Source organism: Flavobacterium sp. FG68 (genome assembly GCF_057808895.1).
In genome coordinates this window covers 1-57,671 of the sequence record NZ_JBMDIY010000038.1, presented here as the reverse complement: position 1 = coordinate 57,671, position 57,671 = coordinate 1, and the positions used below count along the sequence as shown (strand labels likewise).

Genomic DNA, 57,671 nt, shown 5'->3' with positions numbered 1-57,671 from the left:
AACTGTATTGGCATAACTTGAAGCATTATTTACAATTACATCGATATTTGTTGGCGGATGCAGTTCTGCATTCCAGCTCTCTTTCACATCACACCAGTGACACCCAACATCACAACCTCCAATTCTAATGAAGTAAGCAGCGGTTCCGGTATGATATCCTTCGCCCTGAATGGTATAAAATTCTTCCATCAAAGGCAGCATGGCTCCTTTGTTTACTTCTAATTGTATTTCTTTTGGTAACATTATTTTAATTTAATGTGCAAAGATAGTCAATTAATTACGGAACAAAAAAACCGATAGTTCAAAGCGAACTATCGGTTTTAATAAATTAGTTTAAAAACTATATTATTTTAAAGCTTTCACAGATTGTGAAGCGTATGCATTTGCCGGATCTAAAACTAAAGTTTTATTAAAATATTCAATTGCTTTTGCTTTATCAGTGTTTGCATAACTTGCTCCGATACTGTTGTAAGCTTCTACGATTTTTTTAACTGTAGCTGGTTTTGCTAATTCTTCAGCACCTTTTGCAGTTGTTTTAGCAACGTACTCTTCGTAGTTTTTGATAATTAAATCATCTTTCTCTAACAAGTTGTTGATTCTTCCTTTGTATAAGTAAGCTTCGTCGTAAGTTGGAGATGCAACTAAAATTCTGTCAAAAGCAGCATCCGCTTTAGCTAACTGAGCAGCATCTGCAACAGCTCCACCAGTTTTATTAGCATTTGCGTAGTAAACAGAAATACCGTAGTAAACGTTATCATCTAAGTAATTCTTAGAGTCTTTATTGTTTGCACCGAATTCAAAGATAGAAGCAGCCTGAGCAAATTGTTTTTTACCAAATAAAGCTTTTCCTAAATCATTAAGTTCTTCAACTACTAATGGTTCTAATTCGATTGCTTTTTTGATATCTGCAAGACCAGCGTCAAATGAAGCCTGATCTACAGCACCTTCAGCATTTGTTCCTTTTTTGATTTTAGATAAACCTAAATATAAATAATCTCTACCAATTACTTTATTCGTTGGAGTTTTGATATAATCTTCGATAGATTTGATAGCTACATCAACATTTCCGTTTTCATAAGCAGCATAACCTAAATATCTAAAGATTCTAGGGTTTACTTTATCTTCAGCAATCATTTTGTTTGCTACAGTTTCTAAACTCTTGTAATCTTTTACCAAGATCAAGAAATCTGCGTGACGCATTTTAGAATCTAAAGAGTAATCTGTTAAGCTTAGGTATTTTTCGTAGTTAGTAATTGCGTTTTGCAAATTAACTTTAGCTGTAGAAGGTTTGTTTCTTCCCCATTTGTAATATGTTTCAGCTAATTCTCTGTAAACTGGACCATAATTTGGGTTCAAAGCGATAACTTCATTGAAAGATTTAATAGCTTCATCGTAAGATTTTGCTCCTTTCAATAAAACACCTAATTGCATTTTTGCTCTTAAAAGAGTTGGGTCTGCTGTAAAAGCATCACGATAAGCTTTGTAAGCATCATTTTGATTGTTAGCTCCATAATATGCATCTCCGATAGCCAAAAGTGCACTTGCATTTTGCGGTTCGATTAATAAAGCTTTTTTCAAACTTGCAACTGCATTTGTATAATCTGGATTTACAGAGTTCATGTAAGCTTTACCAATGTAAATGAATTCATCTACGTCTTTACGCTTAATATCTTTTGTTGCCAAAGCAAAGTTAGCTTGTGCACTAGCAGCGTTTTTATTATCAAGATCGATTTGACCTAAACCAATATAGTTTAAGTTTTTCTTATCTGATGCTTCAATTCCGTTTAAGTAATATATTTTAGCAGAATCAACAACACTCTGATTTAAGTAAATATTACCTAAAACAAAATTAGCTTCTCCATCAGAAGGTTTAGCTTTGATGATTGATTTAAGTAATGATTTTGCTTTTTGAAACTGTTCAGCATCGATTGCCTTTTTTGCTTCTTTAATGTCTTGCGCATTTGCAACAGAAGCTGTAGCAATCATAGCAAGACTAAAAATTTTAAATTTATTCATCTTTATAGTAATTAATTTATTCTTTATCGTTTATAATTTGACTTCTAATATTGAATTTTCTGCCTGGAGTCTTTACAGGCATTAACCCAGATTTCAAAACTATTCTTTGACCAATCTCACCAGCCATGAAAGAGGCAAGTCCCATTCCTAGTCCAGAATAACCCTGACAGTTTATAATAAACAAATCACGTGCCAAAGGATATTTGTTTAATGCTATGTTAGTTTGACTAGGGCTGTAATATTCATTATCATTTAACCCCTTAACACTTAAAACATCAATTTTCTTTATTGTCTCAACCATGTCCGGTGACGGCTGTGACAGCCAATTCACTCCAACAACACCAATCATTTCATCATTTTCTGAAACAAATTTAATAACTTCATCATTTGTTTTGAAAGAAAAAACACCTGCAGAAGGAAAATCTTTTACTTTTGCCAGTTCTTTCATATAGCGTACTGTGCTGGAATTTGGATTGTCAAAAACAACTCCTTTTATCTTAGAATCACCTTTACCCTGTAAAAAATCAATTACAGTTTTCAACGCAATTAATGTATCATTATTGTTCTTTTTTGCAATTAAGGCAATTCCATCAACTGCAAAAGGTGTAACTCTAGGTTTAATTTTACTTTTTTCGAATCTTCCTAATTCTTCATTAGTCAATTTTCTAGCTGTTACAACAACTTTAGCTTTCTTATTTAACAGGTCGTTAATAAGCTCCACTTCTGACTTTGGCTTAACCGTAATCTTAGCATCGTAATATGTCCCTTCAAAAACAGCAACCTGATCATCGACAATTTGCTTTATAGTTTCATCAACAGTAACATCAACTGATCCTTTTAAAATTGTTTCGTTTTCAGATTCATTTTTGCTTTTTTGGTTGCACATAACAAACAAAAAGACAAAAAGAACCAAACCAACAACTTTACTATATTTTAACATAATTACTCTGTATTAGAATTTATCAATCGCAGAAAACGTATTGCAGAATATACAATAAGTAATCCACCAAAAGCATATCTGTATTTAGGCTCCATATTTAAAGGAAGTTTTTCCCAAAACATAATCATTAAACCCAGCACAAGATATATTAAAAAAAACAGTATTCCTAAAACAAGAAGAAATCGCTCTTTGAGCGATTTCTTCTGAATATTATTAAGCATATCTTTTAACATTATTCTGCAGATTGAATAGTAATAGGTAAAGAGTAAAGAACCCTAACTTTTTTACCATTTTGCTCGCCGGGAGTCCATTTTGGACATTTTTTAAGAACACGAATTGCTTCTGCTCCTGTACCGTAACCGATATCCCTTAAAACTTTAATGTCGGTTAATGAACCGTCTTTTTCAACTACAAAAGTAACGTAAACTTTACCTTTTAGACCTTCTTCTTCCGGAGTCTTGTAATTATTTCCTACGAATTTGTAGAATTTATCCATCCCTCCAGGGAAATCAGGTTTTACTTCGATACCAGCTGTGTTGTATACACTGTTATCTTCTTCTACTACTTGAGAAACCGGCCCTGTACCTACTGGCTCATCTACAGTTAAAACTGCATCCGGATCTCCTTTGATAGTTTCAGAACCAACTTTTTTGTCTTTAAGTTCCTCAATTTTTGGAGGATCTTCAGTAACTTCATTTGCTTTAGCAACTACTGGTTTCACAAACTTCACCTGATCCACTTTTGGCGGTGGTGGTGGTGGTGGCGGTTGGTTAGGCTTTACTTCCTCTTTTTTAGGAGGTAATTTTACTGTAGCAATCTTAATATCTTTATTCTCTTCTTCTGTACTAGAATCTGGTAAAAAGCTAGCAATAAGAGGAGCTGCAACAGCAAAGCTAAAAATGATCGAACCTATGATAAGCGCTTTTACCGTAGTTTTGTTGTTCGATTTTCTTAACTCATATGCACCATATATCTTATTACGCCCTTCGAATACGATATCAAGCCACTGATTTTTAATTATATCTAATTTCATTTTTCTTGATTTTTAGGTTGAAGAAACTAGGATTACTCCGGTTGCTTATCGATCAATTTTGTCTCTTCTGGCGTAAACTCAGGAACAATTGCATAAGTCTCAACTTTAGCAATCGCCATTTCATCCAACATATCAACTAAATTGCGGTAAGTCGATTTTTTAGTTGGTTTAATAATAACGATGATTCCATTTTTAGGTTTTCCTATACTTGCAGAATATTCTAAAACTGATTTTTTTCTTTTAAGAACTTCTCTACGAATTCCGTCTTTACCATATGCGATATCTTTAGGTCCAGCAATAGGACTCGCTAATAATCCCATATAATAAACAATTTTATTATTTTCACCTAACATCACAGTCATTGTACGATTCTCATCTACTTTTACTGGAGGAGTATCGTCTTTTGGATCTTTATCTGGCAGCGACAAATCCATCGATTGAGGTTTTGACAACGATGTGGTTAACATAAAGAATGTGATCAATAAGAATGCCAAATCCACCATTGCCGTTAAATCGACTTTCGAATTTTGCTTTTTACTTCTTACCTTGCCACCTTTTCCGCCACCACCGTCGCCGGTATTTAATTCAGCCATTTTAGTGTATCTTTTTTAATTAAAAGTCTTTTCCTCTTGTACCTGTAACTAAGTTAAAGGAGTTGATTTTCTGATCTTGTAAAATATCCATAATCTTTTTGATTTGTGGATATTGTTCTTTTGCATCACCTTTTATTGCAATCTGCAATTCTTTATCATCAAGATCAATCGCAGCTCTTCTTGAAACCAAAAGCCATTCTTTTAATTGATTATCTAAAGAATCGATTGGAATACCAGGTTGATCCACTTTAGCTCTCTCTGATGCTTTCAGACCAATGATTTGTTTTAAACCTGTTACTGGAACACCGAAGTCATCCATTAATGCAAATTTAGTTTTATCATCTTCTGAAAAAGTCACTCCGAATTTTGCCCCCATTCCTTCAAGAGTTCTTTTACGAATCTCTCTACCTTTGATATCAAAAAACACTTTGCTTTTCCCTTCCTTATCTTTACCAATAGTAATAATTGCCAAATCTGCATCTGGTAATTTAGTTTGTACAGTAGAAGAAGGCATATCTACAGGAAGTGCTTCTGGCACCTTAGCAGTAGCGGTCAAAATAAAGAACGTAAGCAAAAGGAACGCAACATCACACATGGCAGTCATATCTGTCGATGTTGACTTTTTTTTCATTTTTATTTTAGCCATTCTCTTTTATTTTATTTTGATATAATTAATTATAATTATTAATATCAAAAATTAATTATTGTTTCAAACTTCCTCTGAATCTTCTGTAAGTATTCACGATTGTAGTACCAGCCTCATCGATAGAGTAAGTTAAATCGTCAATTTTAGCAGTAAAGAAGTTGTAAGAAACGATTGCTAAGATAGAAGTAGAGATACCTGTTGCAGTGTTGATAAGTGCCTCAGAAATACCAGTTGCAAGAGCAGCTTGATCTGGAGTTCCAGCAGAAGCTAACGCACCAAACGCTTTAATCATACCTGATACAGTTCCTAATAATCCTCCTAAAGTTCCTAATGATACTAAAGTAGAGATAATAGTCATATTTTTTTCTAACATTGGCATTTCTAATGAAGTTGCCTCTTCGATTTCTTTGTGGATTACTTCTGAAGCTTCTTCACTGTTGAAACCTTCTTTTTTAACGTCTTGATATTTAATCAAAGCAGATTTAATTGCGTTTGCAACTGAACCTTGTTGTTTGTCACATGAAGCGATAGCAGCCTCGATGTTTCCTTCTTTAATACTTCCTTGAACGCTTTTCATGAATTTGTCAAGGTTAGATTTTCCGGCAGCTTTACCGATAACAATGAATCTTTCAATTGAAAAAACAACAACCATTAAAAACATACCTAATAATACTGGTACAATAAATCCTCCTTTATAAACTTGTCCTAATGTATTGATTGGATGTCCAGTTTCAGGGTTACCTCCTTCGAAGTTAGATGCATCTCCCATGATTACTTTCCAAATAAACACCCCAACCAAAATACACGCAACAATAATGATTCCTGTAATCATCCCTCCTCCATTTGAAGTGCTTTCTTTTTTAACTTTAACGTTTGCCATTTTTTTAAATTTTAATAGTTTTAAATAATTTTTATTTTTTAGTTATATTTAACTTGTAGGGTAGCAAATTTATACGTTTAGTTTAAATAAAAAAACTTTTTTTAATTTTATTGAAGGAAATTTAACGTCAAATTAAAAAATATCTCATTAATTTGTCGCCATCATTTTTATGATAAAACAAAAAAAAAGGCGAATAATAAAAAAATTACAACGTTTTAGTGAATATTCAAACAATCTGTTGAAATCTTCTTAAAAAGCTGCGAATTTATTTTTTATGTTTATTTCAATCAAAAAAAGCATTTTCCTACTAAAAAAAAGATAGTTATTTTGTTAAAAAACCAAACAAAACCCTTATAATCATCTAAATTACAAATAAAAACATGAATAAAAAAGATAATTTCATTCAGGACATAAACAACGGTTATTCTGCTAAGGGCGACTCTATTATTTTGGGCGGTGCAATTTTAGATGGTGAAGCAATTGCTGAGGCTCACGTAAAAATTCCTTTAAAAACATTAAACCGCCACGGTCTTATTGCCGGAGCAACAGGAACTGGAAAAACAAAGACGATTCAGGTTTTTTCTGAGCAGTTATCAAATGCCGGAATTCCTGTTTTAATGATGGATATTAAAGGTGATTTTAGTGGTATTGCAAAAGAAGGAAAAGAGGAAGGTTTTATTACAGAGCGTCATGCTAAAATAAATATACCTTATAATGTAGCTGCATTTCCGGTTGAATTAATGTCGCTGTCTAAACAAAACGGAGTTCGTCTGCGTGCAACGGTTTCTGAATTTGGTCCGGTTTTATTTTCGAGAATTTTAGATTTAAATGATACGCAAGCCGGAGTTGTTGCTGTTATTTTTAAATATTGTGATGATAAACAAATGCCGTTGTTAGATTTAAAAGATATCAAAAAGGTTATCAATTATATTACCGAAGAAGGAAAAGAAGAAATCGCAGCCAGCTATGGCAAAATTTCAACTGCTACAACAGGAACAATTCTTAGAAAAATTATTGAACTGGAGCAGCAAGGCGGAGATTTGTTTTTTGGCGAATTGTCTTTTGAAACGGATGATTTAATGCGAATAGACAAAAACGGAAAAGGTTATGTAAATATAATCCGCTTGACGGATATTCAGGATAAACCAAAATTATTCTCCACTTTCATGTTAAGTCTTTTAGCAGAGATTTATCAAAAAATGCCGGAAAAAGGAGATGCAGAACAACCTGAACTGGTAATCTTTATAGACGAAGCGCATTTAATTTTTAATGAAGCCAGCAAAGCTTTATTAGAGCAAATTGAAACGATTGTAAAATTGATACGTTCAAAAGGTGTCGGAGTTTATTTTGTTACTCAAAACCCAATGGATGTTCCAAGTGGCGTTTTGGCACAATTAGGATTAAAGATTCAACATGCACTTAGGGCTTTTACAGCAAATGATCGTCAGGCGATTAAAAAAACAGCGGATAATTACCCAACTTCTCAATATTATAAAACTGATGAATTGCTGACAAGTTTAGGAATTGGAGAAGCTTTGGTAACAGCGTTAAATGAAAAAGGAGTTCCAACGCCGCTTGTTGCTACAATGATGCGTGCGCCGCAAAGTAGAATGGATATTTTATCGGCTTCAGAAATTGATGAAATAAACGGAAAATCGAAACTGGTTAAAAAATACGCTGAAGAAATTGACCGCGAAAGCGCCTTCGAAATCTTAACTAAAAAAATAGCCGATGCTAATGAAGCTGATGCTCAACAAGAAGAACAAGCTCCAACAAAATCTTCAAAATCAGAACCAAGCACAACAGAGGTTGTTACAAAATCTGTTCTTAAAGTGGTAACAAGTGCTACTTTTATAAGAGGTGTTTTTGGCGTTTTATCAAAATTCTTAAAAAAGTAAAAAGTATTAAACCATATAAGTGATATAAGTTCATTTAATTTATATGTCGAATTACAGTAAGTATCTAAATATCAAACCCGACAGATTTTAAAAATCTGTCGGGTTTAATTTTTATGCGTAAAGCATTTTATATTAACTTATATCACTTATATGGTTTAAAAAAATTATGCTTTTTGCAGTAAATCCAGGATTTTATTTTCAACTTCTGGTGAGTTCCAGATATTTTCTATGTTATCCAGTTTTAAAACTTCTTCCATAATTCCGTTTTGAAAATCTCCAATTGCAAGTGCTTCGGCATATGGACGGTCACTAAATGTAACGCGGCTGTAAAGCGGAATCCATTTATCCGGATGTTTATCTGAAAAAACTTTTTCTATTTTCTTTTGTAATAAGAATTTTTCATCTGCCGTTTTGGTACTCATTTCCATGAAATTTCGGTACGAAAGTTCCGCAATTGCATCGGCATTTGGTTTACGTGAAATTTGATATTCAGCGAAAATCTTTTTCCAGTCGTTTCCAAATTTCTCAATCATTTCGTTCAGAACTGTAATATCTTCAAAACCAGCATTCATTCCTTGTCCGTAAAACGGAACAATGGCGTGGCAGGCATCTCCAATCAAAGCAATTTTATTTTCGTAAGTCCACGGAAAACATTTCATGGTTACCAAAGTACTTGTTGGGTTTTTAAAGAAATCATTTGCCAGTTCCGGAATCACTTCAATCGAATCCGGGAAATTTTTCTCAAAGAAATCTTCCACCATTTTACGATCTGTAAGCGACTCAAAAGAATTTGCTCCTTCAAAAGGCATAAATAATGTGCAGGTAAAACTTCCGTCAAGATTAGGAAGTGCAATTAACATGTACTCTCCTCTCGGCCAAATATGAAATGAATTTTTATCTAATTTATGAGTTCCGTCAGCATTTGCCGGAATATTCAATTCCTTATAACCCATATTTAAAAATTCCTGAGAATAATTAAACATGCTCTGACGCTGCATTCTGTGGCGGATTCTCGAAAAAGCTCCATCGGCACCAAAAACCATATCGTATTTTCGTTCTTCCCACTCTCCTCTTTCACTTTCGCCAATATGCAAAGTTGCATCACTCAGCGTTACATCCCAGATTTTTTGTTCAAAATGAAATTCGGCTCCGGCATTTTCGGCTAAATCAATCATTTTACGGTTTAGCTTTCCTCTGGAAATCGAATAAATCGATTCGCCTTCCTGTCCATAATTCTGAAAATTGAGTTTATCGACTAAATGGATAGCACGTTTATCCATAGGAATTGCAATTTCCCGAACCGCATCTCCTATTCCAACACCGTCAAGCGCTTTCCATCCACGATTAGACATTGCAAGGTTAATAGAACGGCCAGAAAAATTTATTTTTCGAATATCAGGGCTGCGATCATAAACATGAACTGTGTGACCTGCTTTTTTAAGATAAATTGCCAACAGCGATCCTACAAGTCCAGAACCTACAACAGCAATTTTTAGTGAAGTTTGCATCGGGGAAAATCTAATATATAAGATCGTAAAAATAAGTAATAATTGTACATAAGCTTTAAATTACAACAAATATTTAACCTTAAACACCAATATTTAGCTGGGCATCTACAACCATTTTCATAACAAATTCCTGTTTTATTAGATTTATTTAGATTTTCTAAAGAAGTAATTTCGTTTAAAGAAAAATCTTAAATGAGGAAAAAATCTCGCAAAGTCGCAAAGGGGCAAAGTTTTTTAAAACAATAATAAGCTACTGTTTGTCATTTCGACGAAGGAGAAATCTCCACGAGTAACTCCGCAACGAGAATCTAATCTTTGTCGAGCTTCATGCGGAGATTTCTCCTTCGTCGAAATGACATAAAATGAAAAAAACCTTTGCGTCTTCGCGACTTTGCGAGAAACCCTCTCCAGCATTAAAAAAACTTAATTCAAAAAGACATTAATAAACCAGCCACAATGAACAGCGAAATTTTACAATCAGAAATCATTTTAGAAAATGAAAAAGTATTATTAATTCCGTTTGAGAATGAAAGAAACATCGAGCTCAAAGAAATTATTTTTGATGACGAAATCTGGAAATATATGGGAATGTATGTTCGCAACGATCAGGATTTCGAAAATTACATTCAAAGCACCTTAAAACAAAAAGCAGACGGAATTTGTTATCCATTTCTTATTATAGACAAAGCTTCAAATAGAGTGGCCGGAAGTACCCGTTATGGCTATTTAAATCATGCGAGCCAAAAATGTGAAATTGGCTGGACTTGGTACGGGAAAGATTTTCAGCGAACTGGTTTAAACAAAGCCTGTAAATATGAATTATTGAAATTTGGCTTCGAAAATATTCAATTTAAAAGAATACAATTCAGCGCTGATCTTGAAAATTTAAGATCGCAAAGAGCGATTGAAAACTTGGGGGCTTTAAAAGAAGGTTTATTTAGAAATAATTATATCGATTCTGAAGGAAACAGTAAAGACGATGTTTATTATAGCATAATATTAGAGGAATGGCAGCATACTAAGCGAGATTATTTTGGAGAGTTCAATTAGAAAATTATTAATTTAGCTTCGAATTAAAATTACAAACCAAAGACCAAACATGGAAAATATTAGTCTTGCAATTTCTTTATTTGGATTTGCTTTAGTTTGGTTTGTCACTCTTATTTATCCTCCGGCTCATGTAATACTGCGAAAGAAAAAAAATTATAATCGGCTTTTTTACTTTTCAATTCTATCAGTACTGCTTTCAATACTTGTTTACAATAATGAAATGCCTCAAAACAGAAAAGAAACATCTTTTTTAGCCTTATATCTTCTATTTTTTTTGTTGATGTATAGATACTTTGACAATTATATTTTAAAAAGAAATAATCGTAATTTATATTTTAAAATCAAATACAATTCTGTTTGGAACAATGAAGAATCTGATGAAGCAAGTTCAATTGAAGAATGGTTTCAATTTTCATTAACTATTTTACCTATCATATTATGTTATGCATTAAAATATTTAGTTTTAGATCTATTAATAAATATTACTTTTAAATAAAATCTGGCCAAAAAATGAACCTCTACTCAGAACATTACGTAACTCCAAAAGCTGAAAGGTTCGTCAATAAAATTTGGTGTTTAGACAACAGCATCGGCGAAAGCCTGATTGAAAATAAACTCGTTTTACCAAACGGCTGTTTTAATCTTGCCATTGTAACTGGGAATGCTATAGAAGTTCATACGAGTAAAAATAAATACGAAATGAACGAAGGTGTTTACTTTTGTTCGCAAATGACCAATAAAGTTTTGGTGAATATTCAGCCGAAAACCAAAGTTACTATAATACAGCTTCATACATGGACGCTTTCAATGTTTCCGAAATATGATTTAAGTAATTTTACAGATTCTATTCTTAAAATTAATCCTGAAGAATTGCCTTTTAAAGTTCAAATTGATGCTGAAATTGAAACTTTATTGAACACCATAAATGTTTATTTTGAAGAATTATCGGTTCTACATTCGGATAAAAATATAATCGAAAAAATCTGCGAAATCATTAAAAATCAGGAAGAAATTTCGGTTTCAGAAATTAGTTCTGATTTAAAATCATCGCAACGATTGCTGCAAATTAAATTTAAAACCGCAACTGGACTTACAATTAAAAAATACATTCAAATTTTGAAGTTCAGGAAATCGGTTGATCAAATGGTAAATTCTGATTTAGAAAAACTAAAACTAACCGATGTTGCATTGTACAACAAATATTTTGATCAATCGCATTTTATAAAAAAGTTTAAAGATGTAACGAAAACAACGCCAAAGATGTTTGATCCCAATTCGTATTTTCTTTCGCAAAAAAGGTAAGTTTTCGCTTTTATACTATTTTTCATATTTTGATTGATGTAATATTGCAAATCATTAATCATCAATCAATCACAATGAAAATCAATCACACTTTTTTTCAATTAAAGTTTATTTTAATTGGAATTTTACTTTTTCAGATCCAATTTGGATTTTCTCAGGAAACCGAAAACTCGGCTTTGTACAAAACCATTATATCAAAAGACAGTCTTCTTTTTAATATTGGTTTCAACACTTGCAACATCAAGCAATTTGAAGATTTATTAACTGACGATTTTGAGTTTTTTCACGACAAAGACAGTATTTCAGACAAAGCTCGATTTTTAAAAACTCTAAAAAGCGGATTATGCGGATCGCCGACAACGTATCAATCACGAAGAGAATTAGTTGACGGAAGCACCGAAATTTATCCAATGTACAAAAAAGGTGTTTTGTATGGTGCGATACAAATAGGAACACATCGTTTTTATGAAACTTCGGCTGGAAAACCGGAACAATTTGGAAGCATAGCAAAATTTACCCACGTTTGGCTTTTAAAAAACAAAGAGTGGAAATTAGCCCGATCGCTTAGTTACAATCATCAAATGACAAGTTCTGCACAAACGAAATCAAACCTTCTTGATAATGACGATTTAACCGAAAAATGGCTGAAAGAAAACAAAGTACCAGCCCTTGGAATCGGCATTATTACAGATGGGAAACTGAAACAGGTAAAAGTTTTTGGCGAACTAAAAAAAGGTGTTACCGCGCCATATAATACCATTTGGAACGTCGCTTCTTTAACAAAATCTATTACTGCAATTACTACTCTAAAATTAGTGAGTTCAGGAAAATGGGATCTTGACGAGCCGCTTTATAAATACTGGACTGATCCTGATATTGCAAATGATCCAAATTTAAAATTATTGACTACGAGAATTGTTTTAAGCCATCAAACCGGTTTCCCAAACTGGCGATTTTTAAACGAATCTAAAAAACTGGATTTCAAATTCAAACCCGGAACAAAATATCAATATTCTGGCGAAGGTTTTGAATACCTGCGAAAAGCGTTAGAGAAAAAATTCCATAAAACATTAGAACAATTAGCGTCTGAATTGGTTTTTGAACCAATAAAAATGAATGATTCGCAGCTTATCTGGAATGATAAAATTGATCTTTCTAGATATGCCATTAATTATGATAACAAAGGAAATGCGTATGAACCGGTTAAGAATAAAACTGCAAACGCCGCCGACGATTTATTAACGACTATTGAAGATTATGGAAAATTTCTTTGCAGCGTTTTAAACGGCGATGGCTTGAGTAAAAAAGTGTTTGACGATATGAACGCGCATCAGGTGACAACTAAAAAAGATAAATATTTTGGTCTTGGTTTTGAGATTTATGATTTCGGAAACGGAGAATATGCTTTATCACACGGAGGCGCAGATCAGGGTGTTCAAACGCTGTTTTTTATACTTCCAAAAACAAAACAAGGTCTTATTATTTTTACCAATGTTGATGACGGTTATAAAGTATACAAAGATTTACTCTTGCATTATCTTGGCGAAAATGGGCAAAAACTAATCGATATTGAAACGAAGTAATTTCACTGAAAATCAATATTATAAAACTAAAGCTATGCCAAAAATGATCAACATATTAGTTCTCTTTATGCTATTTTTAAAAAGAGAAGCTATCGCGCAAACCAATTCAGAGATTTTAAAAATGGATCTTTTAAAAACTGAAATTATTAAAATGGACAGTTTACTTTTTGATGTTGCATTCAATCAATGCGATGCTGCTCTATTCAAAAAAATAATTTCAGAAGATGTTGAGTTTTACGATGACCGCTCTGGATTGAATATATCTCAGGCAAATGAAATCAAATCGCTGATTTCAAAATGTGAGAGCCCGAAAAAATTAACTCGAAAATTAAACTCTTGTACAATTGATAAATTAGGCGATTTTGGAGCTGTACAATTAGGAGAACACACTTTTTATGTTGACGGCGTTCCAAAAGGAACCGGGAAATTTGTTCATATTTGGGAAAGGAATGGTAAAGATTGGAAATTGAAACGAATTGTGAGTTACGAGCATAGACCTTATAAAACTAACCCTTAGTTAATACTCAAATTCTTTTTTAGTAAATGAATGAAAAAAATCGATGAATGTTGAAACCAAATTGTAATTCAATCGTCTAACATTTTAAGCATCCGAATTTATTCAAGTAAAAAAAATCGTACTTTCGATTTCATTTTTATTGAATATCTAATTGTTAGAAGTTTCAATCATCAATCAAAACGCATCATTCATTAACTAAACCCATAACCAGGATTATGAAAAAATCAATCAAACTAATCGCACTCTGCGCAATACTATCGTTTTTTACAATAACTACTTTTGCGCAGGATAAAGCAAAACAAATCGAAGATCTTTTAGCTAAATACACTGAATACGGACAATTTAACGGATCTGCGTTAGTAGCAGAAAACGGAAAAGTAATCTTTAAAAAAGGTTTTGGTTTAGCTAATATGGAATGGAATATTCCAAATCAACCTGATACTAAATTTAGGTTAGGTTCTATCAGCAAACAATTTACGGCGTTTTTAATTGTAAAACTGGCTGAAGAAGGAAAAGTAAAACTTGATGTTCCAATCACAACTTATTTACCGGATTATCCAAAAGAAAACGGTGATAAAATCACGATTCATCATTTGTTAACGCATACATCCGGAATTCCAAATTATACTTCTGTACCAAACTTTCTTAGAGAAAAAAGCCGTAATCCAAGTACTCCTGAAGAGTTTGTAAAAACGTTTAATAAACTTCCTCTGGATTTTAAGCCAGGCGAAAAATTTAGTTATAGCAACTCAGGTTACTTTTTATTGGGTTACATTATCGAAAAAATTACAGGAAAAACATACGAGCAATATTTACAGGAAACTATCCTTACACCTTTAAATCTGGTAAATACAGGTTTTGACCATAGCGAAGTTATACTTAAAAACAGAGCTGCCGGTTATGAAAAACAAGGCAAAAACTATGTTAACGCTTCTTTTATTGACATGAGTATTCCGTATGCTGCAGGATCTTTATATTCAACTGTAGAAGATTTATATCTTTGGGATCAGGCACTTTATGGCAATAAAATACTTTCAGAAAAATCAATGGAATCTTTATTTAAATCTTACATCTCGTCTGGAAATGAAGGTTATGGATACGGATGGTTTTTATCTGAAGAGAAAATTGGTGGTAAACAATATAAAATTATAGAGCACGGCGGCGGAATTAACGGATTTAACACCATCATTTCCCGCGTGCCTGCTGATAAAAATTTAGTTGTTTTACTGAACAATACCGGCGGAACAGTTTTAGGCGAAATGAATGAAGCCATTCGTAATATTCTATACAACCAGCCATACAATCAGGCAAAAAGATCAATGGCTCTTGAACTTTTAGAAGTTTTTAAAACCAAAGGAACAACCGCTGGCGTAGATACTTATAAGAAATTGAAAAACGATTCAACTTATGGTATTAAGGAAGGTGACATGAATAATGTTGGCTACCAATTATTGCAAACTGGAAAAAAGAAAGAAGCCATAGAAATTTTTAAAATTAATGTAGAAGCTTTTCCAAAATCTGGAAATGTTTATGATAGTTTGGGCGAAGCTTATTTAGCCGATGGAGATAAAAAACTGGCTTTAGCCAATTATTCAAAATCTGTTGAACTTGATCCTTCAAATGAAAATGGAAAAAAGGTAGTAGAAGAACTTTCAAAAAATAAATCAAAATAATTTTTAGAAAATCTCTTAAATCAACTCCGATAAAATCGATTCAAAATCTTTTTTATCGGAGTTCTTTTTGTTATAACTTGTAACATTCAAACTTGATGATTTATCATAAAAAATATTATTTTAGCCGTACCCAAAACAACTAAAATAACCTATGAAAAATCTAAAAAAGCACGCTTTTCTGGCTTTATTTCTATGCCTTTTAATTCCAACTATTTGTATTTCGCAGACAAATTCTCCATCTGCAAAAATGCCCTCACAGCAAAATAAAATCATAATTGATAAAATCGTCGAAGCGGCTCATTACAAAAATTATGTAATTGATTATTGCCTTTCTAAAATAAATGAAGCTTCGGCAAAAGAAGGCTGGAATGAACAAAAAGCAATGGAAATTACGGAAAGCATCAATTACAAAAATTTCAGGGATGCGATCTACAACCTTTTTGTTGTATATGATGAAGTTGAACTGGAAACTTTGCTAAAAGCATACGAGAAAGACACTGCCTATCAAACCCAAAATATTATGACGACAAGTAAAGTCCTTACTAATAACCTGAATATTTTTGCTAATGATATTGTTAAAGGGAAGTATATTTCGAAGTAAAAAAGTGACTAAGTTTCTAAGACACTAAGATTCTGAGTTTTCTTAAAGTCTCAACATCTTTGTCAAAGTTTAAAACTTTGACAAAGATTTCGCAACACAAAACTTAAAACCTGAAACTTGAAACAAAACAAACTATCCTTTCGGTTTCAAAACCAGTTTAGTCGACGTTTTTATAATTTCCTCTTTATTCAATTTCATTTTTCTAAACTTTCCGGCGTTGTACATTTCTGCCTGATCGCTGTAATGTTTACTGAACGGATTTCCTGATTGTCCTGTTGGCAGAATACTCCAGCTGTTTTCAATATCTGAGAAATCTACAATTCTTCTGGTTGAAGGACCGCCTTTTACATAATACTTTCCTTCATTATTTAGTCCAAAGAATAAATTATTGATAACTTCATTTGATCCCGGCGAAGCAAAAGGCCCAACATTAAATAATCCGCGAAGTGCGGCCACTTTTCCTAACGGATGCTCGTGTTCAACGGTATGAACTTCTCCCCATTTCCAATCAGTAATTTTGGTTCCTAATTGTTTTTGAAGATCTGAAATCGCTTCATGAAAAGATTTTGAAACGATGTCTTTTCTGGTTTCTTTTACATTTTTGGTTTTGATATTATCCCACCAAACCGAATTTTCATTTTTAACCTGATTGGCGATAACCTGTTTCCCAACAGAAATTCCCAAAAACATATTAAAATTGTCTTCGCCCATTTCGTCTTCAAAAGTATTCTTCAGATAAAGATAAATCCATTTATTATAAATCGTTGGCGCAACATCTTCCAGGTTTGTAGTTCCTTTCCAGGATTTTAAAACTTTTATCGCTTCTTTTTCTGATGCCGAAATAGAAGTAAGATCAATATTCGAAATTAGGTTTTGAACCGTTCCAACTGCAACTTCCGATGTATTATCGTAAATCATTTTACTGATCGCTTCTTTATCCCAATCTGATTTTGCATCCATTAAACAAGAAATTCTTTTCGCACGATCTTCGGGCAGATAATATCCCGGATATAAATAACCATCAATTGGTTCCGGCTGATTATTGGCAGAATATACATACCCCCATTTCGGATTTTCAGCCGATGGGTTTTTAGAAAAATCTAAATATTCTACAATATCATCTTTCCCACTTGAACCGTCTAAAATTAAATGTGTATTTACCCCTTTGTTATGTTTATATAATTTCCCTGTCGCCCACCAACCTACATTTCCTTTGGCATCGCCGTACATCACATTCAATCCCGGCGCAGCAATTAAGCTCGCGGCTTTTTTAAAATCGTCTTTGTTTTTAGCATGTGAAAGACCATAAGCAGCATCCAGAATTTGAATGGGCTGATGCGTGTAAGTCCACAACATTGCAATTGGATTTTTACGATCCAATCGTTCCAGCAAATCATTCATAATTGGTCCGTGTATGCTTGACTTAATCGTCAGCACAACATCCGAAGTATCTTTTACTTTAATTGTTTTTTTTCTGATTTCGTAATCCGCAAAACCTGTTGGTGTTTGATATTGATTAGAATCACCATCTTTATTTTTTTCCTGATAAAAATCGATGTCATCATTTTCAAACATTGTTAAACCATAGGCATAATCGCGATTGTGCGCCAATAACGGAAACGGAGTTCCGGCCAGATAACAGCCATACAATTCATGTTTCGGCGTCACGATATGCGCTTCGTACCAAGTGGCAGGCTGAGAAAACCCAATATGCGGATCATTGGCAAAAATTACTTTTCCGCTCTTTGTTTTGTGCGGTCCCGCAACCCAGCTGTTACTCCCTATAAATGGCGGAATTGGTGATTTGTCCAACAACGCCGTAATTGATTTTGAAACAGCAGTATAATCTTCAATATTTTCTTTTGAACTTTTGATCTGCGTCGTATTGAATTCGCCTTCAATCCCTAAATCTTTCAAATATTCGACTCCATATTTATTTTTAATATCAGTCAATAAGGGATCTGTTTTTTGAGCCATTGCAAAACTAAAAGACATATATCCGAAGATATTGTAAACATCTTTTATTGTGAATTTTTCTTTTTTTACGCCGACCAATGTAAACTCAATTGGTGTTGTTCCTTCTTCTAAATATTGATTAATTCCGTCCAGATACGCTTGTGTCAATTTATAACTTTCGGTGTTTTTATCTAATTTGGCAATGGCTTTCGCCGAAGCTTCTTCGATACCAATTCCGGCAAAAAACTTATCATTTTTAAGCGCAACAGATCCGAAGATTTCCGATAATTTTCCCGGAGCAATTCTTCGAAGCAATTCCATCTGCCATAATCTTTCCTGAGCATGAACATACCCAAGCGCCGTCATGGCATCTTTTTCAGAATCGGCATAAATATGAGGAACTCCATATTCATCAAAATATACCGTGGTTTCTTTCTCGAGATTCTTTAATTCTAATTCTCCTTCATACTTGGGTTTCAAATGAAAAATATAAGCACATAAACCTATTCCAAGTACGACAATAAACAGCACTAAAACCAACAGAATTTTTTTAAATCTTCTCATATTTTGCAAAAAGTATAAACCGTAATGTTTGTAAAATGATGTAACCAAAATGAAGAATAATGTAATAATCCTCCTTTTTTAAAGCCTAAATTTATGTATTTAAAATCAATCTTATAAATGTCTATATATAAAAAAATAGTAATCGGTGTAATTTCCCTTTTCCTGCTTGTGATTTTGGCAAATATTGGCCTGAATTACTGGATTAAAAAACAACTTCCGATTATTATTCACGAGAAAAACAAAACCGTTTATAACATCAATTACGAAAAAATTGAAGTTTCTCTTTTTTCCCGAAATATCTATGCAGAGACATTATTAGTGAGTCCGAAGAATCAGCCGAAAGACAGCAAAAATGGACTTTTCTCTAAAATTGAATCCATTACAATAAAACATTTTAATATTTGGGATTTAGCTTTCCGCGATATTATTCAGGCCGAAAGTATTATCATCAATAAACCCAGAGTGATTTTATATAAAAAAGGCGAAAAATTGTTGAATAACAGCAAAAGTATTAAAAGCGAAATATTTGAGCCTTTCCGTAAAATTGTTGCCGTTTCGAATATTTACTTAAATGACGGAACTGTCGATGTTGTTTCTTTAGATACTCAAAAACCTATTTTCAGTATCAAAAAAATCATTCTGAAATTAGAAGGAATTCTGCTTACAGATGCCACTTTAAAAGAAAAAAATCCGCTGCAGTATAATAGTTATGCCTTGGTTATTGATAGTTTATTTTATCGCCCAAGTGCATTTTATCATATTAATATTGGAAAAATAAGTACCGAGAAAAACTTTTTAAAAATCAATAATTTCTCTAATCTCCCGCAATTTAAACGCCCCGATTTTATTAAGCGTTTAGATAAAGAAAAAGACATTTACACTTTAAAATTCGACTCGGCTCAAGTTTCAAAAATGGATTGGGGTTTTAAAAATGATCGTTTTTTCTTTAAAGCAAATTCACTTGTAATCAATCATTTTGATGCGAATATTTATCGCGGAAAAATGCCAAAAGATGATTTAAGCAAAAAATATCTGTACAATCATTTATTGCGAAATATAAAATTCCCGCTTCAAATTGATACTTTGCAGGTTCTCAAATCAAAATTGGTTTACGAAGAAGAAATTGATTTCTCTAAAGGTCCCGGAGTTTTAAATTTCGACAAATTCAACCTTCAGGCAACAAACCTACGAAGTGGTTTTGGTTTGAAAAAAACCAACGATGTCAAAATCAAAGTGAAATGTATTTTTATGAAAACTTCACCTCTTAATGTCGATTGGAGTTTTAATGTTCTGGATAAAAATGACGGTTTTCATATTCAGGGCGTGATTTCGAATTTTGATGTTCGTGCGATGGGACAATTCAGCAAACCTTATATGAATGCGTCTTTCACTGGAGTTTTTAATAAATACCGCTTTAATTTCTACGGAAATGATAATATTTCAAAAGGAAATGCTTCTTTAGATTATGACGATTTAAAAGTAAAATTATACAAAAAGAAACATCCTGAAAAAGAAGCTAAACTTAAATCGGCAATTGTTAATTTGCTTGTCAAAAATGATTCAAAAGACAAAGCTAAAACCGCCGATGTTGAAATTGAAAGAATTCAGGAAAAATCATTTTATAACTTTTTATGGAGAAGCATTGCTGAGTCTTTGAAGAAGATTTTGATATAAATGCATCTACGTCAATATAACTTGCCGTTTCAACCGCAGGAACACAATATATTTCCGTAAAGAAATTCCATAACGCATTCTACAATACGATTCCCGTGGTTGAAACCACGGACTATATTGAAAAAATATACGCAAAGAAAACATAGCCTGCGTTTTTAACCGCAGGAACGCAATCAATATCCGTAATGATTATCCGTTTAAAAAGTTGAATGGATTAGTAAAGTTTTTTCGCCACGAATTACACGAATTTTCACGAATTAATTTTTAAAATCCTGCGAATAAAAATTAGTGGAAATTCGTGTAATTCGTGGCAGCTAACCCACAAACCTGACAATTATCAGCTTTTAAAAAAAACCTTTTTTCAATATTTGCCTTTATTTTAATCTGAAAACAAATGGCAAAAATACCTTTACACACTTTTCATATTCCTGTGATGGGTCTTGCATATACAATTGACAGCCCAATTCGCGTGGCGCAATATGGAATTTCGTCTGTTGTTGCTCTCGCTGATGATGATTTGATTGAGAAGATGCGTAACTTTTACAGCACTAAATTCAATATTCCGTATGAAGAAATCACGCAGAAATTTCATGATTATCGTGCAGAAAGAATTACTTCTTACTTAAATTTAGTTGATAAAATCGTAAAAGAAAAATTTGAGAATTTTAAAACTGAATTAGCCGAAAGCAAAACTTCCCTTGAAAATTTCATGTCAATGCTTCCTAATACTTCTGATATAAAAAAAGGATTTCAGAATTTACTGGATGATGGAATTGCTTTTAAAGAAAATATTCAGAATTATATCGAAACGAATCTTTTTCCGGGCGAAATCGACGTTAACATTATGACGAAACTGGACAAAGATAATTTCGTTAAAAACGAACAACTTCCAATTGAATTTAATGACGCACATGCCGCTTTAAGAGGTTTTGCAAATAGTAATCTGGAATCGTCTGTTGTACTTTCTGCAGGAATGAATCCGAGATTGTTTGGTTACTTTGAAAATTTCAAAGATTTTTTTCCAAATGAAAATAACCAGCTTAAAAAGAAAATTATCTTAAAAGTAAGCGATTTTAGATCGGCAATGATTCAGGGAAATTTCCTGGCTAAAAAAGGCCTTTGGGTTTCTGAATACCGAATCGAATCTGGATTAAACTGCGGCGGTCACGCTTTTGCAACTGATGGACTCTTATTAGGTGCTATTTTAGAAGAATTCAAGCAGAAAAAAGAACAACTGATACAATCAGCCCACGATTTAATGATTAAAGCTTTACAGTTAAAAAATGAAGCTTTTCCCGAAAAACCTTTAGAATTAAAAATTACCGTTCAGGGCGGTGTTGGAACTGCAGAAGAACATGAATTTTTATTAGACGAATATCAAGTAGATTCTGTTGGCTGGGGATCTCCATTTTTATTAGTTCCTGAAGCCACTTCTGTAGATCAGGAAACTCGAAAGTTATTGATGAATGCAAAAGAAGATGATTTTTATTTAAGTAACATTTCACCTTTGGGCGTACCGTTTAATACTTTAAAAGGAACAACAAATGAATTTTTAAAACAAAAAAGGATTCACGAAAATAAAGCCGGAAGTTCCTGCCCGAAGAAATTCTTAGCGTTAAGCAAAGAATATGATCCGCATGGAATTTGCACGGCATCTAAAAAATATCAGGATATTAAACTGGGAGAATTAGAAAGTATAAAAGATACTTTATCTGTCGATGCATTTGAAAAAAGCAAAATCAAAATAACCGAAAAATCATGTTTATGTGTAGGTTTGGCAAACGCTTCTTATCTTGAAAATGATATTAAAGTAAAAGGTCAGGCACAAGGCGTTGTAATTTGTCCGGGACCAAATTTGGCTTATTTTGATCAGGAAGTTTCTTTAAAAGAAATGGTACAGCACATTTATCAGGGAAAATCTATTTTAAGAACAGACCGCCCGAATTTATTTGTGAAGGAATTAAAGATGTATGTGGATTATTTTCGAAATGAAATTGAAACTATTTCCGGAGAGGTAACCGCAATGCAATTAAAAAAATGGAATTGTTTTAAAGCAAATATTTTAGAAGGAATTGAATATTATCAGAATCTGTTTTCTTCAACTCTTTATTTTAAAAAGGAAGAGGAAAAAATCAAAAATCAATTCGATTTTTATAAATCAGAATTAAATGCAATCCAGATTCCGAAACCTGAATTAGTATAAAACAAAACGCCGATTTAGAAATTCTAAATCGGCGTTTTTAATATATAGAAATTAAATCTATTCTTTCTTCTTGTTTTTGCTGTCAATAACAGCTCCTGTTCCAGTACCCAATGCAGCTCCGGCTAAACCACCAATAATGGCACCTTCACCTTTTTTCTTACTCACAATTGCTCCGGTTGCAGCACCAACTCCTGCACCAATAACGGCACCTTTAGCAGTTGCACTCCATCCTTTCTTTTTGGTAGTAGTGGTAGTTGTAGTATTTCCGTTTTCAGCTTGTTGGTGTACGACAACAACTTTTTGAGATTCAGCTTTCTGCTCCTCTTTTATTTTAGCCATTTCTGTCTTCATTGAATCGATAACACGCTGTTTGTTAATCTCAACTTTCATTGAATCAATACTGGCTTGTTTGGCTTTGTTTAAATCTTCTTTACTTTGATTTTGACAAGAAGTGATAAGTATTGCCGCTAATAATATATATAAGCCTTTCATGATTGTAGTTTTTAAAATTATACATTACAAAATACGGAATATATCACGTGTCAACTATTACATGATTTTTGAGAAACGTTATAAGATTAGAAGATTTTATTGTTTCTCGCAGAATATTTATAGATTCTTGATGTTTTATCTCGCAAAGTCGCAGAGTCGCAAAGTTTTTTTGCCACAGATTAAAAGGATTAGATAAGATTTCAATAAATGCGTTGAAATTTTTTCCCGCAGATTTTGCAGATTAATCGGATTAATCTTTCTTAGTTCAATAGCGTCCAGCTTTAGCTGGATGAAAATTTGATCAAATGAAAAGGGCTTTAGCCAAACTACGCGTTTGGCTAAAGCCCTTTCAAATTTTATCTTTAATACCCCCAGCTAAAGCTGGAGGCAATTGAAAAAAAATCTTTTTAATCCTTTTAATCTGTGGCAAAAAAAACTCTGCGACTTTGCGAGATTAATTTGCGATCATTCTTACTTTCCTAAAATTCCTTTTTTCAGGATTTGTCCAAAGTCATACATATCTTCATAAGAACAATATAAAGGAACTGGTGCCAGACGAATTACGTTTGGTTCACGCCAGTCTGTAATTACTCCGTTTTTCATTAAATAATCAAATAAACTTCTTCCTTCTCCATGAAGGAAAACAGATAATTGTGAAGCTCTTTCGATTGGGTTTGAAGGTGTAATAATTTCAAAATTACCTGCAACTTCTTTATCAATTTCGTGCAAAATAAATTCTAAATAGGATGTAATTTGATCACGTTTTGCAATTAAGGCATCCATTCCAACCTCAGCAAACATTTCTACAGATGCTAAATACGGCGCTAAAGATAAAACCGGAAGATTACTAATCTGCCATCCGCCTGCTCCGTGAACGGGATCAAAGTTAGGTTCCATTTTAAAACGGCGTTCTTTGTTGTGTCCCCACCAGCCAGCAAATCGCGGTAAATCTGGATCGTTATGATGTCTTTCGTGTACAAAAACTCCCGAAGCATTTCCTGGTCCTGAGTTCATATATTTATAACTGCACCAAGCAGCAAAATCTACATTCCAATCGTGAAGTTCTAATTTGATATTTCCGGCAGCGTGCGCTAAATCCCAGCCCACTTTTGCTCCGGCTTTTTGTCCGGCTGCGGTAATGGTTTTAATATCGAAAACTTGCCCAGTATAATAATTTACTCCTCCAATTAAAACTAAAGCTAACTCATCACCAACTTCTTCAATTTTTGCTAAAACATCTTCCAGACGAATATTGTGTTCTCCTTCGCGACGTTTAATTTCTACGATTGCATCTTCTGGTTTGTATCCATGAAAATGAACCTGACTTTGAAACATATACTGATCTGATGGAAAGGCTTTTTCTTCACAGATAATTTTATAACGCTTTCCTTTTGGCTGATAAAAAGAAACCATCAACAAATGAAGATTCACCGTCAAAGTATTCATTACGGTAACTTCTGACGGAAGTGCTCCCACAATTTTACTCAACGGTTCTGCAAATCTTTCCTGATAATCCCACCAAGGTTTCTCTGCATAAAAATGACCTTCTACAGCAAGTTCTGCCCAGTCATTCATTATTTCGTCAATATAAGCTTTGGTTCGTTTTGGCTGTAATCCTAATGAATTTCCGGTGAAATATATAACTCGTTTGTCATTAACTTTAGGAAAAATGAATTGTTCCTGATAGTGATTTAGTGTGTCTTTCGAATCTAGCTCTCGTGCAAATTCGCGTGTATTTTGAAAAGTCATTGTGTTTTTGTTTTGTCGGCTAAAATAACAAATTTTGTTTGTTTTGTTTCAAGTTTAAGGTTTCAAGTTGATATGCTTGGTGTGATTTAACGCAAAGTTCGCAAGGTTTTTTTACTCAGTTTGTGTTTGCCAAATGCAAAAGAACGCAAAGCTTTGCGAACTTTGCGGTTGAACACACAAAGAACTTGAAACAAAACCATTAAAAATAGAAAACCCGACAGGTTTTAAAAACTTGTCGGGTTTCTTTATAAGATCAATTCTAATTATAGAATTAACATTGCATCTCCGTAAGAATAGAATTTGTATCCTTCTTTGATTGCTTCATCGTATGCTTTTTTCATTAAATCATGTCCACAGAAAGCAGAAATCATCATTAATAATGTTGATTTTGGTGTGTGGAAGTTTGTGATCATACAGTTTGCAATACTGAAATCGTGAGGAGGGAAAATAAATTTATTTGTCCATCCTTCGTAAGGATTCAAAGTATTAGCAGAAGAAACAGAACTTTCGATTGCACGCATAGAAGTTGTTCCTACTGCACAAATACGTTTTTTCTTTGCTTTTGCTTCGTTTACGATATCACAAGCTTGTTGATTAATGATCAATTCTTCTGAATCCATTTTGTGCTTAGATAAATCTTCCACTTCAACTGGATTGAAAGTTCCTAAACCTACGTGTAAAGTTACCTCAGCAAAATTTACTCCTTTGATTTCTAATTTTTTCAAAAGGTGTTTTGAAAAGTGTAAACCAGCAGTTGGTGCCGCTACAGCTCCTTCTTCTTTTGCGTAGATAGTTTGGTATCTTTCAGCATCTTCAGCAGTAACTTCTCTGTTGATGTATTTAGGAATTGGAGTTTCTCCAAGTTCTGTCAATTTGTTTCTGAATTCTTCATAAGAACCATCGTATAAGAAACGTAATGTTCTACCACGAGATGTTGTATTATCGATTACCTCAGCAACTAACGAATCGTCGTCACCAAAATAAAGTTTGTTTCCGATACGGATTTTTCTAGCAGGATCTACTAAAACGTCCCATAAACGCTGCTCTGAATTTAATTCTCTTAATAAGAAAACCTCAATTCTCGCTCCGGTTTTTTCTTTGTTTCCGTACAAACGTGCAGGGAAAACTTTTGTATTGTTAAGAATTAAAACGTCTCCGTCATCAAAATAGTTGATAACATCTTTAAACATTTTATGTTCTATTGTTTGTTTTTGACGGTCAATTACCATTAAACGAGATTCATCTCTATTTTCTGCCGGGAATTCAGCTAAAAGTTCTTTCGGTAAATTGAAATTGAAGTGTGATAATTTCATATTTGAAGTTAGATTTTAAAATATCAATCTTAGACTTTTTTATCTAAAATTTTAAATCGCCTGCAAATATACGATTGTGAGATAGGCGTTGTCAAGTGTTTTGACGTTTATTTTCAAAAGTCCTTGATTTAGTGCGGTTTTAGTAACCATTAAAATGTTTTTTTTAACCATATAAGTTATATAAGTTCATTTCATTTGGATTCCTTTAACAAAAAAGCCTCTGGTTAAAACCAGAGGCTTATAGGATTACGTTTTATTTAGCTCTTTATTTACATGAACTTATATAACTTATATGGTTCAAAACTTTACAATTCTGAGATTTGGAAGTTTAAAGATTTTAAGTCATTCCAGAAATCCGGGTATGATTTTGAAACTACTTCTGCATCGTCAATAATAATTGGCACTTTTATCGCAAGTGGTGCAAATGCCATTGCCATACGGTGATCGTTGTATGTTGCTATATGAATATCATGATTAATATTTCCCGAACGCTCTAAAGTCAAACTGTCATTGGTTACAGAAATATTTGCTCCTAATTTTGTAAGCTCAATTCGCAATGCTTCCAATCTGTCTGTTTCTTTAATTTTTAAAGTATGAAGACCTGTTAAATGACATCCAATTCCTAAACCTAAACAAGTTACTACGATTGTTTGCGCAATATCCGGCGTGTTGTTTAATTCAAATTTTACATCCTGATAATTAAATCCTGCCACTTTTTCCAAAGTCATTTTATTGTTTTGGAAAGTAGTTTTTACACCCATTTTTTCATAAAGAGAAACTAATTCTGAATCTCCCTGAAGACTGTTTTCTTTATAACTGCTTAAGGTTATTTTTGCAGCATCAGCCAAAGCCACAAGACTAAAGAAATATGAAGCCGAACTCCAGTCAGATTCCACAACCATTTCTTTTGATTCAACAGATTCTTTAGGATAAACTTTAATTATGTTTCCTTCAAAACTTGTTTTGATATCTAAATCATTCAACAAAGCCAAAGTCATTTTGATATATGGAACTGAAGTAATTTCTCCTTCTAATGTCAGCTCTAAACCATTTTCTAGTTTTGAAGCGACTAATAAAAGTGCCGAAATATACTGACTGCTCACATTGGCTGCTAAACTAACTTTTGAAGCAGTAACTTTTTTCCCTTTAATTCTAATTGGCGGATAACCAACTTCTTTTTCATAACTAATCTCAACTCCCAACTGGCCTAATGTTTCAACCAAAATTTTTATTGGGCGTTCCTGCATTCTGCTTGAACCTGTCATTACTACTTCTCTGCCTTCGTTTACAGCAAAATATGCGGTTAAGAAACGCATGGCTGTTCCAGCGTGATGAATATCTACAATTTCATCATTACCAATTAATGCTTTCTGCATGACTTCGCTGTCGTCTGAGTTTGAAGTATTGGCTAAAGTAATATTTGGGAATAAAGCTTTTAGTAATAATAAACGATTGGTTTCGCTTTTAGAACCTGTGATATTTAATTGTGAATTATCAATGGTGAATTGTGAATTCGTACTTAATTTTAAATTCATGATTTTAATTATGAGTTGCGAATTATGTGTAATTTAATTCGAGCCTGCAATTTACCACTCCTCATTCATAATTCAAAATTCACCATTGATATTTCACAATTATTTCAATTTATCGTTGTTTTTGTGACGATCTTTATCTCTAACTGATTTTAAGTCCATTTTTTTATCAAAAGCGGCTTGTAAATCGATTCCGGTTTGATTGGCCAGGCATAAAACTACAAATACAACATCTGCCAATTCTTCGCCTAAATCTTTATTTTTATCGCTTTCTTTTTCAGATTGTTCTCCGTAACGACGGGCTATAATTCTGGCAACTTCACCTACTTCTTCTGTAAGCTGGGCCATATTGGTTAATTCGTTAAAGTAACGAACTCCGTGTTCTTTTATCCAGGTATCAACGTCTAGTTGTGCATTTTTCAAATCCATGATTACATTTTTTTAAGGACAATTTTTTCATTTTGACTGGCAACAACTTTTTGAAAAATATTTTTCAGTCCGGTATATTGCTCTGCTGCAAAAATACTGCTGTTAATTTCTTTTGAGCAGGTTATTTGAATTTTATTTCCTTCGGCAGAAAAATTCAGCAAATAGATTATATTTTTATCTTCTGTCGCAATTCTAATAGGCTGTGGCAGAGATTCTACTTGAAAGCCTTCTGGAATTTCGATATTGACATTATATTTTTGCTGATTTTTATATCCAAAATAAACCGGCATAACCCTTTGTTCCTGATTAAATGGGTTTTTGGTTCTTGTAAAAAACAGTAATGGACTTACGAAAATTTTCCCTTCTATTATATCCGACTGACTGCCTGATGTAAAAGAAAAAGTTTCTAAAACAGGATCTTTGATATTTGATTTTTGGTTCTCAATTTTATAATTTGAGATACTTAAATTTCCTAATTCTGCTTCAAATTTTTCAAGATAATTATCTTGGGTTTTAGCTGCGTTTTCTACTCTAAAATGATAGGCATCATAATCTGTTCTAAGAATTCTGACCTGTCCGCTCATCTTTCCATCCTGAGCAATTTTTGCCATCAAATTAAAACTTTCTTTGGAAGGATTTGAAGGTTCTAAATCGATCTCTAATGAAGTTCCATCATTTTTTATAAGTCTTCCTTTCCAATTCAAAACATTTAAAGGCAAAATATTTGGAGAAGTATATTTGTGTGTTGCGTCAAGTAGAAATTGTTTTCCGTCAATTTCTGCAGCGGCAATGACATAATTAAATCCGGTTCTGGTAGGATATACAGGAAGTCCGTTTTCGATTGTACTTACTAAAACCGGACTTGCTTCTATTCCTGCCAGTCTAAGCATGTTTATCAAAATGAAATTAATTTCGGCAACATTTCCTGTTTGGTCTGTATATGCTTTTTTGATTCCTTTATCTGTATAATAACCATAGTTTTCATTCCAGTTCATTTTGTTTTGAACATAGGTAAAAACCAGATTCAGTCTTTCATTTTGAGATTCTACATTTCCAATTAAGCGTTTTACATCTTCGACTAAAAAACTCATTTCATTAAGTTCTTTCCCAAAACTGTTATCTTTAAAAATTGTTTTTGCCACACCTTCCCAAGTCATCGTATAATCTTTTACGGGTTGTTCCGGCATTCTTACTCTTTCCAGCTCGTGCTTAATTGTTCCTTTATAATTTTCAATGTTATTTACATATGGTTCTTCATACAAAGCCGAGACATTTTTTCCTGAATAATAGGCTTCGATTTGTCGATATGAAAATGAATTGGTTTGATTGTGTTCGTTTTCAAATGTCTGGCTTCCTGTAGAAAACTTAGAGTCGTTTTCAAGCGGAATCCCTCCTATTAAAATTGGCTTATAAATGTAAAATTCCGGTATTTCTGTTTTATAATAAAAGTAGTTAACCGGAATATCGTATTGAATATCAAAGTCAGGGAATTTTACAATATTCTCAGATTTCAAAATATATTTATATTCGATAATTGAACCCACTTTTACATTGGGCAGCGTAATGGCTTTTTCTTTCCAGTAATTATTGATTTTTTTCTTAAATGCTCCTTGATTTTCCAGCTTGGTTTTTACTACGGCGCCATTTTCGAGATTGTATGTAATTGCATCTGAAAATTCTAAACGGTCTTCATTTAAGTTTTCATATCCTATATAAAATCGGACTTTTTGATCAGCCCATTTTAGGCCTTCTTTTTTGTAAATTTTAATTTTGACTTCGCAAACGTGGTTGGCAGTAAACCCTGCATCTTTATTGTAACTAAAATAGGTTCTTCCTTTTTTAAATAATATGGCCGCTGAAGCACTGCTGTCTGTGGGATGTACTTTTTCCTGAAGTTCGGCAATAGTTACTTTACCTAATTGATAGTTTTGAGAATTGGCTTTTACGATAAAAACAAAGAAAATTATAGCAATTAAAAATTTTGGCAACCTCATATTATATCCTTTTTAATACTATTTTTTCACTTTCCTTTGCAATCATAGTTTTATAATATTCTTTGAGCATTTCATATTTTCCTACCGGAAAAATAGCCTCGTTGATTTGATGCACAATTGACAACTGCAATGTATTCCCTGCAACTGCAACATCAAATTTAAAAACTCCCAAATCATCTTCCATAACTAAGTTTAATGATTTTGGCAAATTTTCGACTGTAAAATTAGCCGGAATTTTAATTATGATAGCGTATCGTTTTGCAAAAGGAAATCCAAAATCGACTGGATATTCTCTTTTTTCTTGTCTAAAAGGATTTTTTTCATTTAAGAAAAAAAGCATAGGGTTTATATATATTTTATCTCCAATTATTTCAGAAAGATTTGATCCTGTAAAAGAAAATGATTCTGAAACTGGTTCTGAAATTTCATTTTGATTTATTCTTTTGTAATTACTTACTTCAATTTTGCCGTTTTCATTTTCAATTTTCTCAATATAATTTTCTTCATTCTCTTTAGCTGTTTTTGTTTTAAAATTGAATGCATTATAATCTGAATATTGTCTTCTTGCTTTTCCTTCTATTTTTCCATCTTCTTTAACATCAAAAATCATAGAAACAAGGTCGTTGGAGTTTTTCTTAGGCATTAGATCTACTGTTTCTGAAGTTCCATCTTTACGAATTAATCTCCCTACCCAGTTTAAATCTCTTAAAGGCAGAACATTTACAGTTGAAAATTCATCTGTTGCATCTAATAAAGCAATTCCTGTTGGAGTTTCTATTCCAGCTATTACATAATTAAAGCCTTGGGTACTAGGAAAAAAATTAATTCCATTAGATCTGGTACTTATTAAAACAGGATTTGCTTCTAAACCTGAGTAACGAAGCATTGCGGTGAGCATTAAATTAATGTCCGCACAATTTCCTGATTTCTCTTTATAAGCCTTTCTTACCCCTTTCTCACACCCATATCCTAAATAATTATTCCATTTTATATTAGATTTTACATAATTAAGAATCGTTGCCATTTTATCTTCGGGTTTTGTTTTCCCTTCTAAAAGCAATTTAATATCTTCTTCAAAATAACCTGTTTTATTTAATTCCGGACCAAAATCTTCGTATTCATAAATTGTTTTTGCAACCGTTGGCCAATCCGTAGAAAACGATTTAAAAAAACTTCCCGGAATAGAAATGGTTTCTAGTTCGTGGGAAATAGAAGCGCAGTAATTTTTTATATTGTTAACGTAGTCTTCCTCTTTCATGGCTGGCAGATTTTGAAGACAATAGGTTGTTTCCTTTGCTAAATAAGTATAAGTATTACTTGCTATTTGAGTAGTCACTTTTGGAATAAAAAAGCCTGTAATATTTCTTTTAAAAATAAATGCGTCAGGAATTATTGTTTTAAATTCTGAATAATTAACCGGAATACTTTTTTGAAAATCCCAATCTCGAATACCTCCTCCATAGCTTTTAATTTTATATTCGATAACAGATCCTTCTTTTACATCTGGAAAAGTGATTTTTTTCAACCAATAATTTTTATTGTTTTTGTCTATGAATTCACTTTCCGGTTTTAATTTAGATTTTATAATCTTTCCGTCAACCAAATTGTATGTAAAAACATCTGTTAGACTAATTGTGTTTGATTTTCCAGTCGGAAATGCGAATTGTGCATTAGCCCAATCATATCCTTCTTTTTTGTAAATTTTTATTCGTATTTGGATAGTTGTATGTGAATCACTGTTGTCAATTTTAGAAACTCCTTTACAAAATAAAATTGCTGCAACCGCTCCTGAATCGAGAGGATGTACTTTTTCTTCAAGTTCAGCAATACTTACTTTTCCTAACTCGTAGTTTTGGGATTGTACCTTTACAATAAAAAGAAAAAACAAGATAAATACTGAACTTGAAAATTTCATACTTAGATTCTTTTTAAAACTATTTTTTCTGTCTCTTTTGCTACCATTGCTTTGTAATATTCTTTTAGCATTTCATACTTTTCAGCAGATACAATTGCTTCGTTTATTTGATGTATAACCGATAATTGTAAAAAATTTCCATTAGCTGCTATATTAAATTTAAAAGCACCAAGGTTATCTTCCATAGTTATAGCAGCCGGAGCAGGTAAAGTTTCAACTGTAAAACCTTCAGGAATTTGAATTGTGATATTGTATTTGTCAGCAAATGGATAACTAAAATCTACAGGATATTCTCTAACTTCTTGTGTAAATTGGTTCTTATCTTCTGTAAAAAAGAGCATTGGATTCACATAAATCTTATCTGCAATAATTTCACATAAATTTGCTCCTGCAAAAGAATATGTTTCAATTAAAGGCAATAAAATGTCTTTTTCATTTGTTTTAGAATACTCGCTGATTTCAATTTTATTATTTAGATTTTCAAGTTTTTCAAGATATTCTTCTTCCTTGAAACTACTAATATTATCTCTTGCAACCATTGCATTAAAATCTGTATATTGTCTTCTGGTTTTTCCTGTAACTTTCCCTTCGGCATCAATTGCATAATTCATAAATACATTATCGCCTGAGACTTTTTGCGGCATTAAATCAATCTGCTCAGAACTTCCGTCTTTTCTAATCAAACGACCATTCCAGTTTAATGTTCTTAATGGAAGGATATTGGGAGTTGAAAATTTATCTGTAGCGTCAAGTAAAACATTTCCATTTGGAGTTTCTACTGCCGCAATAACATAATTAAATGCAGTTCTATTAGGAAATAAAGGAATTCCGTTAGAACGTGTACTTACTAAAACTGGGTTTGCTGTTAGCTCCGCATAACGTAACATTGCAGTAAGCATCAGATTTATATCTGCAATGTTTCCTGTTTTTTCTTTGTATGCCTTTTTAACACCATTATCACAACTATACCCATAATAATCGTTCCATTTTACATTAGATTTCACATGATTAAAAATAGCCCATATTTTTTCTTCAGGCGTTTTTAAACCTGTAAGCAATTTTTTCAAATCATCTTCAAAATAACCTGTTTTATTTAGTTCTGCACCAAAATCATCATAATCATAAATTGTTTTCGCAACAGAATTCCAATCTGATGAGAATGATTTAATTGGACTATGCGGATATTTTGTCATTGATAATTCCTGGCTCAAACTGACAGTGTAATTATCAATATTATTAATAAAGTTTTCATCTTTTAACGCCAGTAGATTTTCTGCAATATATGTTGTTCTTGTTTCTAAAAAGTCTAATTTCTCTTGTGATGTACTTGCACTAACAACTCCGTTTTTACCTTCTCTATAGGTGTAAGAAATAGATCTATTTATTTTCTCCACACTTATTTTTGGACTGATAAATCCTTTAAAACTATTATTATAAACAAAATATTCAGGAACATTCATTCTAAATTCTGAATAATTCACAGGAATCTGATTCTGAAAATACCAATCCCGTGGACTTCCAATACTACAGTTTTTTATTATATAACGAAATTCAACAATAGAACCTTCCTTAACATTTGGCATTGTAAATACTTTTTGAGACCAATATTTATTAATTACTTTTTCAAATTCACCCTCACTTTTTAATTTTGTTTTCTCGACCTTTCCATTAATCAAGTTATATGTTACAGCATCATTCACAAAAACTTTCTCTTTTGTGCCATTGCCCGCTGTATAATATCTTACTTTTTTTGTTGCCCAGTCATATCCTTCTTTTTTATAAATTTTAATTTTAACGGATACTTCTAACTGGGTTGTAAAACCATGATCTTCATCATAATCAAAAGTATTTTCACCTTTTTCAAAGAGTATTGCTGCGACTGCTGATGTATCCTTTGGATGTTGTTTTTGTTTTAGTTCTTCTATAGAAACTTTTCCTAATTTAAATTCCTGCGCATTTACTTTTGAAATAAACAACAATAGAATTGCCAGGCTAAAAATCTTGATTTTCATTATTTTATTTTTGATTTTGGTTAGTTTTTGTTTAAGATGATTTTTGCATTGTCATTTCTTGATACCTGCTCTATAAAAAGACGGTATTCATCATATTCCTTGTTTGAATATTTTCCTTTATTAACAAACATAGAGCGTTTGTAAATCAGTTTATTGTTGTCTTTTTTAATAATTTCAGTTTTGTATTCTCCAAATTTGCCTTTTAATTCAAAGTTTGAAGGCAGAAATTCTATTGAAAAACCTGCTGGAAGATTGATTTCGATTTCATCTGTATCTAAATATCCACGCTGAATTTGAAATGGATTTTTACGATTTCTGATTCGTTTTATACTTCCTGTATATTGATTAAAAGCATCAACCACAAACATCATTTTAGTTCCCGAAAGTGTTCCGTAGTTTGATGCGTTAATCTGGGCATCTTCAGTAAAACGAACATTTTCCTTATCGTTTGTAAAAGTTATTTTGCCCAATTTCAAATTATTGATATTATCCCAATAGTCTTTATAATGTTCTTCTTTTTCATTTGGCTGCATGGTTTCAACTCTTGACTTTGAAGCATATTGACTTCCTTGCGATGCAATTTTTAAAACACCAGAAAAGTTGCCGTTTTCATCAATTGTATAAGTTCCTTTTCCTTCCTGAGTATTTCCTTTATCATCGTAAATTTTAGTACGAACAATTTCTCCCCCTTCTGGTTTTACTACCAAAACATCACGATCATCTGTAAAAATTCCCTGATATCCAAAAGGATCATCCTGACTTGTGCATTCTAACCAGATATAATTATTCCCGTTTGGAACAGCAAGAATCATATGATTGCCCTGCATCGAAACAAAATCTGACTGAATATCTAACTTATAACGATCTCCGTATAAAATGGTATTATAAGATGGAACATCCACAACCTCAAGAAGTGCTTTTGTATAATTTGATAATGCTTTACAATCTCCATATCCTAAACGATCTACGTCGCTGGCAAACATAGGTTTCCACCCGCCAATACCAACTGCAATATTTACGTATCTGGATTTTTTTTGAACATAATCATAAATAATTTTAGCTTTCTTGACAGGATCTTTTTCGTCTCCTACAAGTGCTTTTATTTTTACTTTTGTTTCTTCGGGTAAAACAGTGGTTCCATTTAAGATTTTCTCTCCGTACCATTTTCCAAATGCTTCCCATGTAGTCGCTTTTCCGTCAACTCCTTCCAAGTGAAAATTTTCTAATCCCATCATAACTTTTGGAAAAAGCTCTCCGTAAGAAGGACTTAAATCTTCTTGTTTCTGAGCCACAATATTTGTTGCTGTATAACTTAAATTAGTATCTGTATCTGTCGTTTTTTTAATATTGAAACCATCAAATCGGAATTCTTTCTTTTTAAATCCCAATTCTTTAGGAAAAGTAACATTCAAAACACATTTCTCTACGCTTAGATTATAAGCCCCCAGGAAATACCATTGCGGTATAAAAGCTGTATTTGAAGTTTCCGTTTCACAGGTGTAAACAATTGTAAAAGGATATGAGATTGGAGTATAGTCTAAATAAAGTACCCGATTATCTGAAAATAGCGTACTGCCGCTAACTGCACTTTGATCTCTAAACTCTTTTTTCCTGATTTTTTTTATTTCATTTCCTAATGCATCATAAACTACAGCTTCAATACTTTTTATTGAAGTCGTTTTATCATAATGTGCATAGGCATCAATATCATTTAAACCTTTTTCATTTAAAACAGAAACCACTCTTTGGGTTTTGATATTCATACTTCTTTGTGAAGCAATAACAATATCCATTTGATCTAATCTAACAACAGCATTAGCATTTTGTTTAAGACTATCGGCAATAGTAACTGTAGAATAATTAGTCTTCTGAGCAGAAGAAATAAGGGAAAATAAGATAAAAAAAAGCCTAAAACAGGTAGATTTCATTAGTGAGTAATTTCGTCAAATATATATTATTTTTAGAAATTCTTAACATTTGTTGAGTTTATTTTTACTCTCTGTTTTTGCTGTCGATTAAGATCGTTACAGGACCATCATTTAACAAACTGACTTTCATATCGGCACCAAAAATTCCGGTTTGTATCTTTTTGTCAAATTCTTTTTCTAAAGCTTTTACAAAGTTCTCATACATAGGAATTGCAAACTCCGGTTTTGAAGCTTTTATATAAGATGGACGGTTTCCTTTTTTTGTAGAAGCCTGAAGTGTAAATTGACTGACAACAATAATTTCTCCGTCAACATCCTGAACCGAGCAGTTCATAACATCATTTTCGTCACCAAAAATTCTCATTTTTATAATTTTTCCGACAAGCCAGTCAATGTCTTCCTGAGTGTCGGCATCTTCAATTCCAACTAAAACTAATAATCCTTTTTTAATGTCGGCTGTTTTTTGACCGTCAACGGTTACTGATGCCTCGGAAACTCTTTGAAGAACAATTTTCATTTTTATTTTGATCTAATGCGGCGTAGTTTATAGGCCACAGATTACACGGATTAAACAGATTTTAAATTCTAGCGTTAGATGCACTGCAGTGGATCTATACATTTGAATACGTTGTGTGATTTTTTTGTTTGGAATTTGGAATTTGAAAAAAATTGGAATTTAATTATTTTCTCGTTTCGTCACTCGCTGCACGATCATCACCATAAATATCAGTACGATAATGCTCCTCATCGCCTTCAAGAATTTTAAGATAGCTATTGTAACGTGACCACGCAATTTCATCTTTTTCTAGAGCTGCTTTTATGGCGCAATGAGGTTCTTCTTTATGGAGACAATTATTAAACTTGCATTGATCTTTTAGTTTGAAGAATTCAGGAAAATAACCGCTGATTTCTGATGGTTCCATATCAACAATTCCGAAACCTTTAATTCCAGGTGTATCGATGATTCTCGCATCAAAAGATAAATCATACATTTCGGCAAAAGTAGTTGTATGTTGTCCTTGTTTGCTTTGTTCTGAAATTACAGTTGTTTTTAAATGCAGACTTGGTTCCATCGCATTTACCAAAGTTGATTTCCCAACTCCTGAATGTCCTGAAAACATACTTACTTTTCCAACCATCATTTCTTTAAGTTTATCAACTCCTTTATTTTCTGTTGATGAAATTCGGAGGCATTTATATCCAATTTCGGTATAAATATGCTGTAAGTAAAGCTGATCGTCTAAAGTCTGTTCATTGAGCGTATCGATTTTGTTGAAAATCAAAACAGCTTCAATTCCGTATGCTTCGGCAGTAACTAGAAAACGGTCAATAAAACTTGTTGTAGTTGGTGGATTATCAATAGTAATCAGTAAAAAAACCTGATCAATATTCGATGCAATAATATGAATCTGTTTGGATAAGTTAACTGATTTACGAACGATGTAATTTTTTCTTTCGTGAATTTTATGAATCGTTCCCGTTAAGGCATCCGAAGTTTCTTCTAATTCATAATCGACAATATCGCCTACAGCAATTGGGTTGGTACTTTTAATACCTTTCATTCTGAATTTCCCTTTCATACGGCACTCAATAAAATCGCCTTTTTCAGATTTTACGGTGTACCAGCTTCCTGTAGATTTATATACGATTCCTGTCATTCAAATTTTAGATTTCTGATTTTAGATTTTAGATTGCTCTTAAAACTAAAAATTTTAAAAGGCAAAATTACGTTTTTAGAATTGAACAACGCAACTTCACCTTTTAAAATTAAAATCTATCTTTTGAATTTCTTACTCTTACCAAACAATTTCGGCTAAAACCTCATTTTCTTTCACTTTTCCTAACTGAATCGTTTTTAAAGTTCTGGATGTTTTACCTGCCTTAGTTGTATAAATTTCAACCATAATTGTAGCTGGGCCATTTTCAGTTAATTCTGTTTCTCCAAAATAATTGGTTTTAATTTGATATTTACCTTTTACAGCATTTCGAATTATATATTGTTCCGGGCCATAACCTTCTGTAAAATCTTTAGAAAATCTTCCTCCAATTTGTGTTGAAGTATGGCTGTAGTAACATTCTTCATTTGTTGGTTCAATAACATGCAAGTCTAAATCGACATCCATTTGGTTCCAGTTCATAATAATTCGAATATCAACTGGCTTTTTTGTTGTATATTTTTTATCAAGTTTTCCTGTTTTCAAACCTGAATGCTCTGCCATCAATCGATTAATATCCATTAAAATAATATCTTCAACACCTTCATACTGCCCGTCCATTTCTCCGTAATAATTTACTTCCAAAGCTTTAATTAATTGATCAAAAGCTTCCTGATATTTTCCAGCATCTTCAAGAGTCAATGCATAATCTCTTAAACTTTGTGGCTCATGTTCTCTCCATTTTGCAACTTGTTTTGCGGTAAAAACTGCATCATTATAATCTTTCCATTGGCGTAAAGTATAAGTTAGTGTTTTATAAAGCTGATGATTTTCTAAACCTAAATCGGCAATATTACTGATAATCAATAATGCTTTTTTAACATCTCCCTGATTGTAGAAGAAATGCGCGACGTCAAAATAAAAACTTGGATTTCTTTCCTGTGCTTTTCTTAATTCTAAATACAAATCGTATTGTTTTTCTTTTGGAGCTTTTGCCAAAGCTTTTAAATACAATCGATCTGGATTCCAACTTTTTGTTTGGACAACTCCACTATTTGAAGACTGCTTTTTCGTTGTTATTATAATAACTCCATTTGCCCCTCTGCCATAAGAAGCAATTCTCGAAGCATCTTTCAAAACATCTATGGTATCGATATCATCTGACTTTAAATCGGTGAATTCACCCTCATAAAACTGACCATCAACTATAATTAAAGGCTTTTTTGAATCTCCGGCTAAATATCCCTGATCTAGATTTGAATCTTGTGGAATATATTTATTTTTTGAGATGTCTTCTGAAATAGCACCAACAACATCAGATTTTTTTTGTGTTCCATATCCTACTACAACTGTTTCTTCTAATTTAGCAGCATTTGTCTCTCTTTGTATTACTTCACTTCCAACTTTTTTATCTTTTATTTCAGTAACTGTAGGCGCAACAAATTTTACCTGATTAGCTTTTGGCGCAGACGATGCGGGAGATGTCTGAATTACATTATTGTCTTCCTCAATAACCATTTCTGCTGCTGACCCTGCCCCAACCGGTTCGTCTATTGTCAAAACAGCATCCGGATCTCCTTTTATAGTTTCAGATCCAATTGTTATATCCTCATCTCTGCCTCTTGCTCCTGGCGGTGGGGGTGGCGGCGGAACTTGAACTTGTCCTTTGTGTTTATACTTAGATGCGATTTTCTGTCCTTTATATTTTATATTCTTTTTCCACCAACTATCTAATCCGTTAAAATAACTTTCTATATTGTCCCAATTACTTTTTTGCTGAGCCAAATTAGTATCGTGTTCCTGTTTTTTGATTCTGTCAAATTCAGCACGTAATTCCGTTGGCGGAATAATATCATACGAAATATAATCGCGAATATCTTCTAAAACAATCAACGAAGTATTTTTAGTAATGATGCCGTATTTCTTTCCCAAAAGTTCAATTTCATCAGCATTTTTAGCATATTCAAAATCAAGATTGGCTATTTTTTTCTGTGCCCAAAGTTTTTCAATATTTACATCATTTGTGTTTTGAACCGCACCATCAAGCGTAATTTTTCTTTCTAAAACAGCTTCATTATTATATCCAAATAATAAAGTGATTTCGTTTTTTGGATTTAAAGAAATTCCCGAAAAACTAAAATTCCCTGAAACTGAAGTTCCTTCTATTGGAAACAAATCAGTCACGGTTAAATTTTCTTTTATTCCTAAAAATTTCAAATTTGTATTTGTCAATTTATCCAAAGCGATTTCAGTATTGATCTGATTTAAATTGATAAAATTACCACCCGTTTGCATTGCTGAATAATTCAGAAAAGCAAAATCGGCAGATACTGAAGAAGTAATAGTATAAATTGTTTTTTTAGTTTTTGGCAGAAGATTTTCGCTCAAAGAAGATAATCCATCAGTAAAAAACAAATATTCGTCCTGACCCGTAAAGTTGAGTTGCGAAAAACGAGTTCCTCCATCGTATTTTGTTTTCTCTAAAACGGTTTTTAAAGCATCCCAATTTCCGTTAGAAACAATATATTCTTGTTGTTTATCAAAAGTATAATTCAAAAAGTACAGCGTAACTTTTATGTTTTTTATTTTCTGGAAATAAGCATTCAACAAATTCAATTCTTTCTTTAAATCTCTATTCTGACAGCTCAAAGAATTATCCCAAATTAAACCAATTGAAGCTGGCGTTTTTTTAACTGTTTTATCTCCTTCTATAAAAGTATTTCCATAAAAGTAATGTTGTCCGCCAACATCCTGCATCAAAACACTTGGAATGCTTTGCTGTATTGGAATTTTTAGCACTATTTTTTCTGCGGGCTGATAATTTTCTTTTTTAACAGAAGCCTGAAAAGCTTGATTCCATTTTGAAAAGACAATTTCGTTTCCTGAATTCTCAGTAACGGTTGGTGCTGTTGAAGTTCCTAAAACCGAAACATTAATTTCAAACTGATCTAATTTTTTCGGAAAACGACTTACCAATTGATACGCCAGATTATCTTTATCAAAAGCCGAAAGTTCTTCTTCGTAACCAATTATTACAGTTCGTTCTCCGTTTGGCATTAAAGGATAAATTCTGGTTCTGAAATTATTTCCATCTACTTTCTCTAACAATCCCGGATCAACACGACGATGTTCAATAGCTTCAAAAACCTGTTTTCCTTTATTTTTATTTACCGGAACGGCTTCACGCATTTTTCCATTAATATCAATGGCATATCTTGAAACCGAAACATTTTCCGGTAACGGAAAAATAAGTTCTGCTTCCATCTGTCGAGTTCCCGAATTAAAAAAATGCATTTCGGCAGTGGTGTAAGCAATATTCCCAACAACTTTTACATTGACTAAAAGTTTGTTCATTCTCACTTTTTCAGCACCATCACCTTTAACATTTAGTTCAGGGCTTTGTGCGAAAGTTTTTGTTCCTAAAAACAGTATAAAACAAAATAAAAATTTGAAGTTAACTTGAAACATTGCTGGCATAAAAACAGTGGTTTTAGATTTCATAACGTGAAAGTTAAGGTTGTATATTGATATAGAGAACAAAAAACATCAAAAGGTTGGGAGGATAATACTTATTTCCAAAAAAAATCTCCAAAGCCTTACGGCAATGGAGATTATAAAATTTTACGATATAAGTGCTATAAGAAAATCTAATAATTAGGTTTACAAAAATCAAAAAAAACTTATAACACTTATATAACTTATGTGGTTTTAGAAAAAATTATGCGTTGAAAATCTTCTCTTGGTGACCAATACTTTCCTGGTGAATTGCTTTGAACATTCTCAAAACAAACTCCTCAGTAAGACCTTTTTTCTCACCTTCTAAAATCATCTTTCCTAAGATTTCATTCCAACGATTGTTTTGAAGAATCGCAACGTTTGCATCTTTTTTCACCTGACCAATTTCGTCAGCTACTTTCATACGTTTTCCTAAAAGTTCTAATAAGTTAGCATCAAGAACGTCTATGTTAGCTCTTAGTTTAGTCATTTTTTGACTGTACTCATCTGTAGTATCATCCGTTTTTCTGATCGTCAAATCTTTAATGATTTGTTTCAAAGCATCTGGAGTAACTTGCTGCGCAGCATCAGACCAAGCATTATCTGGATCGAAGTGCGTTTCGATAATCATACCATCGTAGTTCAAATCTAAAGCCTCTTGTGTTACTTCAAAAATCATTTTACGATCTCCAGTAATGTGAGATGGATCAATAATTAATGGTAAATCAGGGAATTTATTTTGCAATTCGATAGCAATCTGCCATTCTGGAATGTTTCTGTATTTTGTTTTTTCGTAAGTAGAAAAACCTCTGTGAATAACTCCTAATTTCTCGATTCCAGCCATGTGTAAACGCTCAACACCACCTAACCATAAAGCTAAATCCGGGTTTACAGGGTTTTTAACCAAAACGATTTTATCAGTTCCTTTTAAAGTATCAGCAATTTCCTGAACTGCGAATGGATTTGCAGTTGTACGGGCACCAACCCATAAAACGTCGATATCATGTTCTAAAGCTAGTTTACAGTGAGCCGCAGTTGCAACTTCAGTTCCCATTAATAAACCAGTTTCAGCTTTTGCTTTTTGTAACCATTTTAATCCAATTTCTCCAACACCTTCAAATCCTCCCGGACGCGTTCTTGGTTTCCAGATTCCTGCTCTGAATACACTAACTTTTGAATCTTTTAATTCGTGAGCAATTTTCAATACTTGATCTTCTGTTTCTGCACTACATGGTCCAGCTATCACAAGTGGGTGATTTAAATTGAAATCTTCTAACCACTTTCTCATTTCTTTTTTATTTTCCATCTTAATTTATAGTTTACTTTTTAATTGTTAATCCGTTTAATATCTCTTTTATTTTATTTGTGCTTTCCATTTCTTCAAAAATGGCGTTGTAATTTTCATCTTTCAACAAATCCCTAAACCGACTGAGATTTGAAATATATTCTTCTAATGTTTCCAAAACGTGTTCTTTGTTCTGCTTAAAAATCGGTGTCCACATTGCGGGAGAACTTTTTGCTAAACGAACCGTGCTTTCAAATCCACTTCCCGCCATATCAAAAATATCCTGTTCGTCTTTTTCTTTATTCATTACCGTTTTTCCGAGCATAAACGAACTAATGTGCGACAAATGCGAAACGTAAGCAATGTGTTTATCGTGTGAAGTCGGGTCCATATATCGAATCCTCATTCCTATTTCGCTGAAAAGCTTTAACGCCTTTTCTTGCAATTTAAAAGTGGTTTTTTCCACTTCGCAAATAATGTTTGTTTTTCCTTTAAACAAACCTTTTATCGCCGCCGAAGGCCCTGAGAACTCCGTTCCTGCTATTGGATGCGTAGCAATAAAATTTCTTCTTTTTGGATGACTTGCTACTGCTTCACAAATTGGCTTTTTCGTCGATCCAACTTCAAAAACAATTGTTTTATCTCCAACCGAATCCAGAACTTTAGGCAAAACCGTGAGCGCAACATCAACCGGAACTGAAACGATTACAAAATCGGCTTCTGCCAAATCTTCAAAACTTCCTGCTTCGTCGATAACTCCTAGATCAATGGCTTCCTGTAAATGCTTTTCGTTGCTGTCGATTCCAAAAATGGTTGAATCAGGATGTTGGTCTTTGATGTCCAGCACCATCGAACCGCCTATTAATCCTATTCCTATTACGTATACTTTCATACTATTTCTTTAATTTCCAAATCTTGATTTTTTATTTGTCACCCTGAGCGAAGTCGAAGGGCTTTCCAATTGGAACGTGGGCTTCGACTTCGCTCAGCCTGACAATCTAAAATCTAAAATCTGATATCTAAAATTTTCAAAATCGATCAATCGCTTCTTGTACTTTTTCTTCTTTCACACACAATGAGAATCTGATATATCCTTCACCATTGCTTCCGAAGATTGTTCCCGGTGTAATGAAAATATGTTTCTCGTATAATATTTCGTCAATGAACTTCTCTGCTGATGCTATTCCTTCCGGCAATTTTGCCCAGACAAAAAGCCCAACTCCTTCTTTATACACTTTACAGCCTAATTTTTCTGCCAGTTTTTCTGTTAATTCTCTTCGGCGTCTGTAAATTTTGTTTTGATCTTCGAACCATGATTTATCACATTTTAAAGCGGCGATTGCACCTTTTTGAATTCCGTAGAACATTCCGCTGTCCATGTTGCTTTTTACTTTTAGAACTGCGTCAATAATTTCGGGATTTCCTAAAACCATTCCTACTCTCCAGCCAGCCATGTTGAATGTTTTACTTAATGAATTCAATTCTAAAGCCACCTCTTTTGCACCTTCAACCTGCAATAGACTCATTGGGTTATCATTCAAAACAAAACTATACGGATTGTCGTTGATCAATAATACATTGTGTTTTTTAGCAAATGCTACCAGTTTTTCAAATAACGCTAAACTTCCTCTTGCTCCTGTCGGCATGTGCGGATATCCAAGCCACATAATTTTTACTTTCGAAAGATCTAATTTTTCAAGAGCTTCAAAATCCGGTTCCCATCCATTTTCTTCTTTTAAATCATAATAAACCGGAACTGCCTGAACTAAATTAGTTACCGAAGTATAAGTTGGATAACCTGGATTTGGAATTAAAACGTGATCTCCTTCATTTAAAAATGCTAATGAAATGTGCATAATTCCTTCTTTTGAACCCATTAATGGTAAAATCTCATTATTCGGGTTCAACTCAACACCAAACTGATCTTTATAAAAATCTGCCATCGCCTGCCTCATTTCCGGTAATCCCTGATAGCTTTGATAACCATGTCCGTTTTCGTCTTGAATTGCGGCAGCGACTGCTTCAATTACTGCTTTTGACGGACTCAAATCAGGGCTTCCGATTCCCATATTGATGATCGATTTTCCTTCAGACATTAGTTGACGAACTTCTCTCAATTTTGATGAGAAGTAGTACTCTTCAACTGTATCTAATCTTTTTGCTGTTGTAATCATTTTTTTATTGCTTTAGGCTTTAGGCTCTTTTTTAACTTTCTAACTTTGTGGGCTTCGACTTCGCTCAGCCTGGCAATTTATTATTTCAACTCTTTGGAATTTGGAATTTAAAAAAATTGGAATTTCCTTTTTAAGGTCTTGTATTTTTATATTCTCCTAATACTTTAAAATACTCTGCCATAATGTTTAATAACGCTTTGGCTTTTGCAAAATCTTCGTATTTCTCAAATGTCACGTCTACGAAGAATGAATATTTCCAAGGTGTTTCAATTTTTGGAAGCGACTGGATTTTTGTTAAATTCAACTTGCAGTCACTCATAACATTTAAAACTGCTGCCAAGCTTCCTCTTTTGTGATCTAATTCAAATTTGATTGAGGCTCTGTTGATTTCGCTTTCAGGCAAAAATGAATTTTGCTTTTTAATGATTACGAAACGTGTCATATTGTTTTTTATCGTTTGAATTGATGATGCAATAATATCCAAATCGTACATTTCAGAAGCTGTTACACTTGCAATTGCAGCAATTCCTCTTAACTGTTTTTCCTGAATTCTTCTAGCTGTTTCGGCTGTATCTTTATCCTCGATCAATTTGATATTTGGATATTGTTTCAGGAAATCCATACACTGTAAAAGCGCCATTGGATGTGAATGAACTTCTTTTATATCTTCAATTTTCTGACCTTTCAACGCCATTAAATTCTGCTGAATATTTAAATAATGCTCTCCAATTATGTGCAAATTATTCTTGTCAATCAAAGCATAATTCGGGATAATTGGCCCCGCAATCGAATTTTCGATCGCCATAACTGCCTGATCAGATTTTCCGGCAATAAGGCTGTCAATCAATTCTTCAAAAGACAAACATTCATCAATATCCACATTTTCAGAGAAATACTCCTTTACAACCTGATGATGAAAAGATCCTTTAATACCTTGTATTGCAATTTTAGCTGTCATATAGTCAAAAAAAAATCCTGATTTGCATCAGGATTGTATATTAGTTTTATTTGTCTTAAAATTTTTCTCAAATAACCATAGCACAATCCTGACTTCTACTAAAGAAGAAATAAAAACTGTTGCTAAAATAAAAACGGTTAGTTGCCATTTTGTTTGTGTTATTTTGTAAATTCTCTGCGAATGTATAAATTATTTTTACTGCACCAAAAAAAATATTGCATTTTATGAAACAAAAAGGGATTTCTTAACAAATTTAAGCTGATTTGTATGATAATATAAAAATATGGGCTTAAAATGAGATATTTACAATTGGGTTTTTCTAAGGGACTAAGATGCTGAGTTGCTAAGACTCTGAGTTTTTTACAGTGCTAATCTTTTAGACCAATTTTTAGGAGAACGAGAAGTGTGAAAAATACCAATTACAGATATTTGATCTTTTTCTACTCGATAATGAATTCCATAAGGAAATCTTGAAATAAAATGCATTCTTATATTTTTATACTTCTTTTGAAATAAATCAGGATTTCTTGAAATAGAATCAATTCCTGCTTCCAAACAAAGTTCAAAATCATAAGAAAGCCCAATTCTTTGTTCTTCATACCAAAGAACAATATCTTCGATATCAAATAAAGCCTCTTTTACAAAATGAAGTTTATACACTTATCGCAAAGATTTTAAATGAGCTTTAACCTCATCCCAAGTATACAATTCTGTTTTTCCTTCTTCTAAATTTTGAATACGAATGTCCAGTTCTCTTTTTACTTCATCAGAAATTTCCAAATCTTCTTTAGAAACACTGTCCCACAACTGCTCTGCTAAAACAATTTTTTCAGCATTACTATACTTAGATAGATTTTTGATTTGCATATTATCCGTATTTCTAGTATTATAATGTTACAAATTTAATCAAATTAATTAACTTAAAAGTCTACAATTTACACCAAATCTATCCGCCTCTTCAAAAAATTCCCTAGCCACATTTTCATCTTCAATTTCTAAAATTATTATCTGATCTTCTAAAAGCATATCAGCATTTCTTTTAGATTCAAGTAAAGACAAACTAAGCTTTTCATATTGCAATTTAGTGAGACATACCACCTGCAATCCATATCTCCAACTTTCCATTATTACTTTTGCCATAAAATCTTTATATTAAAAAAGCAGCTATCATTACAATAACTGCTTTTCATATAATTAAAAATCTAAAATCTCAGATCTACAATCTAAAATTATTAAGATCCACACATTTCACAATCTTCAGGATCTGCGGCTTGTGCTTTTAAAAGCATTGCTTTATAATCCTCAACGCTGATTGCTTCAGTTTCAGCAACTAATGATGGAGCTGTTTCTTCTTTTTTATCGTTGTTTAATGTGAATTTAATCGCATCTACAGCCGCTTTTGTTCTTAGGTAATACATTCCTGTTTTTAAACCAGACTGCCAAGCATAAAAGTGCATTGAAGTCAATTTAGAATAGTTTGCATCCTGCATGAACAGGTTTAGCGATTGAGACTGGTCAATGAAATATCCTCTTTGACGAGACATATCGATAATATCTTTCATCGACATTTCCCATACTGTTTTGTATAATTCTTTTAAATCTTGCGGAATAACATCAATATTTTGAACAGATCCGTTATGACGCATAATTTCTTGCTTCAACGTTTCGTTCCACAAACCTAATTTTACTAAATCTTCTAGTAAATGCTTGTTTACTACGATGAACTCTCCAGACAATACACGACGTGTGTAAATGTTTGATGTATATGGTTCAAAAGCTTCGTTGTTTCCTAGAATTTGAGAAGTTGAAGCAGTTGGCATTGGCGCCACTAACAATGAGTTACGAACTCCGTGTTCTACCACTTCTTTTCTTAATGAAGCCCAGTCCCAACGTCCTGATAATTCTTCATCTTTCATTCCCCACATATTGTATTGGAATTCTCCTTTAGACATTGGAGAACCTTCAAATGTTGAATATGGCCCTTCTTCTTTTGCCATTTCCATAGAAGCGGTTACAGCAGCAAAATATAATGTTTCGAAAATCTCCTGGTTTAATTTTTTAGCTTCGTCACTTGTAAACGGTAAACGCAGCATAATAAAAGCATCTGCTAAACCTTGTACACCTAAACCAACCGGACGGTGGCGCATGTTTGAGTTTTCTGCTTCTTTTACTGGGTAATAGTTTCTGTCGATTACTTTGTTCAGGTTACGAGTTACACGTTTTGTAACGTTGTAAAGTGCTTCGTGATCGAATTTTCCGTTTTCAATAAACATTGGTAACGAAATAGAAGCTAAGTTACAAACTGCAATTTCATCTTTAGAAGTAAACTCCATAATCTCTGTACACAAGTTAGAAGAACGAATTGTTCCTAAATTCTTGTGGTTCGATTTACGGTTTGCTGCATCTTTGTACAACATATATGGTGTTCCGGTTTCGATTTGTGATTCAAGGATTTTTTCCCATAATTCACGAGCGCGGATTGTTTTTCTTCCTTTTCCTCTAAATTCATAATCTGTATATAATGCTTCGAATTCATCTCCGTAAACATCATATAATCCCGGACATTCGTTAGGACACATTAAAGTCCAAGTTGAATCTTCCTGAACACGTTTCATGAATAAATCTGAAGTCCACATGGCGAAGAATAAATCTCTCGCACGCATTTCTTCTTTTCCTGTGTTTTTCTTTAAATCTAAGAAATCAAAGATATCAGCATGCCATGTTTCGATATAAATCGCAAAACTTCCTTTACGTTTTCCACCACCTTGATCTACATAACGAGCTGTATCGTTAAATACTCTCAACATTGGAACAATTCCGTTTGAAGTTCCGTTTGTACCACGAATGTAAGATCCTGTTGCACGAACGTTATGAATAGAAAGTCCAATTCCTCCCGCTGACTGCGAAATTTTTGCTGTTTGTTTTAATGTATCATAAATACCATCAATACTATCATCCTGCATTGCCAAAAGGAAACAAGAAGACATTTGAGGCTTTGGAGTTCCTGCATTGAACAACGTTGGCGTTGCGTGCGTAAAGAACTTTTTAGACATTAAATCGTAAGTTTCAATTACTGATTTTAAATCGTCTAAGTGAATACCAACAGAAACACGCATCAACATATGTTGTGGTCTTTCTACGATTTTTCCGTTGATTTTAAGAAGATAAGAACGCTCTAAGGTTTTGAAACCAAAGTAATCGTAATTAAAATCTCTTGTATAAATGATATGAGAATCTAAAAAAGCAGCATTTTCCTGAATCACCTTAAATACGTCATCAGCAATTAATGGCGCATCCTGACCATTTCTTGGATTTACGTAGTGATACATATCTTTCATCGTTTCTGAGAAAGATTTTTTTGTATTTGAATGTAAATTAGAAATCGCCACACGAGCTGCTAATTGTGCATAATCTGGATGTGCAATAGTCATAGATGCCGCAGTTTCTGCCGCAAGATTATCCAATTCAGAAGTAGAAACTCCATCATACAATCCTTCGATAACTCTCATTGCTACCTTAACCGGATCTACAAGCTCATTCAGGCCGTAACACAATTTTTTGATTCTTTCTGTAATCTTGTCAAACATTACAGGCTCTCTGTGTCCATCTCTTTTTACTACATACATAAGCTTACTTTTTAAAGTTATTGAATAAATGAAAGTAACTAGAAAACGAATTCCAGTCCTTAAACATTGCGTGTTTTTAAATTATTTTTCGAGAATTACAGGATTCTCAATAGTTGTCCTTTCCCAATTTGAATATCAAACCGAAAAGCCGTTAAAATTGCTATTAAATCTCCGATTTGGGTGATAGAGATTTAACCTAAAATGTTCTGTAAAAATTAATCCGGGCTTTAGATAAAATTATCCCGAATTAAAAAAATGCTGTTGTTCTAAAAATCTGCGTCAAATGAAATTTTTTGAGCATCGCTGTCTGTGTTCATAACGCCAGATTTTTGATACTCGGCAACACGTTTTTCAAAGAAATTAGTTTTTCCCTGAAGAGAAATCATGTCCATGAAATCGAATGGATTTGCTGATCCGTATACACGCTCGCAACCTAATTCAACCAAAAGTCTATCTGCGACGAACTCCAGGTACTGTGTCATTAAACCTGCATTCATTCCAATTAAACTTACCGGAAGAGATTCTGTTACAAACTGTCTTTCGATATCCAGTGCATCAACAATAATTTCTTTGATTCTGTCTTTTGGTACTTTGTTTACCAAATGGTGATTATGCAAGTGAACTGCAAAATCACAATGTACGCCTTCGTCACGAGAAATCAACTCATTAGAGAAAGTTAAACCTGGCATTAAACCACGTTTTTTCAACCAATAAATTGAACAGAAAGCACCTGAGAAAAAGATTCCTTCAACAGCAGCAAAAGCAATAAGTCTTTCTGCAAATGAATCAGACTCGATCCATTTTAAAGCCCATTCTGCTTTTTTAGCAATTGCAGGAAAAACTTCTAAAGCATTAAACAATTCTGCTTTTTCTGCTTCATCTTTTACATAAGTATCTATTAATAGTGAATAGGTCTCACTATGAATATTCTCCATCATGATTTGAAATCCGTAGAAAAATTTTGCCTCAGCATATTGAACTTCGTTTACAAAGTTCTCAGCAAGGTTTTCATTTACGATTCCGTCAGAAGCAGCAAAGAATGCTAAAATGTGTTTAATGAAATATCTTTCGTCATCATTAAGTTTATTATTCCAATCTGTCAAGTCCTGGTGCAAATCGATTTCTTCAGCAGTCCAGAAACTAGCCTCCATTTTTTTATACCATTCCCAAATATCATGATGTTTGATAGGAAAAATAACGAAACGATTTTTATTTTCTTGTAAGATTGGCTCTACTTGTGACATGACAAATTTTGTTAAATTTTTATACTGAAACTTTACTAATTCAGTAGACTACAAAGATTGTCATTTCACGCCAAAAATGAAAGCCAAACTTATTCACAATTTGATGTAGTTTTTAACAACGGCCTAAATTTGAAACATTTTTCATACAATAATTAAATTACTGTAAATGAACACATTAAACACATCAATTATACCTTGAAGCCCCGTAGAATATAGACTTTTAAATATAAAAAGCAAGAAATTTTAAATTGTTTTGAAAAGTTTTTTTTGAGTCAAAACTTTATTTTTTTGAGTCAAAACAGGCCTTCTCAAAAAGGTATTTTTTACACTTTAATTTTTAAGAATTTTTAAGTTCCTGAGCTACCTTTTCAAGTTCTAAATACCAGTCTTCGCCAAAACGACGAATCAGGGCTTCTTTCACAAATTTATATACGGGAACTTCTAATTCTTTTCCTAAAGAGCAGGCATCATCACAAATATCCCATTTGTCATAATTTACCGCTGCAAATTCTGTGAAGTCTTTTACACGAATTGGATATAAATGGCAGGAAACCGGTTTTTTCCAATCTACGATTCCTTCATTATAAGCTTGCTCGATTCCGCAAAGCGCAGTTTTTCCATCAAAAATAACATAAGCACAATCTTTATTATCGATAAGCGGCGTTTCAAGATCACCGTCGGTTCCTTTAACCCAGCTTCCCTGTGCTTCGATTGCAGCAATTCCTTCTTTTCTTAAAAAAGGTTTCACTTTTGGATAAATTTCTTCTAAGATTTTAGTTTCTGCTTCATTCAAAGGCGCGCCCGCATCTCCATCAACACAACAGGCCCCTTTACAAGCTGACAAATTGCATACAAATTCTTTTTCCAGAATGTCCTCTGAAACAATAGTTTTCCCTAACTGAAACATGATAATAAAATACGCTAAATTTATAAAGTGCAAAGATAGTCAAAGAAAACGGATAAAAAATTTACCGCAAAGATTCACAAAGGCTTTCACAAAGATTCGCAAAGAATAATTCAGTTTTTACTCTTTTCGCAATTTTAGCTTGTGAATCTTTGCGAGGAAACTTTGCGATACTCTGCGGCAAAAACAACAATTGTTACAAATATCACTTTTTTAACCACAAAACCATGTTTTTATAACAAAAGTGAATTGTACCGAAAAAACACCTAACTTTATTAACTACTTTTGCAGCAGTTTTTTAAACCCTTAAAATCAAAGCGATATGTTAGATATAGACTTCAAAGAAATCATTACAGTAAGCATGGTACTTTTTGCCGTAATTGATATTGTAGGTTCAATTCCAATTATCGTGAACTTAAGAGCAAAGGTTGGACACATTGAATCCGAGAAAGCTTCGATTGTTGCGGGAATGATTATGATTGTTTTTCTTTTTGTTGGAGAAGGATTATTAAACCTTATTGGTATTGATGTTCATTCATTTGCTGTTGCCGGTTCTTTTGTATTGTTTTTCCTGGCTTTAGAAATGATTTTAGGAATCCGTATTTATCGTGACGAAGAGCCGGGCTCTGCCTCTATTGTGCCATTGGCATTTCCATTAATCGCCGGAGCGGGAACTATGACTACTTTACTTTCTCTTCGATCTCAGTTTCATACTATTAATATAATCATTGCCATTTTACTTAATATTATATTGGTTTATGTTGTTTTGAAATCTTCTAAAAAAATCGAAAATTTACTAGGAGAAAACGGACTTGGCGTGGTCCGCAAGACATTTGGAGTGATACTTTTAGCAATTGCTGTTAAATTATTCGCTGCTAATGTTAAAGGTTTGTTTGTCTAAGATTTATTTTTATACTTTTACCCCCATTAAATTTATAAAATACAACTTTAAGGCATTTTTTATTAGAGTTTTACTTTGATATTTTTATACAAACAAAACAACCAATATGAAAATCTTCACTTCAATCTTAGTGCTTTTAGCATTAGCTTTAATTGTGTTTAATATTACGCTATTAGACTTTACAAATCCTTTTCAAGGAGACAGTATGGTAGCTTTTATTGGAATCGCAGCTTCATTTTGCGCCGTGTTGATTCTTTTGATTTTTAGAATTTCAAAAAGAATTGAAGAAAAAACAAACGGTCGATAATATATGTTTGACGTTTTAATTATCGGCGGGGGTGTATCAGGCATGTCTTGTGCCTTAGTTTTGGGATCTGCTAAAAACAAAGCTTTTGCTACCGACAAAAAAATCGGAATTTTTACACATCAGAAAAACTCTTCTTTACAAGAGGCGATTTTCTACAATGCTTATGGCATTACGCCAGGCAAATTAGGTTCTGAATTACTGGAAGAAAGTACGCAGGATTTAGCAGCATCTTATCCGCATATCGAACAGATTGCAAATGAAAAAGTAATTAAAGTGGAAGGTTCTTTTCCTTTGTTTACTGTTATTACGAACAAAAACTCTTATCAAACAAAAAGTATCGTTGTGGGAATTGGTTCTGCCAATACTTTTGATATTGAAGGTTTGACACAATATATTGAACCGCATAAAAAAGCACTTCCGGAAAAACAGCGTATTCAGCTTAAAAACGAAGATCATAAAGTTGATGACGGCATTTATGTTATTGGAACTTTAGCAGGATGGAGAAGCCAACTGGCGATTGCTGCGGGAAGCGGCGCTGCTGTTGCTACAGATATTCTAACTTTATGGAATAACGGAACACAGACTCATTCGCACGACAGCATTCGATAAAATTATTAAACCATATAAGTTATATAAGTTCATATTATACTTTGCGTATAAAAATTAAATGAACTTATATAACTTATATGGTTTAAAAAAATATTTTATGTTAGGCTACTTTACCGAAACGATCTGTGTTACTTTGATATGGTTTTCGTCGTCTGTTTTCCAGATTTCTCCTTTTAATGACACTACATCTCCAATTTTTAGTTGTTTGTAATTTTGCGGACCGCCAACATTTACAATGCTGATTGTTGCAAAATATACTTCTTTTGTGTCGGTATTAATTTTTGCCGTGTAACCGTCTTTTCCAGATTCTATTGATTCTACTTTTCCTGAAACAGCACTATTTTTATCATTTTTCATAGTTGTACAAGAGATTACAAAAGTCATTAAAACGACAAGGAAACTTATTCTTTTTAGATTTTTCATGTTTTGAGATTTTTAACCGCGAAGTACGCTAATATTTATGCAGGGTTCGCTAAGTTTTGTTTTATGTTACTATTAAGTTTCCTTTCAAAATTTATGCCAGCTGAACGCAGCTTCCGGCAATAACTTTTAAATTACCATCAAATTGTTTCCAGATTCTTATGTATTTCAAAATGCCATTAATGGGATTATTGTCGTAAGTTCCTTTTAATGAAACAGAAACGGCAACTACAGCAGCATCACCTATAATATTTATAATTTGGTCTGAAGCTTCGAGAGAATCAATTTTCATTTTACCTGAACGATAGGAATTCAAATCAAATTCTTTTGTGATGGTTTCTCCAGTTGGTAAATTGAAAAGCAAATCGTCGTGAAGGATTTGTTCTAAAACAGAAACATCGGCGTTTTTAATTGCGGTTAAAAGTTCAATTTCGGCATTTACAATTAGATCTTTTTCCATCAAATTAGAATTTTAAGGATTATTTCTTCGGATTCAAAATTGTTTTAATCATGGCATCATCTTTTAAAATAACATCATAATAATACATTTCGCCATATAACTGACGGGCAAATTCAGCTGTAATATATCGGTTTACCAATACTTTGGTTTTGTCTAATTTAAGATCTAAACCTGTCAGTAAAATATAGTTTTTAAACTTTTTGAAATAAGCATCCGAGCTTTTCATTTTCTCCAAAAACTCATTAAACTTAAGTCCTGCAAAAGCATTTCGGTTTTTATCTAATTCTTCAAAAACAAAATGACCCACGATTCCCGTTTGAAGCAAATAAGCCACATTTTCGTTCCCGTGCTCTGCTTCCATCGGAACAAAAACATCCGGAACGATTCCGCCGCCGCCGTAAACGATTTTACCTTTTGGTGTTTTAAATTTTAAAGAATCAGCCACTTTTATGCTGTCTTTTGCGTACAATTCGCCAGAATTTATTCTTGATTCTGATTCTTTAAAATATTCTTCATTTCCTTTTTTATACGGTTTTTGAATGGATCTTCCGGTTGGCGTATAATATCTCGCAACGGTTAAACGAACAGCAGATCCATCGTTAAAATCCATTTCGCGCTGTACTAAACCTTTTCCGAAAGAACGACGTCCAACAATTGTTCCGCGGTCGCTGTCCTGAATTGCTCCGGCCAGAATTTCACTCGCAGAAGCACTGTTTTCGTTAATTAAAACATATACTTTTCCGGTTTCAAAACTTCCGGCTTTTGTCGCGTATGTTTTTTCAGTTGTTCCGTTTTTATTTTTGGTAAAAACGATCAGTTGTTTGTCTTTTAAAAATTCATCGGCAATTGCAATCGCTTCTTCCATATAACCGCCGCCATTATCGCGAAGATCTATTACAAGCGACTGAATTCCTTTTTGTTTTAAACGCGTTAAACCGGTTTTGAATTCATTAAAAGTGGTTTCGGCAAAACGATTGATTTTGATGTAACCCGTATTATTTCCAATTAATAAAGAAGCATCGACACTTTTTATCGGAATAACATCTCTTTTAATTTTAAATTTCAGTTTCTTTTGCTCTGATTTTCTAAAAACAGTCAATTCAATTTCAGAGCCTTTGATTCCTTTTAATTTAGAAAATAAACTGTCAGACGGTAATCTTCTGCCATACAATTTGGTTTTTCCGGCATATAAAATCCTGTCGCCCGATTTTAATCCTGCTTTCGCAGAAGGTCCGTTTTCGACTGGTTTTATAATCGCAACAGAATCTTTGTACATATAGAAATTGATTCCGATTCCCACGAAATCCCCTTTCATGCTTTCGGCAACTTCGGCTTGTTCGCTTGGCGGAATATAAACAGAATGCGGATCTAATTTTGAGAGTATATTATCGACTGTAAGGTTTACAATCGAATCTGTGTTGACGCTGTCAACATATTCGGTATTGATAAAATCAATGAGTTTATTCAGCTTGGTTTTGGAGTAATTTTTAGCCAAAAGCTGATCATCTGCGGAAGAGTTTGTTAAACTTCCGATTACGATTCCGATGGCAAGAGTTGCCCCGATAATCATTGGCAGATATTTTGGATTAAATTTCATTATTCTTCTAAAACAGGAATATGTTCGACTTCGATGCCTGCTTTTATTAAAAACTGAATTCCCGAATCATCGCGGTATCCATCTTGATACACTACTCTTTTTATCCCGGATTGGTGTATTAATTTACTGCATTCTTTGCAAGGCGAAAGTGTAATATACAAGGTTGCACCTTCACAAGACTGTGTCGATCTGGCAACTTTTAGGATTGCATTTGCCTCGGCGTGCAAAACATCCCAGCGTGTTAATCCGTCTTCATCTTCGCAGCAATTTTCAAATCCCGATGGCGTTCCGTTATAGCCGTCAGAAATGATCATTCTGTCTTTTACAATAATAGCTCCAACTTGTTTACGCTTGCAGTAAGATAATAAACTCCATTCTTTCGCGATTCGCAAATAAGCTTTATCGTATTTATTTAATTTTTTTACTTCCATTTATTTTATCTGTTCCAAATTGGACTTTCAATAATCATGGGAATTACAACTCCAATAATAAAAGCTGACATTACCAGTGCCCAATCGCGTTTTGAAAAACGAAATACTGTTTGTACAATATAGGATATTACCAAAACTACAAATACAACTACCAGCTGTGCGGCTTCTATTCCTAAAGCAAATTCTCCTAAAGGCAATAATTTTGAACTTGCCGATCCTCCTAAAATTGTTTTAAAATAGTTTGAGAATCCAAGTCCGTGTATAATTCCAAAGAACAAAGTCACAAAAAATACCACATTTACGCCATCATTTTTAGTTGCTTTTCCTGCAGTAAAAAGATGGTACAATGCCGTGATCAAAATCGTAATAGGAATTAAAAATTCAACGATATTTACTTTTATGGCAATTATTCCGAAAACAGAAAGTATTAAAGCTAAGGTGTGTCCAATTGTAAAAACGGAAACCAAAAGCAATATACGTTTCCAGTCTTTAAATGAATACGGAACAGTTAATGCAATTAAAAAAAGAACGTGATCGTAAGCGTTGATATCTAATACATGCTTTAATCCTATTTGAAAATAAATCCAAAATTGCGACATACGGGTAATACTATTAAATGATTAGGGGTTGTAAACTTACGATTTATTTTGAAGAATTTACGATGCGGATTCTTAAAACAATAAGTAAAAATAAGTTAAATTTATGAGAAATTTAAAATCGTTAAATTAAAATAAGATTTATCTTTGCTCAATAAAAACTTATTTTAATTATGCCATTTTCAGAATTATTTGATAACGAATTCAAACAAAGAAACAGAGGTCATTTCTCTGCAATTGTGCGTGTAGCGTTTGCTGACGGAAAAGTAAGTCCAGAAGAAAAAGACTTTTTGGACAAATTAGCTTCAAGATTAGAGATTTCAGAAGAAGAATATACTGAGATTCTTAAAAATCCTTTGAAATATCCAATAAATCCGCCGTACTTGTACTCGCAGCGATTAGAGCGTTTGTATGATTTGGGAAGGATGATTCATGTTGATCACCATTTAGGAGATCAGCAGGAAGTAATGTTAACCCGTATGGGATTAGCTTTAGGATTTACTCCAGGAAACGTAAATTATATTATTAGAAAAGCATTGTCTTTAATTGACAAAAAAGTTGATTTAGATACTTTCCTTTTCGAAATGGAGAATATGAACAAATAATATTTAGTTTGCAGTTTTCAGTCACATTTTACATTTTGTGCTGAAACTTCATGCTTATATCAAATTATAAACCCGACGGATTTTAAAAAATCTGTCGGGTTTTGTTTTTTAGCAAACCTGTAAATGCAAATTTGGTTTTGCTTAATTTCGAAATATCTCTTCATTCAACTGGACTGAAGTCCAGCCCTACAATATGGCTCGAGCCGGCTCTTTTTAAAGTTCCAAAGGAACGAATTATATTGTAGGGTCGGACTTTAGTTCGGTTTGATATATGAGAATGCGAAAAATTTTAAACCCGACAGATTTTGAAAATCTGTCGGGTTTGTTTTTTAGCAAACCTGTAAATGTAAATTTGGTTTTGCTTAATTTCGAAATATCTCTTCATTCAACTGGACTAAAGTCC

Annotated in this window: 51 protein-coding genes (1 of these 51 running past the window's edge); 14 read left to right on the top strand and 37 right to left on the bottom strand. The window is 33.0% G+C overall.

Translation table 11 applies throughout. The features are described 5' to 3' along the window. The 8 genes from ACODSB_RS20435 to ACODSB_RS20400 form a co-directional block, all read right to left on the bottom strand. Nucleotides 1-243 carry the 5' end (the start) of a 7-carboxy-7-deazaguanine synthase QueE gene (locus ACODSB_RS20435; RefSeq protein ID WP_488938376.1) on the bottom strand. 390 nt of this gene lie to the left of the window's left edge, so the window shows 243 of its 633 coding nt (coding positions 1-243); it begins with the start codon at nt 241-243; its stop codon lies off the left edge, out of view. 102 nt (nt 244-345) lie between these two features. After that, nucleotides 346-2,016, bottom strand: coding sequence for a tetratricopeptide repeat protein (locus ACODSB_RS20430; protein WP_053472549.1), 1,671 nt, complete (start codon nt 2,014-2,016; stop codon nt 346-348). A gap of 16 nt (nt 2,017-2,032) precedes the next feature. Continuing rightward, nucleotides 2,033-2,956 (bottom strand): PstS family phosphate ABC transporter substrate-binding protein, encoded by a 924-nt coding sequence (locus ACODSB_RS20425; RefSeq protein ID WP_488938375.1) that lies wholly within the window; start codon nt 2,954-2,956, stop codon nt 2,033-2,035. 2 nt (nt 2,957-2,958) lie between these two features. Further along, nucleotides 2,959-3,189 (bottom strand): hypothetical protein, encoded by a 231-nt coding sequence (locus tag ACODSB_RS20420; RefSeq protein ID WP_053472547.1) that lies wholly within the window; start codon nt 3,187-3,189, stop codon nt 2,959-2,961. Next, nucleotides 3,189-3,989, bottom strand: coding sequence for an energy transducer TonB (locus ACODSB_RS20415; RefSeq protein WP_488938374.1), 801 nt, complete (start codon nt 3,987-3,989; stop codon nt 3,189-3,191). Before ACODSB_RS20415 ends, ACODSB_RS20420 begins: the two co-directional genes overlap by 1 nt. Nucleotides 3,990-4,021: 32 nt before the next feature. Further along, on the bottom strand, nt 4,022-4,582 hold the full coding sequence (locus tag ACODSB_RS20410; protein WP_488938373.1) for an ExbD/TolR family protein: 561 nt from the start codon (nt 4,580-4,582) through the stop codon (nt 4,022-4,024). 19 nt (nt 4,583-4,601) lie between these two features. Next, nucleotides 4,602-5,228: an ExbD/TolR family protein gene (locus ACODSB_RS20405; protein ID WP_488938372.1), complete on the bottom strand. Its 627-nt coding sequence runs from the start codon at nt 5,226-5,228 to the stop codon at nt 4,602-4,604. 55 nt (nt 5,229-5,283) lie between these two features. After that, nucleotides 5,284-6,108, bottom strand: a complete 825-nt coding sequence (locus tag ACODSB_RS20400; protein ID WP_053472543.1) for a MotA/TolQ/ExbB proton channel family protein — start codon at nt 6,106-6,108, stop codon at nt 5,284-5,286. A 380-nt stretch (nt 6,109-6,488) separates the two neighbouring features. On the opposite strand from ACODSB_RS20400, the gene ACODSB_RS20395 reads away from it, so the two are divergent. Then, a complete protein-coding gene (locus ACODSB_RS20395; RefSeq protein WP_488938371.1) occupies nt 6,489-8,006 on the top strand; it encodes a helicase HerA-like domain-containing protein in 1,518 nt (505 codons plus the stop codon). A 164-nt stretch (nt 8,007-8,170) separates the two neighbouring features. Here ACODSB_RS20395 and ACODSB_RS20390 read toward each other — a convergent pair whose 3' ends face one another. Further along, on the bottom strand, nt 8,171-9,514 hold the full coding sequence (locus tag ACODSB_RS20390; RefSeq protein WP_488938370.1) for an FAD-dependent oxidoreductase: 1,344 nt from the start codon (nt 9,512-9,514) through the stop codon (nt 8,171-8,173). A gap of 456 nt (nt 9,515-9,970) precedes the next feature. On the opposite strand from ACODSB_RS20390, the gene ACODSB_RS20385 reads away from it, so the two are divergent. From ACODSB_RS20385 to ACODSB_RS20355, 7 genes are all read left to right on the top strand, one after another. After that, nucleotides 9,971-10,564: a GNAT family N-acetyltransferase gene (locus tag ACODSB_RS20385; RefSeq protein ID WP_488938369.1), complete on the top strand. Its 594-nt coding sequence runs from the start codon at nt 9,971-9,973 to the stop codon at nt 10,562-10,564. A 49-nt stretch (nt 10,565-10,613) separates the two neighbouring features. Further along, nucleotides 10,614-11,060: a hypothetical protein gene (locus ACODSB_RS20380; protein WP_488938368.1), complete on the top strand. Its 447-nt coding sequence runs from the start codon at nt 10,614-10,616 to the stop codon at nt 11,058-11,060. Between the two features lie 14 nt (nt 11,061-11,074). Continuing rightward, nucleotides 11,075-11,866: a helix-turn-helix domain-containing protein gene (locus ACODSB_RS20375; protein WP_488938367.1), complete on the top strand. Its 792-nt coding sequence runs from the start codon at nt 11,075-11,077 to the stop codon at nt 11,864-11,866. A gap of 74 nt (nt 11,867-11,940) precedes the next feature. Beyond that, complete coding sequence (locus tag ACODSB_RS20370) at nt 11,941-13,449, top strand: serine hydrolase domain-containing protein (RefSeq protein WP_488938366.1); 1,509 nt, start codon at nt 11,941-11,943, stop codon at nt 13,447-13,449. Nucleotides 13,450-13,492: 43 nt separating this feature from the next. After that, nucleotides 13,493-13,966 carry a nuclear transport factor 2 family protein gene (locus ACODSB_RS20365; protein ID WP_488938365.1) on the top strand — a complete coding sequence of 158 codons (474 nt, stop codon included), beginning with the start codon at nt 13,493-13,495 and terminating at the stop codon, nt 13,964-13,966. A gap of 215 nt (nt 13,967-14,181) precedes the next feature. Then, nucleotides 14,182-15,639, top strand: coding sequence for a serine hydrolase (locus ACODSB_RS20360; protein ID WP_488938364.1), 1,458 nt, complete (start codon nt 14,182-14,184; stop codon nt 15,637-15,639). 151 nt (nt 15,640-15,790) lie between these two features. Then, entirely contained in the window at nt 15,791-16,240 is a 450-nt protein-coding gene (locus ACODSB_RS20355; RefSeq protein ID WP_053472536.1) for a hypothetical protein, read from the top strand. 132 nt (nt 16,241-16,372) lie between these two features. Here the strand turns inward: ACODSB_RS20355 and ACODSB_RS20350 are convergent, their stop codons facing one another. Then, on the bottom strand, nt 16,373-18,760 hold the full coding sequence (locus ACODSB_RS20350; RefSeq protein WP_488938363.1) for a penicillin acylase family protein: 2,388 nt from the start codon (nt 18,758-18,760) through the stop codon (nt 16,373-16,375). Between the two features lie 117 nt (nt 18,761-18,877). Here ACODSB_RS20350 and ACODSB_RS20345 point away from each other — a divergent pair, with 117 nt between their 5' ends. Both ACODSB_RS20345 and ACODSB_RS20340 read left to right on the top strand, forming a co-directional pair. Then, on the top strand, nt 18,878-20,434 hold the full coding sequence (locus tag ACODSB_RS20345; protein ID WP_488938362.1) for a hypothetical protein: 1,557 nt from the start codon (nt 18,878-18,880) through the stop codon (nt 20,432-20,434). Nucleotides 20,435-20,828: 394 nt separating this feature from the next. Continuing rightward, entirely contained in the window at nt 20,829-22,637 is a 1,809-nt protein-coding gene (locus tag ACODSB_RS20340; RefSeq protein ID WP_488938361.1) for a hypothetical protein, read from the top strand. Nucleotides 22,638-22,694: 57 nt separating this feature from the next. On the opposite strand, the gene ACODSB_RS20335 is transcribed toward ACODSB_RS20340, so the two are convergent. The 22 genes from ACODSB_RS20335 to ACODSB_RS20230 form a co-directional block, all read right to left on the bottom strand. Further along, nucleotides 22,695-23,129, bottom strand: coding sequence for a YMGG-like glycine zipper-containing protein (locus ACODSB_RS20335; protein WP_053472532.1), 435 nt, complete (start codon nt 23,127-23,129; stop codon nt 22,695-22,697). A 471-nt stretch (nt 23,130-23,600) separates the two neighbouring features. Continuing rightward, complete coding sequence (kynU, locus tag ACODSB_RS20330) at nt 23,601-24,878, bottom strand: kynureninase (RefSeq protein ID WP_488938360.1); 1,278 nt, start codon at nt 24,876-24,878, stop codon at nt 23,601-23,603. 263 nt (nt 24,879-25,141) lie between these two features. After that, entirely contained in the window at nt 25,142-26,191 is a 1,050-nt protein-coding gene (gene queA, locus ACODSB_RS20325; protein WP_053472529.1) for a tRNA preQ1(34) S-adenosylmethionine ribosyltransferase-isomerase QueA, read from the bottom strand. Between the two features lie 305 nt (nt 26,192-26,496). Then, nucleotides 26,497-27,726 carry a 3-phosphoshikimate 1-carboxyvinyltransferase gene (locus tag ACODSB_RS20320; protein ID WP_488938359.1) on the bottom strand — a complete coding sequence of 410 codons (1,230 nt, stop codon included), beginning with the start codon at nt 27,724-27,726 and terminating at the stop codon, nt 26,497-26,499. A gap of 99 nt (nt 27,727-27,825) precedes the next feature. Next, nucleotides 27,826-28,152 carry a nucleotide pyrophosphohydrolase gene (locus ACODSB_RS20315; protein WP_012022600.1) on the bottom strand — a complete coding sequence of 109 codons (327 nt, stop codon included), beginning with the start codon at nt 28,150-28,152 and terminating at the stop codon, nt 27,826-27,828. Nucleotides 28,153-28,154: 2 nt separating this feature from the next. Next, a complete protein-coding gene (locus tag ACODSB_RS20310; RefSeq protein WP_488938358.1) occupies nt 28,155-30,146 on the bottom strand; it encodes a DUF3858 domain-containing protein in 1,992 nt (663 codons plus the stop codon). A gap of 1 nt (nt 30,147) precedes the next feature. Beyond that, entirely contained in the window at nt 30,148-32,061 is a 1,914-nt protein-coding gene (locus ACODSB_RS20305; RefSeq protein ID WP_488938357.1) for a transglutaminase family protein, read from the bottom strand. Nucleotides 32,062-32,063: 2 nt separating this feature from the next. Then, a complete protein-coding gene (locus tag ACODSB_RS20300; protein WP_488938356.1) occupies nt 32,064-34,073 on the bottom strand; it encodes a DUF3858 domain-containing protein in 2,010 nt (669 codons plus the stop codon). A gap of 20 nt (nt 34,074-34,093) precedes the next feature. Next, the gene (locus ACODSB_RS20295) at nt 34,094-36,001 is read right to left on the bottom strand and encodes a DUF3858 domain-containing protein (protein ID WP_488938355.1); all 1,908 of its coding nucleotides are present in this window, start codon (nt 35,999-36,001) and stop codon (nt 34,094-34,096) included. Nucleotides 36,002-36,065: 64 nt separating this feature from the next. Then, complete coding sequence (gene dtd, locus ACODSB_RS20290; protein WP_488938354.1) at nt 36,066-36,518, bottom strand: D-aminoacyl-tRNA deacylase; 453 nt, start codon at nt 36,516-36,518, stop codon at nt 36,066-36,068. Between the two features lie 163 nt (nt 36,519-36,681). Beyond that, on the bottom strand, nt 36,682-37,659 hold the full coding sequence (gene rsgA, locus ACODSB_RS20285) for a ribosome small subunit-dependent GTPase A (protein ID WP_053472522.1): 978 nt from the start codon (nt 37,657-37,659) through the stop codon (nt 36,682-36,684). Nucleotides 37,660-37,797: 138 nt separating this feature from the next. Beyond that, nucleotides 37,798-41,157 (bottom strand): DUF2135 domain-containing protein, encoded by a 3,360-nt coding sequence (locus ACODSB_RS20280; protein ID WP_488938353.1) that lies wholly within the window; start codon nt 41,155-41,157, stop codon nt 37,798-37,800. Between the two features lie 217 nt (nt 41,158-41,374). After that, nucleotides 41,375-42,457, bottom strand: a complete 1,083-nt coding sequence (locus ACODSB_RS20275; RefSeq protein ID WP_053472520.1) for a bifunctional 3-deoxy-7-phosphoheptulonate synthase/chorismate mutase type II — start codon at nt 42,455-42,457, stop codon at nt 41,375-41,377. Nucleotides 42,458-42,470: 13 nt separating this feature from the next. Continuing rightward, the gene (locus tag ACODSB_RS20270; protein ID WP_053472519.1) at nt 42,471-43,328 is read right to left on the bottom strand and encodes a prephenate dehydrogenase; all 858 of its coding nucleotides are present in this window, start codon (nt 43,326-43,328) and stop codon (nt 42,471-42,473) included. 136 nt (nt 43,329-43,464) lie between these two features. Next, nucleotides 43,465-44,610 carry a pyridoxal phosphate-dependent aminotransferase gene (locus ACODSB_RS20265; RefSeq protein WP_488938352.1) on the bottom strand — a complete coding sequence of 382 codons (1,146 nt, stop codon included), beginning with the start codon at nt 44,608-44,610 and terminating at the stop codon, nt 43,465-43,467. 130 nt (nt 44,611-44,740) lie between these two features. Then, nucleotides 44,741-45,568, bottom strand: coding sequence for a prephenate dehydratase (locus ACODSB_RS20260; RefSeq protein WP_488938351.1), 828 nt, complete (start codon nt 45,566-45,568; stop codon nt 44,741-44,743). A gap of 360 nt (nt 45,569-45,928) precedes the next feature. Continuing rightward, nucleotides 45,929-46,228, bottom strand: coding sequence for a type II toxin-antitoxin system RelE/ParE family toxin (locus ACODSB_RS20255; protein WP_488938350.1), 300 nt, complete (start codon nt 46,226-46,228; stop codon nt 45,929-45,931). Next, nucleotides 46,229-46,435 carry an addiction module protein gene (locus tag ACODSB_RS20250; protein WP_488938349.1) on the bottom strand — a complete coding sequence of 69 codons (207 nt, stop codon included), beginning with the start codon at nt 46,433-46,435 and terminating at the stop codon, nt 46,229-46,231. It lies immediately after the preceding gene. Nucleotides 46,436-46,483: 48 nt separating this feature from the next. Further along, the gene (locus ACODSB_RS20245) at nt 46,484-46,708 is read right to left on the bottom strand and encodes a hypothetical protein (RefSeq protein ID WP_488938348.1); all 225 of its coding nucleotides are present in this window, start codon (nt 46,706-46,708) and stop codon (nt 46,484-46,486) included. Between the two features lie 92 nt (nt 46,709-46,800). Further along, the gene (locus ACODSB_RS20240) at nt 46,801-49,194 is read right to left on the bottom strand and encodes a ribonucleoside-diphosphate reductase subunit alpha (RefSeq protein ID WP_256636181.1); all 2,394 of its coding nucleotides are present in this window, start codon (nt 49,192-49,194) and stop codon (nt 46,801-46,803) included. 266 nt (nt 49,195-49,460) lie between these two features. After that, nucleotides 49,461-50,438, bottom strand: a complete 978-nt coding sequence (locus tag ACODSB_RS20235; protein WP_053472511.1) for a ribonucleotide-diphosphate reductase subunit beta — start codon at nt 50,436-50,438, stop codon at nt 49,461-49,463. Nucleotides 50,439-50,775: 337 nt separating this feature from the next. Further along, nucleotides 50,776-51,345: a DUF3109 family protein gene (locus ACODSB_RS20230; RefSeq protein WP_488938347.1), complete on the bottom strand. Its 570-nt coding sequence runs from the start codon at nt 51,343-51,345 to the stop codon at nt 50,776-50,778. A gap of 319 nt (nt 51,346-51,664) precedes the next feature. Here ACODSB_RS20230 and ACODSB_RS20225 point away from each other — a divergent pair, with 319 nt between their 5' ends. From ACODSB_RS20225 to ACODSB_RS20215, 3 genes are all read left to right on the top strand, one after another. Continuing rightward, nucleotides 51,665-52,243, top strand: a complete 579-nt coding sequence (locus tag ACODSB_RS20225; RefSeq protein WP_053472509.1) for a MarC family protein — start codon at nt 51,665-51,667, stop codon at nt 52,241-52,243. Nucleotides 52,244-52,349: 106 nt separating this feature from the next. After that, entirely contained in the window at nt 52,350-52,550 is a 201-nt protein-coding gene (locus tag ACODSB_RS20220; protein WP_053472508.1) for a hypothetical protein, read from the top strand. A gap of 3 nt (nt 52,551-52,553) precedes the next feature. Next, nucleotides 52,554-53,159 carry an FAD-dependent oxidoreductase gene (locus tag ACODSB_RS20215; protein ID WP_488938346.1) on the top strand — a complete coding sequence of 202 codons (606 nt, stop codon included), beginning with the start codon at nt 52,554-52,556 and terminating at the stop codon, nt 53,157-53,159. A gap of 105 nt (nt 53,160-53,264) precedes the next feature. Here the strand turns inward: ACODSB_RS20215 and ACODSB_RS20210 are convergent, their stop codons facing one another. The 5 genes from ACODSB_RS20210 to ACODSB_RS20190 form a co-directional block, all read right to left on the bottom strand. Continuing rightward, a complete protein-coding gene (locus tag ACODSB_RS20210; protein WP_053472506.1) occupies nt 53,265-53,582 on the bottom strand; it encodes a hypothetical protein in 318 nt (105 codons plus the stop codon). Nucleotides 53,583-53,673: 91 nt separating this feature from the next. Next, the gene (locus ACODSB_RS20205; protein ID WP_488938345.1) at nt 53,674-54,039 is read right to left on the bottom strand and encodes a nuclear transport factor 2 family protein; all 366 of its coding nucleotides are present in this window, start codon (nt 54,037-54,039) and stop codon (nt 53,674-53,676) included. 19 nt (nt 54,040-54,058) lie between these two features. Beyond that, nucleotides 54,059-55,636 (bottom strand): S41 family peptidase, encoded by a 1,578-nt coding sequence (locus tag ACODSB_RS20200; RefSeq protein WP_488938344.1) that lies wholly within the window; start codon nt 55,634-55,636, stop codon nt 54,059-54,061. Then, nucleotides 55,636-56,067 (bottom strand): deoxycytidylate deaminase, encoded by a 432-nt coding sequence (locus ACODSB_RS20195; protein ID WP_073485382.1) that lies wholly within the window; start codon nt 56,065-56,067, stop codon nt 55,636-55,638. Before ACODSB_RS20195 ends, ACODSB_RS20200 begins: the two co-directional genes overlap by 1 nt. Before the next feature lie 5 nt (nt 56,068-56,072). Beyond that, nucleotides 56,073-56,666: a HupE/UreJ family protein gene (locus ACODSB_RS20190; protein ID WP_053472502.1), complete on the bottom strand. Its 594-nt coding sequence runs from the start codon at nt 56,664-56,666 to the stop codon at nt 56,073-56,075. Nucleotides 56,667-56,836: 170 nt separating this feature from the next. Here ACODSB_RS20190 and ACODSB_RS20185 point away from each other — a divergent pair, with 170 nt between their 5' ends. Beyond that, nucleotides 56,837-57,268 carry a tellurite resistance TerB family protein gene (locus ACODSB_RS20185; RefSeq protein WP_053472501.1) on the top strand — a complete coding sequence of 144 codons (432 nt, stop codon included), beginning with the start codon at nt 56,837-56,839 and terminating at the stop codon, nt 57,266-57,268. Nucleotides 57,269-57,671 lie beyond the last annotated feature (403 nt).

Excerpts from the sequence above, each read along its gene's own strand:
- ACODSB_RS20305 (WP_488938357.1), bottom strand. The coding sequence starts at position 32,061 with ATGAAATTTTCAAGTTCAGTATTTATCTTGTTTTTTCTTTTTATTGTA.
- ACODSB_RS20340 (WP_488938361.1), top strand. The coding sequence starts at position 20,829 with ATGGCAAAAATACCTTTACACACTTTTCATATTCCTGTGATGGGTCTT.
- ACODSB_RS20195 (WP_073485382.1), bottom strand. The coding sequence starts at position 56,067 with ATGGAAGTAAAAAAATTAAATAAATACGATAAAGCTTATTTGCGAATC.
- ACODSB_RS20360 (WP_488938364.1), top strand. The coding sequence starts at position 14,182 with ATGAAAAAATCAATCAAACTAATCGCACTCTGCGCAATACTATCGTTT.
- ACODSB_RS20420 (WP_053472547.1), bottom strand. The coding sequence starts at position 3,189 with ATGTTAAAAGATATGCTTAATAATATTCAGAAGAAATCGCTCAAAGAG.
- ACODSB_RS20200 (WP_488938344.1), bottom strand. The coding sequence starts at position 55,636 with ATGAAATTTAATCCAAAATATCTGCCAATGATTATCGGGGCAACTCTT.
- ACODSB_RS20380 (WP_488938368.1), top strand. The coding sequence starts at position 10,614 with ATGGAAAATATTAGTCTTGCAATTTCTTTATTTGGATTTGCTTTAGTT.
- ACODSB_RS20395 (WP_488938371.1), top strand. The coding sequence starts at position 6,489 with ATGAATAAAAAAGATAATTTCATTCAGGACATAAACAACGGTTATTCT.
- ACODSB_RS20405 (WP_488938372.1), bottom strand. The coding sequence starts at position 5,228 with ATGGCTAAAATAAAAATGAAAAAAAAGTCAACATCGACAGATATGACT.
- rsgA (WP_053472522.1), bottom strand. The coding sequence starts at position 37,659 with ATGACAGGAATCGTATATAAATCTACAGGAAGCTGGTACACCGTAAAA.
- kynU (WP_488938360.1), bottom strand. The coding sequence starts at position 24,878 with ATGACTTTTCAAAATACACGCGAATTTGCACGAGAGCTAGATTCGAAA.
- ACODSB_RS20210 (WP_053472506.1), bottom strand. The coding sequence starts at position 53,582 with ATGAAAAATCTAAAAAGAATAAGTTTCCTTGTCGTTTTAATGACTTTT.
- ACODSB_RS20280 (WP_488938353.1), bottom strand. The coding sequence starts at position 41,157 with ATGAAATCTAAAACCACTGTTTTTATGCCAGCAATGTTTCAAGTTAAC.
- ACODSB_RS20355 (WP_053472536.1), top strand. The coding sequence starts at position 15,791 with ATGAAAAATCTAAAAAAGCACGCTTTTCTGGCTTTATTTCTATGCCTT.
- ACODSB_RS20400 (WP_053472543.1), bottom strand. The coding sequence starts at position 6,108 with ATGGCAAACGTTAAAGTTAAAAAAGAAAGCACTTCAAATGGAGGAGGG.
- ACODSB_RS20390 (WP_488938370.1), bottom strand. The coding sequence starts at position 9,514 with ATGCAAACTTCACTAAAAATTGCTGTTGTAGGTTCTGGACTTGTAGGA.
- ACODSB_RS20385 (WP_488938369.1), top strand. The coding sequence starts at position 9,971 with ATGAACAGCGAAATTTTACAATCAGAAATCATTTTAGAAAATGAAAAA.
- ACODSB_RS20205 (WP_488938345.1), bottom strand. The coding sequence starts at position 54,039 with ATGGAAAAAGATCTAATTGTAAATGCCGAAATTGAACTTTTAACCGCA.
- ACODSB_RS20345 (WP_488938362.1), top strand. The coding sequence starts at position 18,878 with ATGTCTATATATAAAAAAATAGTAATCGGTGTAATTTCCCTTTTCCTG.
- ACODSB_RS20430 (WP_053472549.1), bottom strand. The coding sequence starts at position 2,016 with ATGAATAAATTTAAAATTTTTAGTCTTGCTATGATTGCTACAGCTTCT.
- ACODSB_RS20190 (WP_053472502.1), bottom strand. The coding sequence starts at position 56,666 with ATGTCGCAATTTTGGATTTATTTTCAAATAGGATTAAAGCATGTATTA.
- ACODSB_RS20300 (WP_488938356.1), bottom strand. The coding sequence starts at position 34,073 with ATGAAAATCAAGATTTTTAGCCTGGCAATTCTATTGTTGTTTATTTCA.
- queA (WP_053472529.1), bottom strand. The coding sequence starts at position 26,191 with ATGAAATTATCACACTTCAATTTCAATTTACCGAAAGAACTTTTAGCT.
- ACODSB_RS20295 (WP_488938355.1), bottom strand. The coding sequence starts at position 36,001 with ATGAAATCTACCTGTTTTAGGCTTTTTTTTATCTTATTTTCCCTTATT.
- dtd (WP_488938354.1), bottom strand. The coding sequence starts at position 36,518 with ATGAAAATTGTTCTTCAAAGAGTTTCCGAGGCATCAGTAACCGTTGAC.
- ACODSB_RS20270 (WP_053472519.1), bottom strand. The coding sequence starts at position 43,328 with ATGAAAGTATACGTAATAGGAATAGGATTAATAGGCGGTTCGATGGTG.
- ACODSB_RS20265 (WP_488938352.1), bottom strand. The coding sequence starts at position 44,610 with ATGATTACAACAGCAAAAAGATTAGATACAGTTGAAGAGTACTACTTC.
- ACODSB_RS20240 (WP_256636181.1), bottom strand. The coding sequence starts at position 49,194 with ATGTATGTAGTAAAAAGAGATGGACACAGAGAGCCTGTAATGTTTGAC.
- ACODSB_RS20365 (WP_488938365.1), top strand. The coding sequence starts at position 13,493 with ATGATCAACATATTAGTTCTCTTTATGCTATTTTTAAAAAGAGAAGCT.
- ACODSB_RS20275 (WP_053472520.1), bottom strand. The coding sequence starts at position 42,457 with ATGGAAAATAAAAAAGAAATGAGAAAGTGGTTAGAAGATTTCAATTTA.
- ACODSB_RS20370 (WP_488938366.1), top strand. The coding sequence starts at position 11,941 with ATGAAAATCAATCACACTTTTTTTCAATTAAAGTTTATTTTAATTGGA.
- ACODSB_RS20225 (WP_053472509.1), top strand. The coding sequence starts at position 51,665 with ATGTTAGATATAGACTTCAAAGAAATCATTACAGTAAGCATGGTACTT.
- ACODSB_RS20425 (WP_488938375.1), bottom strand. The coding sequence starts at position 2,956 with ATGTTAAAATATAGTAAAGTTGTTGGTTTGGTTCTTTTTGTCTTTTTG.
- ACODSB_RS20375 (WP_488938367.1), top strand. The coding sequence starts at position 11,075 with ATGAACCTCTACTCAGAACATTACGTAACTCCAAAAGCTGAAAGGTTC.
- ACODSB_RS20315 (WP_012022600.1), bottom strand. The coding sequence starts at position 28,152 with ATGGATTTGAAAAATGCACAACTAGACGTTGATACCTGGATAAAAGAA.
- ACODSB_RS20335 (WP_053472532.1), bottom strand. The coding sequence starts at position 23,129 with ATGAAAGGCTTATATATATTATTAGCGGCAATACTTATCACTTCTTGT.
- ACODSB_RS20310 (WP_488938358.1), bottom strand. The coding sequence starts at position 30,146 with ATGAGGTTGCCAAAATTTTTAATTGCTATAATTTTCTTTGTTTTTATC.
- ACODSB_RS20320 (WP_488938359.1), bottom strand. The coding sequence starts at position 27,726 with ATGAATTTAAAATTAAGTACGAATTCACAATTCACCATTGATAATTCA.
- ACODSB_RS20220 (WP_053472508.1), top strand. The coding sequence starts at position 52,350 with ATGAAAATCTTCACTTCAATCTTAGTGCTTTTAGCATTAGCTTTAATT.
- ACODSB_RS20415 (WP_488938374.1), bottom strand. The coding sequence starts at position 3,989 with ATGAAATTAGATATAATTAAAAATCAGTGGCTTGATATCGTATTCGAA.
- ACODSB_RS20250 (WP_488938349.1), bottom strand. The coding sequence starts at position 46,435 with ATGCAAATCAAAAATCTATCTAAGTATAGTAATGCTGAAAAAATTGTT.
- ACODSB_RS20185 (WP_053472501.1), top strand. The coding sequence starts at position 56,837 with ATGCCATTTTCAGAATTATTTGATAACGAATTCAAACAAAGAAACAGA.
- ACODSB_RS20350 (WP_488938363.1), bottom strand. The coding sequence starts at position 18,760 with ATGAGAAGATTTAAAAAAATTCTGTTGGTTTTAGTGCTGTTTATTGTC.
- ACODSB_RS20215 (WP_488938346.1), top strand. The coding sequence starts at position 52,554 with ATGTTTGACGTTTTAATTATCGGCGGGGGTGTATCAGGCATGTCTTGT.
- ACODSB_RS20230 (WP_488938347.1), bottom strand. The coding sequence starts at position 51,345 with ATGTTTCAGTTAGGGAAAACTATTGTTTCAGAGGACATTCTGGAAAAA.
- ACODSB_RS20410 (WP_488938373.1), bottom strand. The coding sequence starts at position 4,582 with ATGGCTGAATTAAATACCGGCGACGGTGGTGGCGGAAAAGGTGGCAAG.
- ACODSB_RS20245 (WP_488938348.1), bottom strand. The coding sequence starts at position 46,708 with ATGGCAAAAGTAATAATGGAAAGTTGGAGATATGGATTGCAGGTGGTA.
- ACODSB_RS20260 (WP_488938351.1), bottom strand. The coding sequence starts at position 45,568 with ATGACAGCTAAAATTGCAATACAAGGTATTAAAGGATCTTTTCATCAT.
- ACODSB_RS20235 (WP_053472511.1), bottom strand. The coding sequence starts at position 50,438 with ATGTCACAAGTAGAGCCAATCTTACAAGAAAATAAAAATCGTTTCGTT.